Origin of the sequence: Streptomyces sp. GbtcB7 (assembly GCF_019091445.1) — a bacterium.
In the GTDB taxonomy this organism is placed as follows: Bacteria; Actinomycetota; Actinomycetes; order Streptomycetales; family Streptomycetaceae; genus Streptomyces; species Streptomyces mirabilis.
The window spans coordinates 1-57671 of record NZ_JAGXJM010000014.1 but is presented as its reverse complement, the minus strand read 5'-3'; the positions used below and the strand labels follow the sequence as shown (position 1 = coordinate 57671).

The following is a 57671-nucleotide window of genomic DNA, read 5'->3' as shown; positions in this document are numbered from 1 at the left end:
GGCGCGTACTTCAAGGACGGTCCGGGCGGCACCATCACCGCCTCCGTCACCAGGGCGTCCACCATCACGTACAGCCTCTCCGCCTCCCTGGAGGTGAGCGCGAGCTACCTCTTCGCCTCGGCCAAGGCGTCGGTGAGCGGCAGCATCACCAAGTCCGTGGCGATCACGACCGGCCACACGTACTCGCACAACATTCGCTCCAACAAGTACGGGAACCTGCAGTACGGCTCCAACGGCTTCAAGGTCGGATGGGAGTCGAACCGCACGAACCCGAACTGTTCGGTGACGACGCTCGCGAGGGGCACGGCCAAGCTTCCGGCGACCTCGGTCGGCTGGCACTACTGGGAAACCAGTTCCTGATAATTCTTCAAAACAAATGCCCCGGTAACCATTTCTCTGGTTACCGGGGCATTTGTTTCGGTGAATTCACACCGCCCTGTTCACTTCTGGCTGTCGGTTCCCGACTCCTCCGACGAGTTCGACTCGTCGACGGCGACCGATTCGGAAGCCTCTTCGGCAGCGGCCTCCTCGGGGGCAGCCTCCTCAGCGGCAGCCTCCTCAGCGGCGGCCTCCTCAGCGGGCTCGGTGGTCGTCTCCGCGGCGGGCTCCGGAGTCTCCTCCGTGGTTGCCAGTTCCGCGGCCACGGCCGCCGACGTCTCCGCCGACTCCGCCAGCACCTCGTCGGCCACGAGCGCCGCGGCCTCCTTCGCCGCGGACAGCAGCACCGTGTCCTGCGGCGCCTGGTCCTCGAAGTTCTCCGGGTGGTGGCAGGCGACCTGCTGGCCGGGCTTCAGCTCCAGGAGCGGCGGCTCGGCCGTCTTGCAGATCTCCGTGGCCTTCCAGCACCGCGTGTGGAAGCGGCAGCCGCTCGGCGGCGCGATCGGCGAGGGCACGTCGCCCTTGAGCAGGATGCGCTCGCTCTTCACGTTCCGGCGCTTGGGGTCCGGGATCGGCACCGCGGACATCAGCGCCTTGGTGTACGGGTGCATCGGCGCCTTGTAGAGCGAGTCGCGGTCGGCGAGCTCCACGATCTTGCCGAGGTACATCACCGCGATCCGGTCCGAGACGTGCCGGACCACCGACAGGTCGTGCGCGATGATCACGTACGTCAGGCCGAGCTCCTGCTGAAGGTCGTCGAGAAGGTTGACGACCTGCGCCTGGATCGACACGTCGAGCGCCGAGACCGGCTCGTCCGCCACGACCAGCTTCGGGTTGAGCGCGAGCGCGCGGGCGATGCCGATGCGCTGGCGCTGACCGCCGGAGAACTCGTGCGGATAGCGGTTGTAGTGCTCGGGGTTGAGGCCGACGACCGACAGCAGCCGCTGGACCTCCTTCTTGACACCGCCCTCAGGGGTCACGCCCTGCAGCTTGAACGGGGCACTGATGATCGTGCCGACCGTGTGGCGGGGGTTGAGTGACGAGTACGGGTCCTGGAAGATCATCTGGACGTCACGGCGCATCGGACGCATACCGCTCACACCGAGGTGCGTGATGTCCTTGCCCTGGAACTCGACCTTGCCCGCGGTCGGTTCGAGCAGCCGCGTGATGAGCCGGCCCATCGTGGACTTGCCGCAGCCGGACTCGCCCACGACGCCCAGGGTCTCCCCGGAGCGCACCTCGAAGTCGAGGCCGTCGACGGCGCGCACGGCACCGACCTGACGCTGCAGCAGGCCCTTCCGGATGGGGAAGTGCTTCTGCAGCCCGGTCACCTTCAGCAGGACGTCACCCGGGGCGGCGTCCTTGGTGAGGGTGGCGCCGCCTTCGTCCTGGGCCTGTGCGGGAATGGTCACTTCCGCGTCCTTGGCTTTCTCGCTCACAGCTTCGGCGCAATCTCTTCGGTCCAGATGCGTTCCCGCTGCTCCTGGGTCATGTGGCAGGCGGCCCAGTGCCGTCCGCCGACCTCGGTCAGCTCGGGGCGGACCGTGCGGGTCACGTTGTCCTTGGGAACGTCCGCGTACGGGCAGCGCGGGTTGAAGGCGCAGCCGGACGGGAGGTTGATCAGCGAGGGCGGGGAGCCCTTGACGGGGATGAGGCGCTCGGTCTGCTCACGGTCCAGGCGTGGCATCGAGCCGAGCAGCCCCCAGGTGTAGGGGTGCCGGGGCTCGTAGAACACCTTCTCGGCCGGACCGCGCTCGATGCAACGGCCGCCGTACATCACCAGGATGTCGTCGGAGAGTTCCGCGACGACGCCCAGGTCGTGGGTGATGATGATGACCGCGGAGCCGAACTCCTTCTGCAGGTCCCGCATCAGGTCGAGGATCTGCGCCTGGACGGTCACGTCCAGGGCGGTCGTCGGCTCGTCCGCGATGAGCAGCTCGGGGTTGTTGACCAGCGACATCGCGATCATCGCGCGCTGGCGCATACCGCCGGAGAACTCGTGCGGGTAGCTGTCGACGCGCTTGTCCGGCTGCGGGATGCCCACCCGGTCGAGCATCTCGACCGCGCGGCGCTTCGCCGTCTTCTTGTCCACGTTGTTGTGGATGCGGTACGCCTCCACGATCTGCTGACCGATCGTGTAGTACGGGTGCAGCGCGGACAGCGGATCCTGGAAGATCATCGCCATCTCGCGGCCGCGCAGCTTGCGTACGTAGTCCGGGTCGGCGGACAGCAGTTCGGTGCCGTTCAGCCAGATCTCGCCGGAGATCTGCGCCTTGCGCTTGCCGTACTGGCCGGCCGTGTGCAGGCCCATGATGCCGAGCGAGGTCACCGACTTGCCGGAGCCGGACTCGCCCACGATCCCGAGGGTCTTGCCCTTCTCCAGCTGGAAGCTGAGCCCGTCGACGGACTTGACCAGCCCGTCGTCGGTCGGGAAGTGCACCTTCAGGTCGCGTACTTCGAGGAAGGCGGAGGGTGCGGGCGAGTCCTTGACGGGCTCGGCCACCGCTCCGCTCTTGCTGAGTTCGGTCATGAGAGCCTCACTCGGGGGTCGATCACGGCGTACAGGACGTCCACCACGAGGTTGGCGATCAGCACCGCGAGAGAAGTGATCAGGGTGACGCCCAGGATGATGGGCAGGTCCTGGTTCCGGATGGCGTCGAGCACCGCGCGGCCGAGGCCGGGCAGGTTGAACGTCGACTCCGTCAGGATGGCGCCGCCGATGAGGGCGCCGAGGTCCATGCCCAGCATGGTGAGGATGGGGGTCATCGTGGAGCGCATGGCGTGCTTGCCGATGACGACCTGCTCCTTGAGGCCCTTGGCACGTGCAGTGCGGATGTAGTCCTCGCCGAGGATCTCCAGCATGGTGGCGCGGGTGATCCGGGCGTACATCGCCGCGTAGAGGAACGCGAGGGTGATCCAGGGCAGGATCATGCCGCCGAACCAGCCGCTGATGCTCTGGTCGAAAGGCACGTACTGCGCGTTGATCCATTTCAGGCCGAAGGCGAAGATCGCCAGGCTGAGCAGGCCGGTGAAGTAGATGGGGAGGGAGACACCCGCCAGGGCGACGACCATCGCACCGCGGTCCCAGATGGTGCCCCGCTTGAGGGCGGAGAGCACACCGGCCGCGACACCGAAGACCAGCCACAGCACGGCGGCACCGAGCGCGAGTCCCAGGGTCACCGGGAAGCGGTCGGTGAGCACCGGCCAGACGGCCTGCTCGCTGCGGAAGGAATAACCGAAGCAGGGCGCGGCACAGTGCGTGACGTCGCCACCGCCCGAGTAGGTGCGTCCGGCGAAGATGCCCTTGAAGAACTCCCAGACCTGGGAGTAGATCGGGTCGCTCAGGCCCAGCTTCTGCCGTACGGCCTCGACAGCGGCCGGGTCGGCCTGCTTGCCCACGAAGCTCGAGGCGATGTCCACGCCCGCCCACTTGGGGACGAGGAAGAAGATGCCGAAGACCACCATGACGATGACCACGAGCATCACTGCGGCGGCGAACAGCCGCCTGATGAGGTAAGCGAGCACAGCTTACGGCCCGCCGCGGGGCCGCGGGCCACCGGAGGTCATCCGATGGCCCGCGACCACGCCGCGCCGGCCTTCACCTGCCTTTCGTGCCTGTACGGCGGGTGTGCCGGTTTACTTCTTCGGGTTCTTCAGGCCGAGGTTGACGAAGTCGTACGTACCGCTGTAGTTGTCCGTCGTGTAGACGTTCGCGAGGTTGTCGCCGCGCCAGTTGATGAACTTCTCGAAGGTGAAGGGCAGGTAGTACGCGCCCTCCATGACCTTGTGGTTGATCTCGGTCGAGAGCTTGGTCTTGCCCGCTTCGTCCAGCGTGGTGACGTACTGGTCGAACAGACCATCGATGGTCTTGTCGTTGATCAGGGCGAAGTTGTTGTTACCGCTCGGTGCGATGTACTTGCTGTCCCACAGCGGCAGACCGAAGCCCTGGACGGTCGGGAAGTCCGGACCCCAGCCCATGATGATGATGCCGTAGCCCTTCTTCTTCACGTTCGAGGGGCTGCCGATGATGCCGGTGGTCTGCGAACCGTCGAACTGGTCGATCTGCGCGTTGATGCCGATCTTCTTCAGCGACGCCTGCAGCGACTGGGCCGTGGCGACCTCGACCGGCTTGTTGTTGCGCACCGCGATGGTGGTGGAGAAGCCGTTCGGCTTGCCGCACGCCTTCAGCGCCGCCTTGGCCTTCTCGACATTGCCGTTCTTGTCGGCGCCGGAGATGGCGTACGGGTCGTACTTCTGGCCCTCGGAGCCCGGGACGGACGGCGGGAGCATGTTGGTGCCGATGTCACCACCGGCGACCGGGCCACCGCGGGCGGTCTGCAGCGAGACGTGGTCCGCACCGAGGATGACGGCCTTGCGGCACTCGACGTTGTCGAACGGCTTCACGCTCTGCGGGAATGCCGCGTACCGGATGTAACCCGAGATCGGGTTGTCCAGGTTGGCCTTGTGCTCCTTCAGGGCGGTGGTGCGGCCCTGCGGGGACATGCCGGTCTGGTTGATGTCCAGGTCCAGGTCACCGTTGAGCAGGCGCTGGTCCAGCTGGTTGGCGTCCGAGTAGAACTGGACGGTGATCTTGTCCGGGTACGCCTTGCGGATCGGGTCCGAGGACTGCGTCCAGTTCGTGTTGCGCACCAGCGTCAGGCTCTTGCCCGGGCTGTACGACTCGAACTTGTACGGGCCGGAGGAGAACGGCTTCAGGCCGTACTTGGACTTGGTGTCCATGTCCTGGCGGACCGGGGAGGCCGAGACCAGACCCAGCACCTCCTGGAAGTCCGAGTTGGCCTTGGGGAGGTGGAAGACGATCGTCTTGTCGTCCGGCGTGGTGATGGCCTTCAGGCCCAGCTTGTCCTTGGACGTGTCCTTGTAGGGACCCTTGTACTCGCCCTTGGGGTCGAGGAAGTCCTTGAGGTACGTCGGACCGCCGGACAGCACGTCCTGCGCCCACACGCGCTCGATGCCGTACTTCACGTCCTTGGACGTGATCGCCTTGCCGTCCTCCCACGTGACGCCGTCACGCAGGGTGTACGTGTAGGTCTTGCCGTCGTCGGTGACCTTGGCGAGACCGGTGGCGAGGTCCGGGGTCAGCTCGGCGCCGGCCTTGCCCGGCTCCGTCTTGCCCGTGACCAGCTGGCGGCTGTAGTAGCGCGCGAAGTCCCACATGAAGCCGTAGTAGCCACGCGTGGTGTCCCACGAGTCCGCGTCCTGGGCACCGCCGAACCGCAGCGTGCCGCCCTTCTTGACCAGGGAGGCCTGGGCGACCTTGTTGTTGGCGGCGTCGAAGCCGGCGGCGCCGGTCTTCGAACCGTTGTTGTCGTCGCTGCCTCCACCGCCGCACGCCGCCGTGGTCAGCAGTGCGGCGACCGCAGCAGCGGCGGCAAACGCCTGCTTACGCCGCCCTGAGGTGCGTTGGGTAGTCACGATCTCGGATCCTCCGGATTTGATGAGAGACCCCGTGTCGATGCCACGGGACGCTTGGGGTGTGGCAGTTCAGCGGGAGGCCTTCGGGTCCAGCGCGTCCCGCACGCCGTCGCCGAAAAGGTTGAAGGCAAGGACGGTGATGAAGATCGCCACACCAGGGACCACCATGTACATGGGGTCGGACTCGTAGTAGTCGATCGCGCTCGACAGCATCTGTCCCCAGGACGAGGTGGGCGGCTTGACGCCCACACCCAGGAAGCTGAGCGCCGCCTCGGTGAGGATGTTCGTGGGGATCATCATCGTCGTGTAGACGATGATCGGCGCGACCAGGTTGGGCAGCAGTTCCTTGAACAGGATGTAGAACCGCCCGGCGCCCAGCGATCGCGCGGCCTCGACGTACTCGCGCTCACGCATCGAGAGCGTCTGGCCGCGCACCACGCGTCCGATGTAGGGCCAGCCGAAGAAGCCGATGACCAGGATCATCACGAACACGCGCACGTTGGAGCCGGACAGGCCCAGCATGTCGTTCGGCATCACCGAGACCAGGGCGATCGTGAACAGGAGTTGCGGGAAGGCCAGCAGGCCGTCCATCACGCGGCTGATGAGCGAGTCCACCCAGCCTCCGAAGAAGCCCGCCAGGATGCCGAGCACGGTGCCGAGGACGACCGCGACGACGGCGGAGAGGAAGCCCACCAGGAGCGAGACGCGGGCACCGTAGAGGATGCGGGCGAGGATGTCGCGGCCGTTGACGGGCTCGACGCCCAGCAGGTGGTCACCGCTGATGCCGCCCAACGACCCCGTGGGGGTGCCGAACAGAGGGTCGATCAGCTTCTCGTTGAAGGTGTCCGGGTCCTGACCGAGCAGGTGGGTGATCACTGGCGCCAGCAGGGCGACCACGATGAGGACGAGCACGACGATGCCGCCGGTCAGGGCGAGCTTGTCCCTCTTCAGGCGCTCCCAGGCGATCCGGCCCAGGGAACGTCCCTGCACGACCTTCTCGCCGGCGGCGGCAGCCGCCGCTTCTTCGGCCGCACTCGGGGCCGCTTCCGCGGTCGGCTCGTGCAATGGTGCCGTCATCTGGCAGGGACCCCTCTCAACCGGCGGTAGCCGGCCCACACGTGCCGCTTGTAGCGGCGTGATCAGTCCGTCGTACACAGGGGCTAAACCCCCTGGAGCGGGAGTCTTCAACGCCTCGGCGATCTGTAGCCAGACTTGACGGTGAATGGATGCGTAAACGTGATGCTGTCAGGGGGGTTCCGTTATCCGGACGGCGGGTAACGGGGGTCGGACGCGGGGCATTTGGGACACCGGAGGTTAATACGGGCATTAACCGGACGATCCCTTGCCATCTACGCGCGAAGAAATGCAGAGCCGCGGTGAAGGACCCGTGCCGATCCTTCACGGTTCGGCGGACGGCGGATCAGTATCCGCCGGGTGCCGGTGGATAGCCGTACCCACCCGCCATCGGAGCCTGGGCGGGGCCCGCGGGGGCCGCGTGGGCCTCGCGGTCGTAGAACGGCCGCGCGTTGGCGCGCAGCCACAGCGCCACCGGGTCGTACTCGTCCGACATCGCGACGGTCGACACGGGCAGCCCGTCCGGAACCGCGCCGATGGACTGCTGCATCATCGCCCGCACCGAGTCGACGGCGGGCGGCGAAGTGTCGTAGACGTCCAGTCCGATGGCCAGATACGGCGCCCCGAGCGCCGGCTGCACCCAGGCACGGCGCAGCGAGCGCACGGCGGTGGTGCGATGGGCGTTCTGCGTGAGCAGGGCGTAGAACTGCGGGATCTCGATGCCGGGTTCGGACAGTCGCAGCGGACCGGCGGGCTGGCGCTCCAGACCCGCCGCGATTCTGCGCAGATCGAGCCAGGGAATGCCGACCCCGCCGCCGGGGGCGTGCGGATTGAGCCAGAGCCCGAAGTGGTCGGGGTAGAGGGTGCGGGCCACGTCGAGACCGTCGACGACCTCGTACGACCGGTTCCAGCCGCTGGCCGAGAGCTCCTGGGCGGAGGTGACGCACGGCGCGTATCCGAAGCCCTCCACCTCCATGTTCCCGTACTGGGCGTCCGGGGAGCCCGCCTGGCCGTGCCAGAGCAGCATCCACACCTGGCCGGACGACGGGGTCGCGAGCGCGCGAAGGAGCGCCTCGTAGGCGTCGTAACGCCCGGGCGTCACCTGGCGCAGCATGTGCTCGACCTGACCGGCCGCGGCCGTGCCCGACGCGCTCACCTTCAACCGCCCCTTCGCGAAGAAATCATGACGTCGACCAACACCTCGGCCGAACCCCGGCCGAGCCATGAAACCAGCTTAAGCGGCGAATGCGCTCCGCTGGGGGAGCGGTTGAGAGCTCGGGGCCCCTTGTGGTCTGGAGGCTGCCGGTTGATCGTGGCTGGGCGCGCCCCCGCGGCGGAGCCGCACAATGGTCACAGCCTCGCGCCCCTTTCGGCGCGCTTCTACTGGGTCTGCTGATAGAAGGGCCGTACTTGGGCTCGCATCCAGTCGGCCACCGGGTCCTGGGCGACGTCGAGGAGGACGAGGTTCACCGGCCACTTGACCGCGACGCGGGAGAGGGCCCGGGAGAGGGCGTCCATGGGGAGGGCGCGGAGGTCTCCCTCCCACACGGAGAGTTCGACCCCGACGAACATGACCGGGTCGTCGCCCTCGATGCTGGCCAGACAGCGGCGGGCGGTCAGGACGACTCCCGTCGCCGCGAACTCGGCCGAGGCGGCGGCGAAGAAGTCCACCGGGTCGTCCTGCCAGTCGGGCTCGTAGAGTTTCACCCGGCCACCGCTCGTGGGCCCGTCCAGTGGGGTGCGCCCGGTCCGGCACAGCTCGGCGACCGCGAGGGGCGGCAGCGGCACTCCGACCGTCCCGTCCGGGTTGATCGCGATACCGACCTGCGGAGGCAGCCCGCGGGCGAACTCGACCGCGGGCGCGATCGTGTACGACAGATGGCTGCCGGCGACCTGGCGGAACTGCTCCTCGGAGCTGAAGACCGGCACGTACGCCTGGCCCTCGATCTCCAGGATGGGCAGGTCGAGGGATCCCGCGTGCGGTCCGCCGCCGTTGGGCAGCGGCACCCAGACGAAGCTGCGGCCGAGGACCTCGACGATGCGGCCGCCGGCCGAGGGCACTCCGAGGGACGCGGAGAGCACCTCCTCCAGTTCGTTGCCCGGCCAGCCGCCGTGCGAGTGGGGGTGGGGGCCGGGTTGCGGGTACGCCGGGACCGAGAAGTCCGGGAAGTCGGGGATGTCCATCTGTCTACCTGTCTACCGCCTGCGGTGAACCACTGTTCTGGTGTTCTGGCTGGAAAGGTTAGTGGGCCTGTATGACTTCACGACCGCTCTCGGCCACTCGCGGCCGTTTCTCAGCCACCGAAGCCGATCCGCCGCAGTACGTCCGCCGCGTCCCGGTCGAGGAGCACCGCCGAGCCGCAGCCCTCCGGCAGGTCGCCCCGCTCGACGGAGCGCAGCAGCCGGGCAACCGCGCCCCGGTGACGGGCGAACGCGTACCGCGAGACGCCCCGGCCGCGCTCGCGCTGGCCCTCCAGCGCCGTGCCGGGCGTGACGTCGAGCAGCAGCAGGTGGAGGGTGCCGCCGCGGCGCTGGGCCTCGCGGGCGAGCCAGCGGCGCACCCAGGCCTGCGTACCGCAGTCGTGCACGACGAGCCCGGCGCCGGAGCGCAGGGCGCGACGCAGGCCCGCGTAGTGCGCGAGGCGGACGAGGGGCCGGTAGAGGGCGTACGGCAGCCGGCCGCCGATCCGCTCGTCCCAGCGGTCCCGGGTGTCCTGGGAGTCGATGCGCGGGCCCTCGACGGCGCGGCGCATCAGGGTCGACTTGCCGCTGCCCGGCAACCCGGTGACCACGACGACGTCGGCCGCCGCGAAGTGCAGACCGTGCGGAGAGTGTCCCGCGCGCTCTCTGAGGTCGCGGACGACGGCCGTCGGCAGCGCTCCGCACGTCTCCCGGGTCCTGGCCGGGGCACCGGGCTGCTCGGGCAGCGCGAGGCCCGAGGTCGTGGCGTACGCCGTGGTCCTGTTCACCGTGATCGTCCTCCCCTTGGGTGTGGAGTCCCATCCCCGTCGAGTGTAAAGAGAAGGTAATGCGCGGTGTCTCTCGTTTCCGTACGCGGACTGCCACAGGCCGGTTACAGATGCGGACTGCCGTGATCGGACGGCGCGTGCGATGATGTGCCCGCCAACTGCATACCGGCCGCTTGAATCCGCGCGGGAGAGTTCCGGGAACCTTCGGGTACCCGGGCGCCGAAGGAGCAAGTCCCTCCCTTGAATCTCTCAGGCCCCGTTACCGCGCGGGCGAGGCACATCTGAAAAGCGGGCCGCTGTCCAGTGGCTCCACCCAAGGTGCAAGTCAGGACCTCCGTTCGCGGGGTCGTGATGAACCTCTCAGGTTCCGATGACAGATGGGGAGGAACGACCTCGCCGTCATGCCTTGGGAGCCCCACCGATGAGCAGTAACGCACCCCGTCTCACCGCGCTCGATGCCCTGCATCGCGCGCTCGGCGCGACGATGACCGACTTCGCGGGCTGGGACATGCCCCTGCGCTACGGCTCCGAGCGCGACGAGCATCTCGCCGTGCGCACCCGGGCCGGTCTCTTCGACCTGTCGCACATGGGCGAGATCACGGTCACCGGGCCGCAGGCCGCCACCCTGCTCAACCACGCGCTGGTCGGCAACATCGCCTCCGTCGGCGTCGGCCGCGCCCGCTACACGATGATCTGCCGGGAGGACGGCGGCATCCTGGACGACCTGATCGTCTACCGGCTGGCCGAGAACGAGTACATGGTCGTCGCGAACGCCTCCAACGCCCAGGTGGTGCTGGACGCGCTGAGCGAGCGTGCCGCCGGCTTCGACGCCCTCGTGCGCGACGACCGGGACGCGTACGCGCTGATCGCCGTGCAGGGCCCCGAGTCCCCCGGCATCCTCAAGTCGCTGACCGACGCCGACCTGGACGGGCTGAAGTACTACGCCGGTCTGCCGGGCACCGTCGCGGGCGTCCCGGCGCTGATCGCCCGCACGGGCTACACGGGCGAGGACGGCTTCGAGCTGTTCGTGGCCCCGTCCGACGCCGAGAAGCTGTGGCAGGCGCTGACGGACGCGGGCGCGCCCGTCGGGCTCGTCCCCTGCGGCCTCTCCTGCCGCGACACGCTGCGCCTGGAGGCGGGCATGCCGCTGTACGGGCACGAGCTGACCACCTCGCTCACCCCCTTCGACGCGGGGCTCGGGCGGGTCGTGAAGTTCGAGAAGGAGGGGGACTTCGTGGGACGTGCCGCGCTCCAGGAGGCCGCCTCCCGCGCCGAGGAGAACCCCCCGCGGGTACTCGTCGGTCTTGTCGCCGAGGGCCGTCGCGTGCCGCGCGCCGGGTACCCGGTCGTCGCCGACGGCAAGGTGATCGGCGAGGTCACCTCCGGCGCGCCCTCCCCGACGCTGGGCAAGCCGATCGCGATGGCGTACGTCGACGCCGCCCACGCCGCGCCCGGCACGGCCGGGGTCGGCGTGGACATCCGGGGCAGCCATGAGCCGTACGAGGTCGTGGCGCTGCCGTTCTACAAGCGCCAGAAGTAGCTTCGGGGCCGAAAGGGCCCCGTCCAGCGCGCCCACGTGACGCACGCCGCTGTGTCACGTCTCGTATCCCAAGACCACTCGGTCATCCCGTTCATCCGCACTCCCCCGCGTACAGGAGAATTCAGGCCATGAGCAACCCCCAGCAGCTGCGCTACAGCAAGGAGCACGAGTGGCTGTCGGTCGCCGAGGACGGCGTCTCGACGGTCGGCATCACCGAGTTCGCGGCCAACGCGCTCGGCGATGTCGTCTACGCCCAGCTTCCGGAGGTCGGTGACACGGTGACCGCGGGCGAGACCTGCGGCGAGCTGGAGTCGACCAAGTCGGTCAGCGACCTGTACGCGCCGGTCACCGGCGAGGTCGTGGAGGCCAACCAGGACGTGGTCGACGACCCGTCGCTGGTGAACTCCGCCCCCTTCGAGGGCGGCTGGCTGTTCAAGGTACGCGTCACGGACGAGCCGGCCGACCTGCTCTCCGCCGACGAGTACACCGAGTTCTCCGGCTCTTAAGGACTTCTGACTGATGTCGCTTCTGAACACGCCCCTGCACGAGCTGGACCCGGACGTCGCCGCCGCCGTCGACGCCGAGCTGCACCGCCAGCAGTCCACCCTGGAGATGATCGCCTCGGAGAACTTCGCTCCGGTCGCGGTCATGGAGGCCCAGGGCTCGGTCCTGACCAACAAGTACGCCGAGGGCTACCCGGGCCGCCGCTACTACGGCGGCTGTGAGCACGTCGACGTGGTCGAGCAGATCGCCATCGACCGCGTCAAGGCGCTCTTCGGCGCCGAGCACGCGAACGTGCAGCCCCACTCGGGCGCCCAGGCCAACGCGGCGGCGATGTTCGCGCTGCTGAAGCCGGGCGACACGATCATGGGTCTGAACCTCGCGCACGGCGGGCACCTCACCCACGGCATGAAGATCAACTTCTCCGGCAAGCTGTACAACGTGGTCGCGTACCACGTGAACGACGAGACCGGTCAGGTCGACATGGACGAGGTCGAGCGCCTCGCCAAGGAGTCCAGGCCGCAGCTGATCGTGGCGGGCTGGTCGGCGTACCCGCGTCAGCTGGACTTCGCCGCGTTCCGTCGGATCGCGGACGAGGTCGGCGCGTACCTGATGGTCGACATGGCGCACTTCGCGGGTCTCGTGGCCGCGGGCCTGCACCCGAACCCGGTGCCGCACGCCCACGTGGTCACGACCACGACCCACAAGACGCTGGGCGGCCCGCGCGGTGGCGTGATCCTGTCCACCGCCGAGCTGGCGAAGAAGATCAACTCCGCGGTCTTCCCCGGCCAGCAGGGCGGTCCGCTGGAGCACGTGATCGCCGCGAAGGCCGTCTCCTTCAAGGTCGCCGCCTCCGACGACTTCAAGGAGCGCCAGCAGCGCACGCTGGACGGCGCGCGCATCCTGGCCGAGCGCCTGGTCCAGGACGACGTCAAGGCCGTGGGCGTGGACGTGCTGTCCGGCGGCACGGACGTGCACCTGGTCCTGGTCGACCTGCGCAACTCCGAGCTGGACGGTCAGCAGGCCGAGGACCGTCTCCACGAGGTCGGCATCACGGTCAACCGCAACGCCATCCCGAACGACCCGCGCCCCCCGATGATCACGTCCGGCCTGCGCATCGGCACGCCCGCGCTCGCCACCCGCGGCTTCCAGGCCGAGGACTTCACCGAGGTCGCGGACATCATCGCCGAGGCACTGAAGGCACCCTCTCCCTTCGGGGCGGCCGACGCGGAGTCCCTCAAGTCCCGGGTCTCCGCCCTGGCCGACAAGCACCCGCTGTACCCCGGCCTGAAGTAGTACCGCCTGAAGTAGTACAGAACCAGTTCCTGCGAAAGTTCACTTTCGTACAGAAATTCGCACGGAACGTACGATTCACCGGGACGCCGCGCACACTGGAACTGGAGCTGTGCGCGGCGCCCGCCCCCATGCACCACCCCTGTTGTGAGGAGTCCCCGTGGCCATCTCGGTCTTCGACCTGTTCTCGATCGGCATAGGCCCGTCGAGCTCCCACACGGTGGGCCCGATGCGTGCGGCGCGCATGTTCGCCCGCCGGCTGCGCAACGAGGAGCTGCTGGACTCGGTGGTCTCCGTCCGGGCCGAGCTGTACGGCTCCCTGGGCGCGACCGGTCATGGCCACGGCACCCCGAAGGCGGTGCTGCTGGGCCTGGAGGGCGCGTCGCCGCGAACCGTGGACGTGGAGGGCGCCGACGACCGCGTGGAGCAGATCAAGTCCTCGGGCCGCCTCTCGCTCCTCGGCACGCACGAGATCTCCTTCTCCTTCGCCGACGACCTGGTCCTGCACCGCCGCAAGGCCCTGCCGTACCACGCGAACGGCATGACGGTCTTCGCGTACGACGCCTCCGGCGCACTCGTCCTGGAGAAGACGTACTACTCGGTCGGCGGCGGCTTCGTGGTCGACGAGGACGCGGTGGGCGAGGACCGCATCAAGCTCGACGACACGGTGCTCAAGTACCCGTTCCGCACGGGCGACGAGCTGCTGCGGCTGACGAAGGAGACCGGCCTGTCGATCTCCGCCCTGATGCTGGAGAACGAGCGGGCCTGGCGCACCGAGGAGGAGATCCGCGAGGGCCTGCTCGCCATCTGGCGTGTGATGCAGGCGTGCGTCTCCCGGGGCATGGCCCGCGAGGGCATCCTGCCGGGCGGGCTCAAGGTCCGCCGCCGCGCCGCCGTCTCGGCCCGCCAGCTGCGGGCGGAGGGCGACCCGTTGGCCCACGCGATGGAGTGGATCACGCTCTACGCCATGGCGGTGAACGAGGAGAACGCGGCGGGCGGCCGGGTGGTCACGGCCCCCACGAACGGCGCCGCGGGCATCATCCCGGCGGTCCTCCACTACTACATCAACTTCATCCCGGGCGCGGACGAGGACGGCGTCGTGCGCTTCCTGCTGGCCGCCGGCGCCATCGGGATGCTCTTCAAGGAGAACGCCTCCATCTCCGGCGCCGAGGTCGGCTGCCAGGGCGAGGTCGGCTCGGCCTGCTCGATGGCCGCGGGCGCCCTCGCCGAGGTCCTCGGCGGCAGCCCCGAACAGGTCGAGAACGCCGCCGAGATCGGCATGGAACACAACCTCGGCCTCACCTGCGACCCCGTCGGCGGCCTCGTCCAGATCCCCTGCATCGAACGCAACGGCATGGCAGCGGTCAAGGCGGTCACCGCCGCCCGCATGGCCATGCGCGGCGACGGCTCCCACAAGGTCTCCCTCGACAAGGTCATCAAGACCATGAAGGAGACGGGCGCGGACATGAGCGTCAAGTACAAGGAGACGGCGCGGGGCGGGCTGGCGGTGAACATCATCGAGTGCTAGGGAAATAGGCCCTGACCAGCGCGTTCGTTTCTTTCGGCGCTGTCGGGGCCTTCCCTGCTCACACGGCGGCAAGAGTTCGTAGCACGTACGCAACGTCGAATGCCCCTCGGGCGCAGCCGCCCGGCGGCTCGTCACAGCAAACCCCTCGGCAGAGCGTTAGCCCAGCAGTCCGGCTGAGGGACAACGGGCGGTTCGCGGCCGTCTGGGCGTATCGGTGTACGTGGTGACCGTCGACGCTCTCTGATCCGGCACGGCATCAACCACCGGTGCCCGAATGGCGGCGGAGGACAGAATCACCCCAGCTCACCAACAAGACGGCAACGCCTCTGGACACCGGGGCGGGCCACGGGTGCGGCCCGCGAACCGGCCCGGCACGGTTGAACTGCTCGACCTCGACGGCCATCTCGACCTGGTGGGCGACCCGTTCTCCGGTGCCGTGATCGACCGGGGCAGGATCGTGCTGCCGGGAGACCCCGGACTGGGCGCGTGCTCGCGCCCCGACAGCGAGAACACCTGGGAGAAATGACGTGCAATTCCGCTGCGCCGTACTCGACGACTTCCAGAACGTGGCGAGCACATGTGCCGACTGGTCGACGCTGAGCGATCGGGTCGAGGTCGTCTCCTTCACCGAGCACTTCGCCACCGAGGACGAACTCGCCTCCGCCCTCGCCGACTTCGACTTCGTGGTCACCCTGCGCGAGCGGGTGCCTTTCCCGGACTCACTGCTGAACCGGCTGCCCCGCCTGAAGCTGCTGATCGCCTCCGGCATGCGTAACTCGGTGATCGACTACGCGGCCGCGAAGGCGGGCGGCGTCACCGTGTGCGGCACCCAGAGCTCCTCGACGCCGCCGGTCGAACTCACCTGGGCCCTGCTGCTCGGACTCGCCCGCGGCATCGTCCAGGAGAACAACGCCCTGCGCGGCGGCGGCCCGTGGCAGTCCACCGTCGGCGCCGACCTGCACGGCCGCACGCTCGGCCTGCTCGGACTCGGCAAGATCGGCAGCCGGGTGGCCCAGATCGGACTCGCCTTCGGCATGGAGGTCACCGCCTGGAGCCAGCACCTCACCAAGGAACGCGCGGACGAGGTCGGCGTCGAACTCGCCTCCTCCAAGGAGGAGTTGCTCGCAAGCAGCGACTTCATCTCCCTCCACCTCGCGCTGAGCGACCGCACCCGGGGCCTGCTCGGCGCCGCCGAACTCGCCCTGCTCAAGCCCACCGCCTACCTGATCAACACCTCGCGGGCCGCGATCGTCGACCAGGACGCCCTGCTCGCGGCGTTGCACGAGGGCCGTATCGCCGGCGCCGGCGCCGACGTCTTCGACGTCGAACCGCTGCCGGGCAACCACCCGATGCGCACCGCGCCACGGCTACTCGCCACCCCGCATCTCGGCTATGTCTCCCGCGCCAACTACGCGCGCTACTACGGCCAGGCCCTGGAGGACATCCAGGCCTACCTCGACGGCGACCCGGTCCGGGTCCTCGGCTGACGTGCCGTCGTGAGCCCCGGCGGCCGTGCGGCCGCCGGGGCCTCTCGTCCCTCTCCGCGGTCGCCGTCCCACCGTTCCCCGCACGACCGCAGACCACCACCGTGAGCGTGTCCCGCCACATGACGAAACTCGGCGCCTTCCTGCCCGCGCCGGGCCACCACGTCGCCGCCTGACGGCATCCCCACGCACGCCCCGACGGTGGCCCGGACTTCGACCACCGTCGGCACCGTGCCCGGTGCAGGTCCCCCGGGACCGGCTGGGCACCTTCAGCCCCCGGTTGCTGCCCAAGTACGCCCGCCGGACCGGGGCGTCGGAAGGCCGGCTCGTCATCACCCCGTCGCGATGGAGCTGCCGCATGTCCGGGTGAGGCCGCGCCTGCCGAACGGCCTACCTGAGTGGCCTTCAGCAGGCGCGGGCCCCTCTTGCTGCATACCGTCACCAGAGGAACAGCTCCCGGTCTTGATCGTCATGGGTCGGAGGGGTGAACCGAACACGACGTTCGAGGACGAGCGGCACCGCCGTCGGAGAAGGGCTCCGGGTGCCAAGGAGGTCGGCAATGGTGACGCGAGAGCCGCGGGTCCGCCGGACACGGAGAAGGACCCGTCGCACCGTCGGAGCCTGCGTGCTCGCTGCGGGGTGTGTCTTCGCGAACTCCGTGCCGTCGGCCACGGCGAGCCCCCAAGGGGGCGCGTCCCGCCGGTGCGCGACGAAACCCTTCCCTCCATCGGAAAGTACTCCACCCCCGATCCTGTCGGGCAGCGATGTGTGGAGTTTCGTCTCCGAACCGGGCCTTCACCCCATGCGGGTGACCGTGACCGCAAACAAACCGGGAACGGCTCACGGAGACATCTTTGTCGCCCCGTTCAGCGCGGACCAAATGGTCGGCCAGACGGGGGCACTGGTCAACGACGACTCGGGTGATCCGGTCTGGTTCCGCCCACTGCCTTCCACGAACCTCCAGAACGCCGACTTCAAGGTCCAGACCTATTACGACGGCCGCGGGGGCCGGGGACAACCGGTGCTGACCTGGTGGCAGGGGACTCTCGCCCTTCCCCCGGCGTATACGAACCTGCCGGCCGGTGCGCCGGAACCGGGCGGGTGCTACTACATCTACGACACCCACTACCGCCTGCTCAAAACGGTCTTCGCGCATCACGGCTATTACCCGGACGAGCACGAGTTCACCCTGACCCGCAGGGGCACCGCCCTGTTCATCGCCTCCAAACCGGTGCCCATGGATCTCACACCCTATGGGGGTCCGAAGAACGGAGCCATCGAGAACAGCGAGATCCAGGAGGTCGACCTCGCCACGGGGAGACTCCTCTACTCATGGAACGCGCTGGACCATATCGACCCCGCCGATTCCGAGGAGGCAGCCTCCAGCGCGTCGTCGTCCGGCGGAGTGTGGGATGCCTTTCACATCAACTCCGTCGACGAGGGCCCTGACGGCCGGCTGTTGATCTCGGCCCGGAACATGTGGGCGATCTACGACGTCACCAAGAAATCCGGGAAGGTCCGCTATCAGATCGGGGGAAAGAAAAGCGACTTCACCTTCGGTCCGAACGCGGGCTTCTACTGGCAGCACGATGCCCGATTCCGGCCAGGAAACCGGATCAGCATGTTCGACGACGGCTGCTGCGACCTGCCCGACGGCACCCCCGAACAGCGTTCGCACGGCCTGATCCTCAGCCTTGATTTCCGCAACCACAAGGCGACGGTGGACAAGACCTACTACCACCAGCCGCCGTTGGAGTCACCGACCCAGGGAAACACCCAGGCCCTCTCCAACGGCAACGAATTCATCGGGTGGGGTCAGAGCCCGTACTACTCGGAGTACGCGGGTGCAGGGAACACCGAGGGCAACGCCTCGCGGAACCTGCTCTACGACGCGAAACTACCGGGCTCCGACATCTCTTACCGAGCCTTCCGGAACAAATGGATCGGCACGCCTTACTACCCACCGAGTGCGGCGGCACGGTCCGACGGCGGGCACAGCGCCGTCTACGCCTCCTGGAACGGCTCGACGCAGACCGAAGCATGGCAGGTACTCGCCGGATCCGACCCCAATTCCCTGTCGGTCGTCGTCAGACACGCCCCTCGGTCCGGATTCGAGACCGCCGTCACCACGCCCAAACCAGGACCGTACTTCAAGGTCAGGGCGCTGGATGCGAAGGGCAGGGTCATCGGGGACTCCCGCGTGGTGAAACTCTCCGGCTGACCGTTGGCGGGGGCACCATGAGGGAGTCACAGCATGACCGAAGTGAGAGAACCGCGCCCGGACCCCGCCCGCCGGCCCCACCTGGGAATGCACCCCGGCGAACTCGACGGCAAATGGTACGCCAAGTACTGGAACCCGGTGATGGCACCAATGCCGGAGCACATCAAGGAGGCGATCGGTCTTGGCCCGCAGCCGCCCCCTTTGCGCCTGAGCCCGGACAACGCAGCAACGCTGAGCGACGCCGGAGTGTCTCCGGCCATGGTGGACTGGTGGTTCTGGTGGCAGGCCACGGAGACCCAACGGTACAAGCTGTGGTATCCGCGTGCCCACCTGTACGCGGAATGGTCTGGAGACACGGTGGACCAGAGTGCTCCCTACCGCGACAGGTATATCGGGGGTACATCGTTCGTCGACGAGTACGTCGGCAGCTCGCTCGGCGAGCTCGCTATCCAGTTTGTCCATCCCGACAAGCTTTTGGATGGGCGGGAAATACGTCGCCCCCCGCGCAGGAGCCTCCCTGACCGACGAACTCGAAGCAGTCGCAGAAGGTCTGCGGCGTCTCGGAGACGGGCACGCCCGCGCCGTGGTCGTGCATTGCTCGCAGGAGCCCGGATGGGATCCCGACGGGCTGTTCGTGTCCTGGCTGGGTCGGCCTGAACTGCATACCGATGCCGCGGATACCAAGGAAAGCCCGGTAGCCGGCCCGAGCGAATGATCGGAGCGGAGGCCGACGGTCTCGGGGCGGGCGAGTTTGAGGAGCCGCTCGGCGAGCACCCGCGGCACCTCCCGCCGGCCAACGCGAGGTGCCGCCCCGGGCAGGGTCCGGACTTCTCGGCCCGGCGGATGACCGCGTAAGGGCAGCCGAAGACGGCCACGGTCGCCCGGGTCAGGTCGGCCGGCGGCCGACTGGTGCAGGTCGCCGGCAGCAGCGACCCCGGGTCGATCGGCCCCACCCACTTCGCATCGTGCCGCGTGACAGGAAGTCAAACCACGACCTACGCATGACGAGTACGCCGGTTCGTCGGCTCGGGCGCATGCTCGACCGGACGGGCCGGTGTTCGAGGGTGTGGTGGGGAAAGCAGGGGCATGTGACAAGTAGTCGGTCTCCGCACGTATCAGGCAGGACGGTACGTGTACATCCCCCCACGCACGGAGGAGTCGCCCATGCTGCGCGGCATCGACGTAAGCGCCTACCAGTCGTCCGCTTTCTCCACCGACGGTCTCTCGTTCGTCTTCGTCAAGGCGACGGAGGGCCATACGTACGTCAATCCGAAACTCACGGCACAGGTGAAGACGGCCCGGGACGCCGGGTGCGTGGTCGGGTTCTACCACTTCCTGTGGCCCGGCAACATCACCGCCCAGGCGGAGTACTTCGTCGGCAAGGCCCCCGAGAAGGCCGGGGACCTGCTCGCCGTCGACTGGGAGGCCACCGGTGACGGTACGCACGCGAGCAACGCCGAGAAGGACCGTTTCATCCGGATGGTGAAGCAGCTTCGGCCGAACCACCGGGTCCTCCTCTACACCAACCGCGACTACTGGCTCACCGTCGACACCACCTCGTACGCCGGGGACGGGTTGTGGATCGCCGACTACGTGACCGCGGGCAAGCCCCGTATCGAGGCCTCGTGGCGATTCCACCAGTACACCGACGAGCCCCTGGACAGGGACGTCGCGAACTTCGGCAGCAAGGCCGCGCTGGAGGAGTGGGCGACCGGGGGCTGACGGGCCGGCCGCCCCCTTGCGGAACGGACGGAAACCTCGTGGCCGCCGGGCTCATGACGTCGGTATCGTCCGGGCTCCCCCGTACCTCCCCCTTCGAAAGCGGTGCGCATGTCCAGCCAGCCGGCGACTACGACCCTGTGGCGCCCCACCGGTCCCGAGGAGCTGGACCTGGTCCGGCAGTCGGCGTGGCGCGCCTGGCCGCCCCGACTGCCCGAGCAGCCGATCTTCTATCCGGTGCTCAACGAGGACTACGCGATCAGGATCGCGCGGGACTGGAACGTGAAGCACGACGGTGCCGGCTACGTCACGCGCTTCGAGGTCGAGTCGGAGTTCCTGAGCCGGTACCCCGTCCAGCAGGTCGGCGGGCGGACCATCCTCGAATTGTGGGTGCCGGCCGAGCAACTCGACGAGTTCAACGCCCACATCGTCGGAGAGATCCGGCTGACCCATGAGTTCTCCTGACGCATACGCTTTGACGCGTACGCTCTGACCTGCGGCTCGGTGGGAGCTGTCGAAGAGAGGGGAGCTCTCGCGGATGGGCGGGGCGGTCACGGCGGTCAGCAGTAACGGGACGTATTCCTTCACCAAGCCGAACCGGGAGAGCATCACGCTGCTCGCCGGGCTCGGGGTGGAGGGTGATGTGCACGCGGGAACCACCGTGAAGCACCGGTTCCGGATGGCGAAGGACCCGTCGCAGGTGAACCTGCGGCAGGTGCACCTCATGCACGAGGAGCTGTTCGACGAGCTGCGCGAGAGCGGCTTCACCGTCGCTCCCGGGGAACTCGGGGAGAACGTCACCACCCGGGGTGTCGATCTGCTGGGGCTGCCGGTGGGCACGCTGCTGCGTCTCGGGGACGAGGCCGTCGTGGAGATCACCGGGCTGCGCAATCCCTGCGCGCAGATCGAGGACTTCCAGAAGGGGCTGCTCAAGCAGGTCGTCGGGAGGGACGAGGACGGCGGCGGCGTCGTCTACAAGTCCGGGGTCATGAGCGTCGTACGGGAAGGCGGTGTGGTGCGGCCCGGGGACCCCGTCGAGGTCGAGTTGCCGGTCGGGCCGCACCTTCCGCTGCGGATTGTCTGACGTTACGCGCGGAAGTCCGCGGAGCGCTCCCGGGGCGCCTCCGCCAGCGCCTTGGTCACCTCGTCGACGCCCTTCTGGAGGCCGTAGACCGGGGTGCCGGGCTGCTGGCGCCAGGAGTCGTCGAGGCCGCCCGTGTCGACCGTGTCGAAGCCGAGTTCGTCGATGAGCTCACGTACGACCCGCTTGGCGGCCTCGTCGTCACCGGCCACCGGCAACGCCAGTCGGTCGGGGGCGCCGGCCGGGCGGTGCCGGTCCAGGATGTCCTGGGCGTACGTGCCGTTGAACGCCTTGACGACGGTGTGGCCGATCTGTCGGGCCGTCCAGCCGCTCTCGGTCAGGCCCTCGTCCTCGATCGCGGCGATCCTGCCGTCGCGGTGTTTGGGGTAGTAGTTGCCGGTGTCGATGACGGCGACGCCCTCGGCGGCCTGGTCCAGAAGCCCGTGCGGCAGGTTCGGGACCGCCTTCAGGGGAACCGTGACGACGACGACCTCGGCGTCGCGCGCCGCGTCCTCGACCTTGACGGGGGTCGCTCCGGTCTCCGCGGCGAGCGCGGTGAGGGTCTCCGGACCGCGGGAGTTCGCGACCGAGACGTCGTGTCCGAGGGCGGTGAGCCGTCGGGTGAGGTTGCCGCCGATGTTGCCCGCTCCGATGATGCCGATCTTCATTATGAACAGGCCCTTCCGGGGTTGACGCCACTGGACTGACGGTGATCATCAACCGTGGTACAGGCGCACCTATTCCGGGACGTACGGCGTTCGGGTGACGGGCCGCCGCAACAGGGCGAGCGTCTCCTCCAGCTCCTCTCGGAGCACCGTCCCCGCCGTGTCCGCGTCCCCGTCCGCGACGGCCCGTACCAGCGCCGCGTGGGCGTCGTCGCCCGTGTTGGGGTCGTGCTCCCGCATCCCCACCAGGGCCGGCATCTCGATCAGGCCCTCCCGCAGGGCGGGCACGAACTCCCTGAAGAGGTCGGTGAGTACGGGGTTGTGGGCGGCGGCGACCACGGTCGCGTGCAGCGCGATGTCGGCGTCGACGAAGGCCGCGTCGTCCCCGGCGGGCGCGGCGCGGCGGCCGGCCGGCGCGGCGTCCAGGGCGGTGACGTCCGCCGGTGTGCGGCGGGCGGCGGCGAGGCGGGCCGTCTGCACCTCCACCTGGATCCCACGCCGAGCTCGGCGGCGAGCGTGGTCTCGCCCGGCAGCCTCGTGTGACGGCGTCCCGATCCTCCGGGAGGTGTCGCTGAGCGTCCGCGCCGGATAGCACTGGGCGCTGCTCGGCGCCGACGGGGCCGGCAAGACGACACTGCTCGGCCTGCTCGGCGCGCTCACCCACCCCACCCACGGCACCGTGGAGGTGCTCGGCAGCCGTGGGCACCGTCGACCTGCGGGAGCTGCGCTCGTACGTCGGCCACGTCAACCCCCGCCATCCGCTGCGCTCCCCGCCGCGCGTGCACGATGTGGTGCTGACCGGCCTCACGAACTCGGTCGAGCGTCCGCCCCGCCGACAGCCGACGCCGGAACAGCAACGCCGTGCCGACCGGCTCATCCGGACCCTGGGGCTCGCGGGCCGCCGCGAGGCCCGCCGGCCGACGCTCTCCCAGGGGGAACGCGGTCGCACCCTGATCGCCCGGGCCCTGATGCCCGACCCCCGGCACCACGCACGCGCTTTTCCTGCGGGAGGGCCGCGAACTCGCCCGGGGACCGGTCGAGGCCGTCCTGACCGGCGATCAGGTCGGCAAGTGCTTCGACCTGCCGCTGACCCCGGAGCGGCGGGACGGACGCTGGAGCGTACGCGTCCGAAGGCCGGCATGACGAAGGGGCGCCCGCCGGATGGTCGGCGGGCGCCCCTGTGTCCGGGTCACCTGGTCAGGGCCCGGGTCACTTGTTCAGGTGGGCCCAGAACTCGTCGAACGAGAGGACCTTGTCCCCGTTGAGGTCGCGGGTGGCGATGATGGCCTCCGCCACCGAGTCGGTGACGTTCCAGTCGCCGCCCTGGGCGAGGGCGCTCTTGAACTCGGCCGCGGTGATGAAACCGTCACCGTCCGTATCGATCCGCTCGAACTGCTTGCGTGCTTCCTCGATGTCCGCCACCGATCCGCCCCTTCGTAGTGCATGACAGCTGTGTTGACGGAGGTCAGATTAACGGTCCGCGCCGGCCCTCAGTGCGGCGACCACCCAGCCGAACTCCGCACGGTGCGCGGACGGGGTCCCCGCGCCCTTCACCGTGGACAGCAACTCCCGGTACCGGGCGAGCCGGTCGTTGGACGCCGACTCCATGCGTTCGAGTACGGCGGCCGGGTCGCCGTCCCCCAGCACCTCCCGCAGGAGCGCCGCCGCCTCCGGCGACTCGGGGGCGATTCCCCGGGCGCGGGCCTCGGTCCCCAACTGGAGCAGGCGCATGGGGAACCACACGGATCGCCCGGCGGCCGCGGCGTGGTCCTGGTCGGCCGCGTTGAACTCGACCACCTCGCGCATCTGCGCCCGGAACTCCGGATCCTGGACCATCTCCGCCAGCTCCACCCAGGCGTCCACCTGCTCGGGAGTCGGCTCCTGAGGCAGGTCCACCGCGGTGGAGCGCATCCGCTCCTGGATGGCCGGATCCACGGAGTCGAGCCCGTGGAACAGCTCCTCCACGAACTCCTCCATGATCCGTTTCCGTTCGGCGGCCGACAGCCGCGCCAGTTTGTTCATGAGCGTCATCTCCTCCGCGGTCGAACCGCGTCGCGCCACGGACGACAGCACCGCCCTCGTCACCTTCAGCGAGCTGATCTGCGCGTCCAGCGCCGTCACATGGGCGGCGGCCACCTCCGCGACCGTCGTCTCGCCGGCCAGCACCTTGCGTACGGCGTCCAGACCGAGGCCCAGTTCGCGCAGGGTGCGGATCAGTTCGAGGCGGGCCACGGACGCGGCGTCGTACAGCCGGTAGCCGCCCGAGGAGCGGGCCACCGGGGGCAGGGCGCCCTCGTCCGACCAGTAGCGGATGGTGCGCACGGTCAGTCCGGTGGCCCGGGCCAGCTCGCCGATGGTGAGAAGTCCGGTGCCGTCGTCGATCATGTCTGCGAGTCTGGGCCTTCCAGTGGGTGGAGACTCAAGGAGCGCGGTGGTGGAGACTCTTCGGGACATTCTCGACGCGGCCGCACAGGGCGTCTTCCCACCGCCGGACGGTCGTACGACCGTCGTGGCGCAGGCGTCCCACCGGGACGCGGGTGTGCTCGCCTTCACCGCGCACGCGGTGGTCTTCACGGACGAGGATCCGCGGTGGGTGTACGACACGCTGGCCGCCGTGCCGTGCGACGCCCTCGCCGCGCCGATGAACGCGCGGTTCCTGGCGGCCTTCCTCGAGCGGACGGGGCGTTCGTCCGAGACGATCGACGCGATGCTCGTGGGCTCTCCCCTGCCGGGCGAGCCGGCGCTCGCGCTGCAGGAGATCACGGACGGCGAGCATCCGCGGATCGTGTACGCCCGTAGGCGCCGTGCCGACGTGCGCGCGTGGACGACGGAGGGCGGTGTGCTGGTGCTGGGGCGAGGGATCGCGGGGCGGCTCGAGGTCTCCGTCGAGGTGGACGACGGAGTACGGCACCGAGGGCTGGGCCGGGCCCTGGTGACGGCGGCCCGGCAGCTCGCCCCGGAGCCGCTGTGGGCCCAGGTCGCGCCGGGGAACGCCCGCAGCATGCGGGCGTTCCAGGCAGCCGGTTACCGTCCCGTGGGCTCGGAGGCGCTGCTCATCGCCGGATAGGCGTCAGTGCCAGGGCTCGTAGTACGGGTTGCTCTCGCAGTCGCTCATGATCTCGGTCTTGGTCTTCTTGTCGACCGGGCAGACGCCGATGATGTACTGGCGCGCGATACCGCCGGGGAAGGCGACCTCGACCTGGTCGGCCCACTTGTGGGTGTCACCGATGGTCTTGTTGACGTCGACGCCGCCGGGCGCGTCGATGTAGTAGTTGAAGCCCGACTTGTACCAGGTCTTGTACAGGTCGTGGTCGTACGTCGTCGACACGTACGGCGAGGGCTGGTTGACCAGGACGTACTGCTCGATGTCGTACTGCCCGTCGATGACGTCCTTGGGGTAGAAGCCCTGCTCGAAGACGGTGGCGGGGCCCCGGCTGTCGCTGCGGTACAGCGTGCCGCAGGTCTTGCGCCAGACCGGCTCGGGGGTGATGCGGTCGACCTGCACGCGGTGGTCGGCGGCGGCCTTGACCGGGTCGCCGAACTGGGGACAGGCGGGCGCGACGGCCTTGGCGAGCGGGGCGGCGGGGGTCGCGGGGAGCGTCGCGGCGGAGGTCGCGAAGACGGCCGAGAGGGAGACGACGACGGCGGCGGCCCGCCGCCGCAGGCGAGTTGTGATCATGGGGAGCACGATCTCGGTTCTGCGGCGGCGGGCCGGGGATCTTCACCCGTACGGCGGCGTGTCACCGCCTTCGGGTCGACCGGGCGTGGATCAGCGGAAGATGCCGGTGTGGCCGAGCGAGTAGCGGCCCGGCTGCGGGTAGACGGCCAGGCCGTGCGGGCCGCTGCCGACCGGGATGCGGGCCAGCTGGACGCCGGTGCGGGTGTCGATGGCGTACACCTCGGAGTTGTAGCGACCCGACAGCCACAGGACCTTGCCGTCGGCAGAGACGCCGCCCATGTCGGGGCTGCCGCCGTGCGGCAGGCGCCACTTCTTGGTCAGCGTGTTCTGGGTGAAGTCGAAGACGGAGATGGTGCCCTCGCCCCGGTTGGAGATGTACATCTCGCGCGAGTCACGGCTGACGTACAGCCCGTGGCAGCCCTTGCCGGTCGGGAGGAAGGACGGCTTCGTGAACTTGTCCCCGTCGAGGATCCACACGCCGTTGGCCACCATGTCGGCGATGTAGTACCGCTTGCCGTCGGGGGAGATCTTGACGTCCTGCGGCATGGCGCCGCGGAAGGGCAGCTTCTCCTGGGCGACCACCTTCATCCGCGCGGTGTCGACCTTCAGCAGCTCGCCGCTGAACTCGCAGGAGACGATGAAGTAGCGGCCGTCGAGGGAGAAGTCGGCGTGGTTGACGCCGTAACAGCTGACCGGCTCGGTCTTCACGCGCTGCATGGTGTGCGCGTCGCGGAAGACCAGCTCGCGGTCGAGGGAGGCCATGACGATCGCGTACTTGCCATCGGGCGTGAAGTACAGGTTGTACGGGTCGTGCACGTCGACGGTCTTGCCCGCCTTGCCGGTCCTCGGGTCGATGGGGGTGAGGGTGTTGCCCCGGTCGTTGTTGACCCAGAGCGTCTTCATGTCCCAGGAGGGGACGACGTGCTGGGGCTGCGCGCCGACCCGGATCGTCTCGATGACCTCGTACGTCTTCGGGTCGATCACGGAGACCGTGTTGGAGTTGGTGTTGGGGACGTACACGCGGGACGGGAAGTCCTTGACGACCGGCGAGAGCTTGTTCGGCCGGTCGGCGGCGTAGACGTCCTTCGGGTCGAGCACGGGCGGCATGCCGGGCAGGCCGTCGGGCTGATTCGGCTGGGCCGGTTTGACGGCGGCCTGGGTGCCGACGGCCTCGTGCGCGGTGTTCTTGGACTCGCCGTCGCAGCCCGGAAGTACGGCGAGTGCGGCGAGTACCGCGCCCGCGAGCAGGGCGCGCTTCGTGAGGTTCCGGTTGCGGTGCATCAGCTCAGCAGCTCCGTGGTGGTGACCGCGCGCAGACCGCGGCGGCCGAGTTCTTCCAGGACGGCGGGGAGCGCGGCGACCGTGTCCGCGTACCCGAAGTGCAGGCTCACCACGGATCCGTCGCGGACCCCGCCGATGACCTGGCGGGTGACGGCGGGGGCGCCCGGCGAGGTGTAGTCGAGCGAGTCGACGTCGTAGGAGAGGACGTGCGGGTAGCCCACGCGGCGGGCCACACCCGCCACGAGGGCGGAGGCGGTCGGGGTGCGGGAGGGCCTGAACCAGGTGCCGATGGACCCGGTCAGCCGCCGCAGCCGGTCCGCGCAGCCCCGGATCTCGGCCTCCGCGTCCGCCTCGGACATCGCGTTGATGGCGAGGTGGCGCAGGGTGTGGTTGCCGAGGTCGTGGCCGCCGTCGAGGATGCGGCGGGCGATGTCGGGGTGCTCCTCGAGCCAACTGCCTACCGCGAGCACGGTGACCCGGGCGCCGGCCTTCTCCGCTTCGCCGAGCACTGCCTTGGCGACGGCCGGGTCCCCCTGGCCGTGGAAGGTGAGGGCGACCCGGGGACGGTCGCGGGGGCCGTGGGTGATCTCGGCGGGCTGCTGCGGGAAGCGGCGGGGCGCGGGCGCGGCGGCGGGCTTGGCGGAGGGGTTCGCGGACGGGTTCGCGGAGGGAGAGACGGCCGTGCGGGACACGGCGACCGGGTGGGCGACGACGCCGGTCGTGGAACACCCCGCGGCGAGTGTCCCGGCGGCGAGCGCGACACCCGAGCGCAGCGCCGCGCGCCGATCCGGAACCGTACGGGGATCCGGCGCCGCACGCGCGACGTTTCCGTCGGGGCTGCCGTCGGAGCTTCCGTCGAGGGACGGCTGAGGGGGACGAGCGGGCGTGATCACCCGCACCATTTAAGGGTGTAATGGTAAGAAAACGTGCGATTGGTCCGATTGATGAGGGTGCGGGTCGCGGTGCGGACCCTGGGGACGAGCGGTCAGCGGTCGGCGACGCGCATCTCGAACCAGGTGGTCTTGCCGCGGGGCAGGAGGTCGACTCCCCAGCGGTCGGAGAGCTTGTCGACGAGAAAGAGACCGCGGCCGCTCAGGTCCATCTCCTGGACCGGCATCAGACAGGGAAGACCGCGGGAGGGGTCACGGACCTCGACGCGGATCCAGCCACGGCGGCGCCGCATCCGAAGTCCGAAGACGCGGGCACCCGTATGCCGTACGGCATTGCCGACGAGTTCGGACACCAGTAACACGGCGTCCTCGGTCATCTTCGGGGAGAGCCCCCAGTGCCGCAGGACGATGACCTGGGTGAGCCGCCGCGCGGTGGCGGCGGACTCGGGACGGGACGGCAGCGGGACCTCGCCCTCCGTCGGATTGCCGAACAACTCGAGCGCCTTGAGCGCCCGCTCGTCCTCGACCGCAGGCGACCAGCGCGCCGCGGTCGCACTCCCGTGCCGCCGCGGCTGTTCGATACCCTCCAGCCCCGCCATGCCCCCCATCATGGCCGCCCAGAGCCCGCTTCGGGGCCGTTCCGGAGGAATACGCCCCCCGGAACCGCCCATTCCGCAACATCCTATCGGCATATGCCCCCGGCAGTTCGGGGCTCGTCAGGGCCTATCTGACCTGCCGGAATGCCCCAGTTGACGGCAATCGCCAGTCGCCCCCGACAAGGCAGACTTAAGGTTCCCTTAAGGCTGGCATAAACAAGCCCTTCGGGGGACACCGGATAAGACGTCGCGTCAACTGCAAGGCGATCAGAGGAACTTCGCCTTCCCCGGCCCCTCCTCCACGAAGCTGCGCATGCCGCGCTCACGGTCCTCGGTCGCGAACAGCCCCGCGAACCAGTTCCGTTCAATCGCGAGCCCCGTCTCGAGGTCGGTCTCCAGACCCGCGTCGACGGACTCCTTGGCGGCGCGCAGCGCGAGCGCGGGACCCTGCGCCAGCTTCGCGGCCCACGCGTGCGCCTGGGCGTACACCTCGTCGGCCGGGACGACCCGGTCCACAAGACCGAGCGACAGCGCCTCGTCGGCCTTCACCATCCGCCCCGTGAAGATGAGGTCCTTCGCCTTGGAGGGGCCGATCAGGCGGGACAGGCGCTGGGTGCCGCCGGCGCCGGGGATCAGGCCCAGCAGGATCTCCGGCTGGCCGAGCTTGGCGTTGTCCGCGGCGATACGGAAGTCCGCGCAGAGCGCCAACTCGCAGCCACCGCCCAGCGCGTACCCGGTGACGGCGGCGACGACCGGCTTGGGGATACGGGCCACGGCGCTGAAGGAGTCCTGCAGGCCACGGGACCGCACGACCATCGCCGCGTGGTCCATGGCCTGCATCTCCTTGATGTCCGCGCCCGCCGCGAACACCTTCTCGCCGCCGTAGATGACCACGGCGCGCACGTCCTCGCGGCGTGTGGCCTCCTCGGCGAGTTCCTTGAGCCGGTCCTGTGTGGCGACGTCCAGCGCGTTCATGGGCGGGCGGTCCAGGCGGAGGGTGCCGACGCCTTCGGCCACTTCGAGATGCACAGTCATGAGGGCAGGTTAACGGGGACTAACGACAACGGGCCCGGTGTACTCGGTCACAGAGGTGACCTGGCACAGCGGGCCCGTCGAGGCGAAACGGTCAGGCGGTCCAGGCCGACCAGGACATGTTCCAGCCGTTGAGGCCGTTGTCCGGGGCGACCGTCTTGTCGTGGGAGTTCTTCACGATCACCACGTCACCGGTGATGGAGTGGTCGAAGAACCAGGCGGCGGGCGCACTGCGGTCGCCGCCGCCGCGCACGTCACGCAGGCCCACGCAGCCGTGGCTGGCGTTGTAGTTGCCGAAGGCGTCGCCGCCCCAGTAGTTGCCGTGGATGAAGGTGCCGGAGTCGGTCAGGCGCTGGGCGTCGGGCACGTCCTTGATGTCGTACTCGCCGCCGTAGCCGACCGTCTCACCGTTCATACGGGTCACCCGGAGCTGCTCGCTGATGACCATCTGGCCGTTCCAGGTGTCGTAGCCCGGCTTGCCCGTGGTGATCGGGATGGTCTTGATGACCTTGCCGTCGCGCTTGACGACCATCTTGTGGGTCTTGGCGTCGACCGTGGAGACCTGACTGCGGCCGATCGTGAAGGACACGGTCTTGGCCTGCTTGCCGTAGACCCCGGGCCGGCCCTCGACGCCGTCGAGGTTGAGGGTGACGCTGACCTTCGTGCCGGCCTTCCAGTACTGCTCGGGGCGGAAGTCGAGGCGGTCGTTGCCGAACCAGTGGCCCTGGACGTCGACGGCCGGCTCGGTCTTGATCTTGATGGCCTTCTCGACGGCGTCCGGGTGCGTGATGCCCCGGGTGAAGCGGACCGAGAAGGGCATGCCGACGCCGACCTTGGAACCGTCCTCGGGCGTGAACATACCGACGAAGGTGTTCTTCGGGGTCAGCGTGGTGAAGGCGGACTCCTCGGCGGCCTCACGGCCGTCGGCGTCCTTGGCCACCGCGTGGACCTTGTACTTGGTGGCGGAGGCGAGGTGGGTCGAGGGCGTCCAGGTGGCACCCCCGCCGGTTATCGCGCCGTCGACCGCGTTGCCCTTGCCGTCCTTGACCGTGACCTCGGTCAGCTTGCCCTTGGCCGCGGTGACCTTGAGGGCCCCGCTGGTGGCCACGCCGTTCGTGCCGTCCTTCGGGGCGATGGTCACCACGGCCTGCGAGACCTTGGTGTCGGCCTCGGTGGAGCTGCCCGTGCTCTTCCCCTTGCCGTTCCCGGACCCGGAGTCCGAGTCCCCTCCCCCGCCGCACGCGGTCACGGCGAGCAGCAGCACGCCCAGCAGCAGCGCCAGGATCCCCTTGCTCCCCCGTGCCCGCGTTCCAACCGACGCCCCCGATATCGGTCGCCCGTTCAAGTCTGTTCTCCCCTCGCACGGCCTGATCAGGCCCGCACCCCAGCGCGTCGCCGCGCGTATCGCGCTAATTAATCACACGGCTCTGAGAGATGGCTCCCCGGGATTGTCACCGTTCAGTCCCAAGTTCGGCCGTGTGGGGGCGCGCTGGAGTCCCCTGCCCTACGACACGTGCGTACCCCTTTGACCGGGCTGCTTCGCCGGGCTACTTCACCGCGCTGCCCGCCTTCCACTCCTTCCAGTCCATGTTCCAGCCTCCGAGGCCGTTGTCGGGAGCGACTTCCCTGTCGTCGCTGTTGACGACCTCGATGACGTCACCGATGAGACTGCGGTCGAAGAACCAGCCCGCGGGGGAGTCGGAGCTGCCGCCCTTCACGTCCTGGAGACCGACGCAGCCGTGGCTGACGTTGCTGTTGCCGAAGACGCCCGGGGCCCAGTAGTTGCCGTGCACGAAGGTCCCGGAGTCGGTGAGGCGCATCGCGTGCGGGACGTCCGGGATGTCGTACTCGCCGCCGAAGCCGACCGTGCGGCTGTTCATCCGGGTCACGTCCAGCATCTCCATGACGACCATCTTCCCGTTGTACGTCGTCCTCTTGGGGGCGCCCGCCGTGATCGGCACCGTGGCGAGGAGGTCGCCGTCGCGGCGTACCTCCATGGTGTGCGCGGCGGCGTCGACCAGCGAGACCTGGCTGCGTCCGATGGTGAACGAGAAGGTCCTGTACTGGAGTCCGTAGACACCCTTCGCCCCCTCGACGTCGCGCAGCCGCAGTCCGACGGTGACCTTCGTGCCCGGCTTCCAGTACTTCTCGGGCCGGAAGTCCAGGCGGCTCTTGCCGAACCAGTGCGGGCGGACCTCCACCGCGGGGCTGGCCTCGATGTGGATCGCGCGCTCGACGGCGGACCGGTTCTCGATCTCCCGGTTGAACGCGAGGGAGACGATCATGCCGGTGCCGACGGTGGAGCGGTTCTCCGGCGTCACGTATCCGATGAACCGCTCGTCGGGGACGTACGTCGTGAACGTCGTGTGCCGCGCCGAGCGCCGCCCGTGCCCGTCGAGGGCCACCACGTCCACGGTGTACTTGGCGGCGAGCGCGAGCCGCGGGTCGTCGGGAGCCCAGGTCAGGCCGTCGGCGGAGATGTGCCCGGGCACCGCGGACTCCTGGGCGTCCTGGTCCTTGACGACCTGCACGGACTCCAGACGCCCGTCGGGCACCCGCACCCGCAGCGCCTGTCGCGGGCGTACGCCCTTGCTGTTGTCGTCGGGAGAGATCCGGATGACGTCCTCGGCGGCGGGGGGTTTGCCGAGCACCTCCTCCATCCCGTGCGAGGTGCAGCCGGCGGCTCCGGCGAGCAGGCCGGCCCAGGTCAGTACGGCGGCCAGTGCGGCCCCTGCGTGCCGCGCGCGTGTCTGTTCGTGCTTCACAGCGGGCCCAACGAGTGTGCACCTCTGGGGAAACGTGAGTGCGAGCCAAGCGCTGGGCAGAACAGTGGGGAGGACGACGCGAAGGGGAGCCGCGGCCGGGACGCCGCACGCTCCTCTTTCGGCCGTCCACCGAGCCGCAGGAGGCTGAACGGTGTCGAGCGCAGCCGAGCAGGAGGCAGTGCCGGAGGGGCGGGCCACGGGCGAGAAGCTGCCCGCGCAGTCGTCTCCCGTACTGAACGGCGCCCAGCGGGCGCCGTCGCCCGCCGTGTCCGTGTGGCCGGGCGCCCCGACCCCGCTCGGGGCGCGCTTCCGCGTCGGCCCCGACGGCGCGGCGGGCACCAACTTCGCCCTGTGGGCGGGCGGGGCGGAGGCCGTCGACCTCTGTCTCTTCGACGAGCGGGACGGCGAGGTCCACGAGACGCGCGTGCCGCTCACCGAGCTGACCCACGAGATCTGGCACGGCTTCGTCCCCGGCGTGCTGCCCGGCCGCCGCTACGGCTACCGCGTGCACGGCCGCTGGGACCCGTGGACCGGCGCCCGCTGGAACCCGGCGAAGCTGCTCCTCGACCCGTACGCCCGTGCGGTGGACGGCGACTTCAGTCTGCCGCCCGAGGTGTACGGGCATGTCCGGGACTGGCCCCAGCAGCAGGTCGCGGACACCGTGCGCGACGACCGGGACTCGGCGCCGTACGTCCCCAAGGGCGTCGTCGTCCACGATGACGACGACTGGTCGGACGACCACCGCCCGAAGACCCCGTGGGCGGACTCGGTGATCTACGAGCTGCACGTCCGCGGCTTCACGCGGCTGCACCCCGGGATCCCGGAGGAACTGCGCGGGACCTACGCCGGGCTCGCCCACCCGGCGGCGATCGAGCACCTGGTCGGGCTGGGCGTCACGGCCGTGGAACTCCTGCCCGTCCATCAGTTCGCCCACGAGGACCACCTCCTGCGGCGCGGAATGAAGAACTACTGGGGCTACAACTCGATCGGCTACTTCGCCCCGCACGCGGGTTACGCGTCCTCCGGGACGACGGGACAGCAGGTCGGCGAGTTCAAGCGGATGGTGCGGGCGCTGCACGCGGCCGGTATCGAGGTGATCCTCGACGTGGTCTACAACCACACGGCGGAGGCCGGCGAGTTGGGCCCGATGCTGTCCCTTCGCGGCATAGACAACCGGGGCTATTACCGGCTCCAGTCGGACGCCCGCCGGTACGCCGACTACACGGGCTGCGGCAACACGCTGCACGTGGTGCAGCCGCACGTCCTGCGCCTGATCACGGACTCGCTGCGGTACTGGGTGACGGAGATGGGGGTGGACGGCTTCCGCTTCGACCTGGCGGCGGCGCTGGCCCGCTCGATGCACGACGTCGACATGCTCTCCCCCTTCCTCGCGGTCATCGCCCAGGACCCGGTCCTGCGTCGGGTGAAGCTGATCGCCGAACCGTGGGACGTCGGTTCCGGCGGCTACCAGGTGGGCGCCTTCCCACCGCTGTGGACGGAGTGGAACGACCGCTATCGCAACGCGGTCCGGGACTTCTGGCGGGGCGCGCTGCCGGACGTACGGGACCTGGGGTACCGCCTCTCCGGGTCGAGCGACCTGTACGCGTGGGGCGGGCGGCGCCCCTATGCCTCGGTGAACTTCGTGACCGCCCACGACGGCTTCACGCTGCGCGACCTCGTCTCCTACGAGCGCAAGCACAACGAGGCCAACGGGGAGGGGAACCGGGACGGCACGGACGACAACCGGGCCTGGAACTGCGGGGCGGAGGGGGAGACGGACGAGGAGCGGGTACGGGGGTTGCGGCGGCGCCAGTTGCGGAACCTGCTGACGACGTTGTTGCTGTCCACCGGGGTGCCGATGCTCGTCGCGGGGGACGAGTTCGGGCGCACCCAGCGCGGCAACAACAACGCGTACTGCCAGGACAACGAGATCAGCTGGGTCGACTGGAGCCTGCTGGAGGAACCGGGCTGGCAGGCCCTGTTCGACCTCACCTCCCGTCTGATCTCCCTCCGGCACCGGCACCCCGTGCTGCGGCGCCGCGCGTTCTTCTCCGGCCGGGCCCATTCCGTGGACGGGTTGCGAGACCTGGCGTGGTTCACTCCGCGCGGGGCGGAGATGACGGAACGGGACTGGTACGCGCCGGCCGCGACGCTGGGGATGTACCTCTCCGGCCGGGACATCCCCGGACGCGATGCCCGCGGAGCGCCCGTCGTGGACGACAGCTTCCTCGCGGTGCTGCACGCCGGGGACCGTCCGGTGAGCTTCGTCCTGCCGGGGCCTCCGTGGGCCTCGCGCTACGAACTCGTGGTCGACACCTCGACGGAGGATCAGGCGCGGGCGCCGGGCGTGATCCACCGCGCGGGCGGCACGGTCACCGTGCCGGCGCGGGCGGTGCTGTTGCTACGGGTGGTGGGCTGAGGCTTTCAGGGGCGCGGGGCTGTGACATGTGCGGCTCCGCCGCGGGCGCTAGCCCAGGATGCCTCGGTCGTATGCGACCGCCACCGCCGCCGCGCGGTCGTTGACGCCCAGCTTGGCGTACAGGTGGGTGAGGTGGGTCTTGACCGTGGCCTCGCTGATGAACAGGACGCGGGCGATCTCACGGTTCGAGGTGCCCTTGGCCACCAGGGCCAGGACCTCGCGCTCGCGGGCCGAGAGGGAGTCCTGGGTCGAGGCGGGCGCGCGGACCGCCGAGACCAGGCGGGAGGCGACCGCCGGGGAGAGCACCGTACGACCCTGCGCCGCCGCGCGGACGGCGGTGAACAGCTCCTCCCGCGGGGCGTCCTTCAGGAGATAGCCCGTCGCGCCCGCCTCGATCGCGGGGAGGGTGTCGGAGTCGGTGTCGTACGTGGTGAGGACGAGCACCTTGGCGCGGGCGCCGCGGCGGGTGAGTTCCGCGATGGCCTCGACGCCGTTGCCGCCGGGCATCCGGAGGTCCATCAGGACGACGTCCGGGTCGAGGGAGGCGGTGAGGGCGACGGCCTCGACGCCGTTCGCTGCCTCGCCGAGGACCGTGAATCCCGGCGCGGACTCGAACATGCCGCGCAGACCGTCCCGTACGACGGGATGGTCGTCGACGACGAGGAGGGTGATCGCGGCGTCATCGGCCGGGGCGAACGAGTCATCGGTCATGGCGGACCAACGGTACGCGCGCCGAGACCGCCGTACCGTGGCCGGGTTCGGACTCCAGGGTGAGGGAGCCCGCGACGCGTTCGGCGCGGGCCCGCATGCCGTCCAGGCCGAAGCCGCCGTTGCCGGTGCGTGCGGGGACGGCGGCGGGGTCGAAGCCGCGGCCGTCGTCGCGTACGTCCAGGGTCACCTCGTCGCCCATGAAGGAGAGGGTGACGCCGAGCCGGGCCGCGCGCGCGTGCCGGGACGCGTTGGACAGGGCCTCCTGGGCGATACGCAGCAACGTCGCCGAGATCTCCTCGTGGAGGTGTTCCGCCGTGCCGGTGAGGGTGAAGTCCGCGCGGACGCCGGTACGTCGGGCCCAGTCCGCGACCGTCTTCTTCAGCGCCTCGGGAAGGCCGTCGTGTTCCAGGGCGACCGGAGCGAGGTTGTGCACCGAACGGCGCGCCTCACCCAGGCTCTGGCGGGCCAGCTCCGACGCGCGGCCCAGATGTACGCGGGCGGCTCCCGGATCGGGGGTGTTCGCGACGACCTGGAGCTGCGCGATGATGCCGGTCAGGCCCTGGGCGATGGTGTCGTGGATCTCGGCCGCCAGACGGCGGCGTTCGTCGGCGACGCCGGCTTCCCTCGCCTGGACGAGGAGTTGGGCGTGCAGGGCGGCGTTCTCGTCGAGGGCCTGTCGCAGGGCGGCGTTGGCGCGTTCGAGTTCGGTGATGGTCTCGGTGCGCTCGCGGGAGCGCTGGGCCTCCTGCTGGGTGAGATGGGCGACCACCATCTGCAGACCGGAGTTGGCGACCAGGAGCGCGGCGAAGAGGATCCACTGGACGCCGCTCCCGAACGGCAGCCCGCCGGCCTGCGCACCGGCCACGGTGACCGCGCTCGCGAACAGTCCGAGCCGCTGCCACCTGCCCGGGATCAGCTCGTCGGCGTCCATGTAGCCGGCGGCGGCGTAGAACGCGAAGAACGGGTCGATCCAGGTGAGGGCGAAGCCGATGGCCCAGCGGACGACGTAGTACGCCGTCCCCGCCCGGGACGGGATCCGGCCACGGCCGGCCCGGCGGGCGCGGGTGCCGTGCCACCACAGCTGGAGGGCGACCGCGGCGCCGATCAGGGCCCAGGCGGCGTACCACTCGGCGGAACGCCCGAACAGGCGGCCGACAGAGGCGAACGCGAGGACGACACTGATGCCGAGCAGCCCGTACGGCCCCCAGGTGTGCAGCTGCTCCCAACGCCGCTCGATCTGCCGGTCCTTGGTGGTCATCTCCCCAGTCTGCACAGTCCTCCGCCTACTCCCAGCGGAACCAGCGCGAGGCACCGGCCGTCAGCAGCACGGTCCAGGCCACCAGCACGCCCAGGTGCGCCCAGCCCGGCCAGTCGCCCGCCGCCGCCCGGTTCAGGGCCTGCGCGGCGGCGCCGAACGGGGTGTAGCCGATGACTCGGGCGAGTCCGTCCGGCATGGCCTGCACCGGCAGCCACACGCCCGCGCAGAACATCATCGGGAAGAACACCGCCGACCCGATCGCGCCCGCGATCTTCGTCGTCCGGGACAGCGCGGAGATCACCGCGCCGAGCGCGAGCGCGGCCAGGGTCGCGAGGAGCAGGGCGAGGAGATAGCCGTACGGCTGCTCGGGCAGTCGTACGTCGAAGGCGAGTCGGCCCACCGCGAGCGCGCACAGGGCCGAGACGAGCGCCGCCGCGCCGTAGACCAGCATCTGCGCGGACAGCAGGGCGGACGGGCGTACCGGAGTGGTGGACATGCGGCGCAGGATGCCGCGCTCGCGGTAGCCGGTGATGTTCTGCGGCATCGACTGCAGCGCGCCGACGATCATGCCGAGGAGCACGGCGACCGGGACGTACACGTCGACCGTGCGCAGGCCGCCCAGGTCGGCGTGGTGTTGGCGGAAGGACGGGATGGAACCCAGGATCACCAGCAGCAGGGTGGGGAACGCCAGGATCCAGAAGAGGGCGCCCGGTTCGCGACGGAAGAGACGCAGCTCGGTGCGCAGGACCGCGGTGTTCATGGGGTGACCTCCGTCAGGTCCAGGAACGCGTCGTCCAACGTGGCGTCGGAGACACGGAGTTGGTGGGCGGTGATGTGGCCCCGGGCGAGCAGGGTGATGACCGCGTTGACGGTCTCGTCGGTGCCGGACAGCGTGATCCGGCCGTCCTTGTGCTCGACCGACGCGAGCGCGGGCAGCGCGTTCAGGTCACCCTCGTCCAGCGGCGCGGACGGCGTGAAGCTGATGACGGTGGAGCCCGCCGAGCGCCGGATCAGCCCTGACGGGGTGTCCAGGGCGGCCACCCGGCCCTTGTCGATCACGGCGATCCGGTCGCACAGGCGCTGCGCCTCCTCCATGAAGTGCGTGACGAGCAGGACGGTGACCCCGCTCGCCCGGACGTCCTCGATGAGCTGCCAGGTGTCGCGGCGGGCGCGCGGGTCGAGTCCGGTGGTCAGTTCGTCGAGGACGACGACCCGGGGGTTGCCGATGAGCGCGAGCGCGATGAACAGACGCTGTTTCTGGCCGCCGGAGAGCTTCGCGAAGCGGGTGGTGAGCTTGGCGGTCAGGCCGAGGCGTTCGGCGAGGGGCCGCCAGTCGGCGGGGTGCGGATAGAAGGCCGCGTACAGCTCCAGGGCTTCGCGGACGGTGAGCTTGGCCTGGAGCTCGCTCTCCTGGAGCTGGGCGCCGAGGACGCGGGCGACCTGTTCGTGGTCGGCGACGGGGTCGAGACCGGTGACCCGGACGCGGCCCGCGTCGGGGATCCGCAGGCCCTCGACGCACTCGACGGTGGTGGTCTTGCCGGCGCCGTTCGGGCCGAGGATCCCGAAGATCTCGCCCTCCTCGACGGCGAAGGAGACACCCTCGACGACGGGCCGGCCGCCGTAGGACTTGCGCAGTCCGGTGACTTCGATGACTGACATGTCCCGAGGATCCCGGCGGGACGGGAGCGGGCACATCGTCCATCGCGCTCGAAGCGGCATCAGCCGATCGGTTGATGCGGCGATACGACCGAGCCCCAGGCCCGGGGCACCGGTCCCGGATCCGTGGAACGATTCAGGTCGGGCCAAAACTCGGTGGGCTCTGTCAGTGCCGAACCGTAGGCTCGCTCCTGATGTCCACTCCAGATGCGGTGACCCCGGGCCGAGCCGACCATTCGACCGTACGCAGCCTGCTGCGCCTGTGGCCGTACGTGCGGCCGGTGCGCACGCGGCTGTTCAGTGCCGCCTTCGTCGCGGTCCTCGCCTCCTGTACGGGGCTGGTGTTCCCGCTCGTCCTGAAGTGGATGGTGGACGGTCCGGTGGCCGAGCACGACGCGGCGGGCATCTGGCTCGGCGCGCTGTATCTGCTGCTGCTCGGGATCGCGGAGGCGGTGCTGTTCGGGCTGCGGCGGTGGCTGGTGGCGCGGCCCCTGTCGGGGGTCGAGGCCGACATGCGGGCGGATCTGTACCGGCATCTGCAACGGCTCCCGGTCGCCTTCCACGACCGCTGGGCCTCCGGTCAGCTGCTGTCCCGGGGCACCACGGACCTGATGCTGGTGCGCCAGTTCCTCGCCTTCCCACTGACGTTCCTGCTGGTCAACTCGGTGACGATCCTCGTCGGCGTCATGATCATGCTGGCCCAGGAGTGGACCCTCGGCCTGGTGCTGCTCGCTCCCGCGGTGCCTCTGATGGTGGTCTGCTGGCTCTTCGAGCGGCACTACTCGCTGGTGGCGCGGCGGGCCCAGGACCAGGTGGGCGATCTGACGACGGTCGTCGAGGAGAGCGTGCTCGGCATCCGCATCATCAAGGGCTTCGGGCGCCACCGCAGCCAGGCCCTCGCCTTCCGGGAGCTGTCCCGCACCCTGCGCGGCACGGAGCTGGCCAAGGCCCGCCTCCTCGCCGCCATCCTGACGGTCATCGTCACCCTTCCCGAACTCGCCATCGGCGCCGCCCTCGTACTCGGCACGGTCCAGGTCGCCGACGACCGACTGTCCGCCGGCACGCTGGTGGCGTTCCTGTCCACGGCGCTCGCGCTGCGCTGGCCCGTCGAGTCCATCGGCTTCCTCCTCGCGATGAGCCAGGAGGCGGCGACGGCGACGGAGCGGTACTTCGAGGTGATGGACGAGCAGCCGGAGTCCACCGGGACGTCCGCGACCGCCGACCGTACGTCCGCGACCTCCGACGGTACGTCCGCGGTCGCCGCCGGGAAGCGCGAGGGCGGACTCCGCTTCCACGGCGTCCGGTTCCGCTATCCCGACGCCCCGGCGGACGCGCCCCCCGTCCTCGACCGCATCGATCTGCACATCCGTCCGGGTGAGTCGATGGCCCTGGTCGGCGCGACCGGCACCGGGAAGACCACCCTCACCGCCCTCGTCCCACGGCTGCACGAGGTGACGGCCGGGCGGATCACGCTGGACGGCGAGGACATCACGGCGATGCCCCGCGAGGAGCTTCGCGCGCGCGTGGCCGTGGCCTTCGAGGAGCCCACCCTCTTCTCCGCGAGCGTCGGGGAGAACGTACTCATGGGCGCCCCGGACACCGCGGGCGAAGCGGACCTGGACCGTGCCCTCGCCGTCGCCCAGGCCGACTTCGCGCACGCGCTCCCGCAGGGCACGCGGACCCAGGTCGGCGAGCAGGGCCTGAGCCTGTCCGGCGGCCAGCGCCAGCGCCTCGCCCTCGCGCGGGCCGTCGTCGGCCGCCCCGGCTTCCTCGTCCTCGACGACCCCCTGTCGGCACTGGACGTCCACACGGAGGCCGCGGTCGAGGCCGCGCTGCGCCGCGTACTGGCGGAGACGACCGCGCTGATCGTGGCGCACCGCCCGTCCACGGTCCTGCTCGCCGACCGCGTGGCCCTGCTCTCCGGCGGCCGTATCACCGCGGTCGGCACCCACCACGAACTGCTGCGCAGCAACGCCGAGTACGCCCATCTGATGTCAGGTGACGAGGAGGCCGACCGATGACGGCGCCCACGACGACCGCGCCGAACAAGGAGCCGGACCGGGAGCCGGACAGGGAAACGGGCAGGGAAACGGGCACGGAACCCGACGGCGGGGTGCCCGGCAAGGACCGTACGGACGCGCGGGAGTCCCACCAGGACCCCTTCGACCGCGACGCCCTGCCCACTCCCCCGGGCGCCACCGCCGCGCTCCTGCGTTCCCTCCTCGCCCCGCTCAAGGCCCGCGTGGTGGTGACGATGGTGCTGCTCCTGCTCCAGCAGGCCGCGATCCAGGCGGGCCCGCTGATCGTCGCGTACGCCATCGACCGTGCCGTACCGGCCTTCCGCGCGCACGACCACGGCCCGCTGATCGCGGTGGGCGTCGGCTATCTGCTGTGCGCGCTGGCCGCCGGCGGCCTCCAGTACGCCTTCACCCAGGCGTCCGCCCGCGTCAACCAGGATGTGCTGCTCGACCTGCGCGGCCGGATCTTCCGCCACGCGCAGGCGCTCAGCATCGACTTCCACGAGCGCTACACCTCGGGCCGGCTGATCTCCCGCTCCACGACGGACGTCGAGTCGCTGCGCGAACTGCTCAGCGAGGGCCTGCAGGAGCTCATCACGGTCATCCTGTCCTTCGTCTACATCTCGGCGATGCTCCTCTGGCTGGACCTGGGCCTGGGCGCGGTGGCGGTGGCGTCCTTCGTGCCGCTCTACCTCCTCGTACGGCAGTACCGGCGCCGCGCCGGCCGTATCTACCGCCTCCGCTCGACCGCGATCGCCGCCGTCATCGTGAAGTTCGCGGAGACGATGAACGGGATCCGGCCGGTGCGCGCGTTCCGCCGCGAGGACGCCAACGACGCCGAGTTCCGGGTGCTCAACAAGCGCCACGAGCGCACCAACGGCGACGCCCTGCTGGAGATGGCCCGCTATGTCGTCGGCTCCCGACTGGTCGCCAACACGGCGGTCGCGGGGATCGTGCTGTGGGGCGCGTACCGGGTGGCCGGGGGTTCGCTGGCGCTGGGCGTGCTGGCCGCCTCGGTGCTGTATCTGCGCCGCCTGTACGACCCGATCGACCGGCTGGGCATGTTCCTCAACGCCTACCAGTCCGCGGCGGCCTCGCTGGAGAAGATCGCGGGCCTGCTGGCCCAGACGCCGTCCGTGCCCGAGCCGGCCGAACCGAGGCGGCTGCCCGCGCTCGCCTCCGCGCAGCCGGGCCGCGAGGTCGTCTTCGAGGACGTCCGCTTCGCCTACCGCACCGGCGGCGAGGTGCTGCCCACCTTCTCGCTCACGCTCCCCGCGGGGCAGACGGTGGCCGTGGTCGGCTCGACGGGCGCGGGCAAGTCGACGCTCGCCAAGCTGCTGGCCCGCTTCTACGACCCGACGGACGGCCGGGTCCTGCTCGACGGCGTCGACCTGCGCGAGCTGTCCGTGCCCGAACTGCGGCGCGGGGTGGTGATGGTGACCCAGGAGGCCTTCCTGTTCTCCGGCACGGTCGCCGAGAACATCGCCATCGGCCGCTCCGACGCGAGCCGCGAGGAGATCGAGCGGGCCGCCAAGGCGATCGGCGCCCACGACTTCATCAGCGCGCTGCCCGAGGGCTACGACACGGACGTACGCAAACGGGGCGGCCGTATCTCCGCCGGGCAGCGCCAACTCGTCGCCTTCGCACGCGCGTTGCTCGCCGACCCGGCCGTCCTCATCCTCGACGAGGCGACCAGCTCCCTCGACATCCCAGGGGAACGGGCGGTGCAGCGCGCCATGTCGACGGTCCTGCGCGGCCGGACGGCGGTGGTCATCGCCCACCGCCTGTCCACGGTGGAGATCGCCGACCGGGTGCTGGTGATGGAGCACGGGCGGGTGGTCGAGGACGGCAGCCCGGCCGAGCTCGTCGCGTCCACCGGCAGATTCGCGGACCTGCACCAGGCGTGGCGCGACAGCCTCGTATAGCGGACGGCGAGCGACTCGTACGGCGGACGGCGAGTGAAAGGCATGAGGGCTGGATGATCGACGCCTACGAAGACCCGGGGACGCCCGACTGTCGGGGCGGGTGGCGGTATCTGTGGTGGCTGGTCACCCGGCAGTCGGGGCGCAGCGCGGCCGGCGCGCTGCTCGCCACGGTGTGGATGACGCTCCTGGCGCTGCCGCCGTATCTACTCTCCCGCGCGATCGACGACGGCCTGGAGCCGGGCGACCAGGGCGCGCTGTTCGGCTGGACGGCCGCCGTGCTGGGCATCGGGGTGTTCAACGCCTGGCTGGGCATCCTGCGGCACCGCACCATGACCAGGGTCCGGATGGACGCCAACTTCCGTACGGTCAAGGTCGTGGTGAGGCAGTCGGCGCGGCTGGGTGCCGCGCTGGGCCGCCAGGTCGGCGCCGGGGAGGTCGTCACGATCGGCGTCGGTGACGTCCAGACGATCAGCCAGTCGCTGACCGTCGTCGGTCCCGGCATCGCCGCGATCGTCACCTACGGCGTGGTGGCCGCGTTGCTGATGTCGGTCTCGCTCCAGCTGTCGGTGGTGATCCTCCTCGGGGTGCCGCTGATCGCCGGGCTCGTCGGCCCGCTGATGGGTCGGCTGCAGGGTGCGGAGACCGAGTACCGCGAGCGGCAGGGCGTGCTGACCGCGCGGATCGGCGACCTCGCGGGTGGCCTGCGCGTCCTCAACGGCCTGGGTGGCAAGGGGCTGTTCGCGGACACCTTCCGCCGCGACTCGCAGCAGCTGCGGGCGCAGGGGTACCGGGTGGGGGCGTCGACCAGCTGGATCCAGGCGCTGGGCACGGGACTGCCGACCCTCTTCCTCTCCGTCGTGACCTGGCTCGCGGCCCGGCTGGCCGCCCAGGGGGAGATCACCATCGGCCAGTTGGTGTCCGTGTACGGCTATGTCGCGGTCCTCGTGATGCCGGTGTACTTCTTCATCCAGAGCGGCTACCAGCTGAGCCGGGCCGTCGTCGCCGCCCGGCGTGTCGTACGGTTCCTGTCCCTGGAGCCCGTCGCCGACCACCCCGACGCCCGGGACGCGCCCGCCTCCCCGGCGGTGCTGCACGATCCGGACTCCGGGGTACGGGTGCTGCCGGGGCGGCTCACCGCGCTGGTCGGAGCAGTTCCCGTGGAGTCCGAGGCCGTCGTCGACCGCCTCGGCCGGTACGCGGAGTCGGCGGTCACGTGGGGTGGCGTACGGCTCGACGAGATCGCCCTGGCGCAGGTGCGCGAGCGGATCCTGGTCGCGGACAACGAGGCCGACCTGTTCGCGGGCACCCTGCGCGAGCTGGTCTCCGGCCGCCGGGAGCACGACGAGGAGGCGATCGCCCGGGCGGTGCGCGCGGCGGCGGCGGACGACATCGTGCTCGGTCTCCCCGACGGTCTCGACTCGGACGTCGCCGCCCAGGGCCGCAGCCTCTCCGGCGGCCAGCGACAGCGCGTACGCCTGGTACGGGCGCTGCTCGCCGACCCCGAGGTACTGCTCGCCGTCGAACCCACCTCGGCGCTCGACGCGCACACCGAGGCGGCCGTGGCGGCCCGGCTGCGGGTCGCCCGCTCGGGCCGTACGACCGTCGTCACCAGCACCTCGCCGCTGATGCTCGACCAGGTGGACACCGTGCACTTCCTGGTCGACGGCAAGGTAGCGGCGAGCGGCAGCCATCACGAACTCCTCGACGGGGAGCCGGCATACCGGGCACTGGTGGCCCGCGACACGGAAGAGGTCCTGCGATGAGCGCGCATCTGCCGGTCGCCGAACCCGCCGAGGTGCGCCGGGCGGCACTGCGGCTGATCCGGGCGGACGGGCGGTCCTTCGCCGCCGTGCTCGGCCTCAACTCGCTGGCCGCCGTGGCCGGTCTGGTCGGGCCCTGGCTGCTCGGGCGGATCATCGACGACGTACGGGCCGGGGGCGGTGTGGACGTCGTGGACCGGCTGGCGTCGGTCATCCTGGTGTGCTCGCTGGCGCAGCTGCTGCTGGCGCGGTGGGCCCGGTACGTGGGGCACCGTTTCGGGGAGCGGACGCTGGCCCGGGTGCGGGAGCAGTTCGTGGAGCGGGCGCTGAGTCTGCCCGCCTCGGTCGTGGAGCGGGCCGGCACCGGCGACCTGACCGCGCGCGGCACCGCCGATGTCACCGTGGTGGGCAACACCCTGCGCGACGCCGGGCCCGAACTGCTCATCTCGTGCGCCCAGGCGTTGTTCATCCTCGGCGCGGTCTTCGTCATCGCCCCGCTGCTCGGCGCCTGCGGGGTGCTCGGGCTCGTCGGCATCTGGTTCGCCCTGCGCTGGTACCTGCGCCGTGCGCGCACCGCGTATCTCGCCGAGGGCACCGCCACCTCGGACGTCGCCGAGATCCTCGCGGCCACCGCGTCCGGTGCCCGTACGGTGGAGGCCTTCGGGCTGCAGCGCGGCCGGATCGCCGCGAGCCGTCGGACGCTGGAGACGTCCCGCGTCAGGCGGATGCGGACCCTGTTCCTGCGCAGCGTGTTCTTCCCGGCCGTGGAGGTGTCGTACGTCGTTCCCGTGGTCGCCGTCCTGCTGGTGGGCGGTGCCCTGCACGCGAGGGGGGCGATGAGCCTGGGTGCGGTGGTCGCCGCGACCCTGTATCTGCGCCAGCTCGCCGAGCCTCTCGACCAGATCCTGATGCAGGTCGAGCAGCTCCAGAGCAGCGGCGCCTCGTTCGCCCGCGTCGAGGGGCTGGCCCGCGCGCCACGGGCCGTACCGTCGGGCTCGCCCACCCCGGTCGACGACCGGATCGACGTGACGGATGTCCGCTACTCCTACGACCGCGGGGGCGAGGTGCTGCGCGGAGTCGACCTGACCGTGCGGCCCGGGGAGCGGCTGGCCGTCGTCGGGCCCTCCGGCGCCGGGAAGACCACTCTGAGCCGACTGCTCGCGGGCATCGACGCGCCGCGGTCCGGGTCGGTGACGGTGGGGGGTGTACCGATCGCCGACCTCGATCCCGAGCAGCTGCGCCGCCAGGTCGTCCTCGTCACCCAGGAGCACCACGTGTTCCTGGGCACCGTTCGCGACAACCTGCTGATCGCCGAACCCGCCGCCGATGACGCGGCGTTGTGGGCGGCGCTGGCCGCCGTCGGTGCCGACGGCTGGGTCCGGGAGCTGCCGGACGGCCTGGACACCGAGCTCGGCACCGGCGGCCGCCGGACGGACGGGTCGCGGGCCCAGCAGCTCGCCCTGGCCCGGGTGGTGCTGGCCGACCCGCACACCCTCATCCTCGACGAGGCGACCGCCCTGCTCGATCCGACGACCGCGCGCCACACCGAGCGTGCGCTCGCCGCCGTACTGGAGGGGCGCACCGTGATCGCCATCGCGCACCGGCTGCACACCGCGCACGACGCGGACCGGGTCGCCGTGATGGAGGACGGACTGCTCACCGAACTCGGCACGCATGACGAGCTGGCGGCGGCCGAGGGGGCGTACGCGGCACTTTGGCGGACGTGGCACGGGGACTAGGGCGGGGGCGAGCAGGGGCCTGAGCCGGGGGCAGGGCGGAGCCTGAGCGGGGGCCAGGGCGGAGCCTGAGCGGGGGCCAGGGCGGAGCCTGAGCGGGGGCCAGGGCGGAGCCTGAGCGGGGGTCAGGGCCGGGCGCGTCGGGGCTCGTCCGGCCGCTCTGGGCGCGGTGCGGCAGGGCGGTCGCACGTCGCCCCGTCACGGACCGGACGCACTCCGGCGAACAGTCCGCATGCCGAACATGAACACCCGGACAACGGACGAATTCCGGCCAAGTTCCTGACGCGGTCCTGACAGAAAGCGAAATCTCCTGCCACTCTTCCCACGGCAACTTCACAGCAACCTCACAGCACCGTCGCCGTGTCGTGGCCGTGGATCCCCAGGCAACTGGTTCCGCGTTCCACCCTGTTCTGCCCTGTTCTGCCCTGTTCTGCCCGGACGGGTACCCACCCCGACCGGATCCCCACTGGCCGCGCGAGCCGTGGCCACGCAGAAGGAGTCAGTGTGTTGAGCAGCAGTTCCTCCCACAGACGCACCTCCCACACCACCCAGCGCCGTGTCGCGGCCGTCGCCCTCGTCGGCGTCTCCGCCCTGCTGGCCGCGGCCGTCCAGTCTGGCGCCGCGAGCGCGACCCCCCAGAAATCCTCCCTCGGCAAGATCAACCGTGGCTCTCTCGCCGTCCAGCTCACGCCTTCGCAGCGCGCGGAGCTGATACGCGACGCGGACGCCGCCAAGGCGGCCACCGCCAAGGACCTGGGTCTCGGGGCCAAGGAGAAGCTCGTCGCCCGCGACGTCATCAAGGACGCGGACGGCACGGTCCACACCCGCTACGAACGCACGTACGCGGGACTCCCGGTCCTCGGCGGCGACCTCGTGGTCGACACCACCAAGGCAGGGAAGACCGAGCGGGTCATCAAGGCGACGCGGGCCACCCTCAAGGTCGCCTCGCTCACGCCCGCCATCGCCGCCTCGAAGGCGGAGAAGCAGGCCCTCTCCGTCGCCAAGGCCGACGGTTCGAAGAAGACCGACGCCGACCGGGCGCCCCGGAAAGTGATCTGGGCGGCGAACGGCACACCGACCCTCGCGTACGAGACGGTCGTCGGCGGCTTCCAGGACGACGGCACCCCGAACCAGCTGCACGTCATCACCGACGCGGCCACCGGCAAGAAGCTCTACGAGTACCAGGGCATCGAGACCGGTATCGGCAACACCCAGTACAGCGGCCAGGTGACGCTGACGACCACGCAGTCGGGCTCCAACTACACGCTCACCGACGGCGCGCGCGGCGGCCACAAGACGTACAACCTCAACCGCGGCACGTCCGGCACCGGCACCCTGTTCTCGCAGACCAGCGACACCTGGGGCAACGGCACCACGTCGAACGCCGCGACCGCGGGCGCCGACGCGCACTACGGCGCCGCCGAGACCTGGGACTTCTACAAGACCACCTTCGGCCGCAGCGGCATCAAGAACAACGGCGTGGGTGCGTACTCCCGGGTCCACTACGGCAACGCGTACATCAACGCGTTCTGGGACGACAGCTGCTTCTGCATGACGTACGGCGACGGGGCCGGCAACGCGGACCCGCTGACCGCGCTGGACGTGGCCGGGCACGAGATGAGCCACGGCGTCACCTCCAACACCGCGGGTCTCAACTACTCGGGCGAGTCCGGCGGTCTGAACGAGGCGACCTCGGACATCTTCGGCACCGGCGTCGAGTTCTACGCCAACAACGCCTCCGACCCCGGTGACTACCTCATCGGCGAGAAGATCGACATCAACGGCGACGGCACCCCGCTGCGCTACATGGACAAGCCCAGCAAGGACGGCGGCTCGGCGGACAACTGGTCCTCCAGCGTGGGCGGTCTCGACGTCCACTACTCGTCCGGTGTCGCCAACCACTTCTTCTACCTGCTGAGCGAGGGCAGCGGCGCCAAGGTCATCAACGGCGTCAGCTACAACTCGCCGACCGCCGACGGCCTTCCGGTCACCGGCATCGGCCGGGACAAGGCCCTGCAGATCTGGTACCGGGCGCTCACCACCAAGTTCACCTCGACCACCAACTACGCGGCGGCCCGCACCGGCACGCTCGCGGCGACGGGCGAGCTGTACGGCACGACGAGCGCCGAGTACACGGCGGTGCAGAACGCCTGGGCGGCCGTGAAGGTCGGCTCGCGTCCCGGCGGTGGCGGCGGCACCGGTACGTCGTTCGAGAACACCGGCGACGTATCGATTCCGGACAACGGGCCGGCCGTGACGTCGTCGATCGCGGTCACCGGCCGTACCGGCAACGCCCCGTCGAACCTTCTGGTCGACGTGGACATCGTGCACACCTGGCGCGGCGACCTGGTCGTGGATCTGCTGGCCCCGGACGGCACGGTGTACCCCCTGAAGGCCTTCAGCTCCTCCGACTCGGCGGACAACGTCCAGGAGACCTACACGGTCAACGCGTCCTCCGAAGTAGCCAATGGCACTTGGAAGTTGAGGGTCCAGGACAAGGCCGCGCAGGACACCGGCTACATCAACAGCTGGAAGCTGACGTTCCCGTAGACCGCACCTGAACACACGGCATCGAGAGGGCGCCGCCCCGGGGTTCGACCCCCGGGGCGGCGCCCTCTTTGCCGCGCCATGACCCTGCTTTTATTGACGCTTGACCAAGATCGAGATCCGCACAACGAACAGTGATCTTCATCCAACGGACGCTTTTCGGCCAAGATTTCATCGCCCTCCTGACATGTACGCGTCCTGGATGTCACTCTTCCACCGCACGGCTCACCCGCACCGCAACTTCACACCTTCCGTACGGCCACCCCACGCCGTCCGGTCGCCCCCACAAGAGGAGATTGCGTGACCCCCCTCTACGCGCGTCACAAGCGCACCACTCTGGCCATCGCCACTGCTGTCGCTGCCGGAGCCCTGCTCACCACCGGTCTGACCACCGGTGCCTCCGCCCAGACCGAGTCGGCCGCCGCCAAGGCGAAGCTCCCCGGCGCCACGGTCCAGCTCTCCGCCGCCACGCGCACGAGCCTGATCCAGCAGGCCGACGCGGCCGCGCCCGAGACCGCCCAGCAGATAGGCCTCGGCGCCAAGGAGAAGCTCGTCGTCCGAGACGTCCTCAAGGACGCGGACGGCACCGTGCACACCCGCTACGAGCGCACGTACAACGGCCTTCCGGTCCTCGGCGGCGACCTGGTCGTCCACGAGTCCAAGGCCGGCAAGACCGAGGGCGTCACCAAGGCCGTGAAGACGGCCATCAAGGTCGCCTCGCTGAAGCCGCAGGTCACCACCGCGAAGGCCGAGAAGCAGGCCCTCACCGCCGCGAAGGCCGCCGGCTCGGAGAAGACCACGGCCGACCGCGCCCCCCGCAAGGTGATCTGGGCCGCCACCGGCAAGCCCACCCTCGCCTACGAGACGGTCATCGGCGGTCTCCAAGACGACGGCACCCCGAACGAGCTGCACGTCATCACCGACGCGGCCACCGGCAAGAAGCTCTACGAGTACCAGGGCATCGAGACCGGCACCGGCAAGACCCTCTACTCGGGCACGGTCAGCCTCAACACCACCCTGTCGGGCTCGACGTACCAGCTGACCGACGGCACCCGCGGCGGCCACAAGACGTACAACAAGTCGCACACCACCTCCTCCTCCGCGGGCACCCTGTTCACCGACGCGGACGACACCTGGGGCACCGGCGCGGCCTCCAGCTCCACCACCGACCAGACCGCGGCCGCCGACGCCGCGTACGGCGCGCAGGAGACGTGGGACTTCTACAAGAACACCTTCGGCCGCAGCGGCATCAAGAACAACGGGGTCGGCGCGTACTCCCGCGTCCACTACGGCAACGCGTACGTCAACGCGTTCTGGGACGACAGCTGCTTCTGCATGACGTACGGCGACGGCTCCGGGAACACCCACCCGCTGACCTCGCTGGACGTGGCCGGCCACGAGATGAGCCACGGCGTCACCGCCAACACGGCCGGTCTCAACTACTCCGGCGAGTCCGGCGGTCTGAACGAGGCGACCTCCGACATCTTCGGCACCGGCGTCGAGTTCTACGCGGGGAACTCCTCCGACGTGGGTGACTACCTCATCGGCGAGAAGATCAACATCAACGGCGACGGCACCCCGCTGCGCTACATGGACAAGCCCAGCAAGGACGGCAGCTCCGCCGACTACTGGTCCTCCAGCGTCGGCAACCTGGACGTGCACTACTCGTCCGGTGTCGCCAACCACTTCTTCTACCTGCTGAGTGAGGGCAGCGGCGCCAAGACCATCAACGGCGTCAGCTACAACTCGCCCACGTACAACGGCACGGCCGTCACCGGCATCGGCCGGGACAAGGCCCTGCAGATCTGGTACAAGGCGCTGACGACGTACTTCACGTCGACGACGAACTACAAGGCGGCCCGCACGGGGACGCTCTCCGCGGCGTCCGCCCTGTACGGCTCGACCAGCGCCGAGTACAAGGCGGTGGCCGCGGCCTGGACCGCGGTCAACGTGAGCTAGTGCCCACGGGGTCCTCGAGACTCCCTTAGGCACCTTGGGCGGTACCCGGAGAGAAGGCACCTCCGGGTACCGCCCTACGCTGTCCCCCATGGTCTCCCCGGACAACCCCTTCACATACGAGGACGTGGGCGCGACGCGCGACGGCCGCTGCCCGCCGGGGTTCCACCCCCTGCACCTGCGCACCCGCGTCGGCGAGGGCGAGGCCGTCTTCCGCGCCGCCTCCGAAGCGGTGATGACCTGGGAGATGCACCGCGCGATGGGCGTGGGCATCACCGCCACCGCCGACAAGGCGGCCCCCGGAGTCGACGTCACCGTCGGGCTCGGCCCCCTCAAGGCCCCCTGCCGTGTGGTCTGGACGGTCGAGGAGTACCGCCGGGCCGGCTGGGCCTACGGCACCCTGCCCGGCCACCCCGAGCACGGCGAGGAGGCCTTCGTGGTCGACCGCACGGGCGACGGCACGGTCTGGCTGACCGTGACCGCCTTCAGCCGTGCGGCCAAGTGGTACACCCGCGCGGGCGGACCGGCGACCCGGGGGCTCCAGCACGCCTACGCACGGCGCTGCGGGACGGTACTGCGCCGGCTGTGCGCGGGGTTCGAACCGTAGGCCCGCTGTCCGCCTCCCGCTTTCGGCCCGCTCAGCGCATCAGGACCCCGGCCTCCTCCCCCACCTCCTCCGAAGGCATCGTCACCAGGCCCAGCTCGGCGCCGGACGCGAGCAGTCGGTGCGTGGGGAGAATACGGACGGTGTAGCCGAACGGGCCGGTGCGGTCGAGGGAGAGCGGACCCTCGTACACCCAGCGCCCTTCCAGGTCCGGACCGCCCACCGGTTTCAGCGGGACACAGCTCGCGTCCGCGATGCGGTCCTGCGAGTCGACGCGGCCCGAGACCGCCTGGACCTCGACGTCGTCCGGGGCGAGGTCGGCCAGCGCCACCCGCACGCGCAGGGAGAGGGTGGTGCCCAGTTCGGCGGTCGTGGTGGCGGCGGAGGCCTCCAGATGGTCCACCGTGACCCGGGGCCAGGCCGCCCGGACGCGGGACTTCCAGGCGGCGAGTTCGCGGGCCGCCTCCGGGACCAGGGCGCGGTGGGCGCGAGCCGCGGGGGCGTACAGGCGCTCCACGTACTCGCGCACCATCCGGCCCGCCAGGACCTTCGGGCCGAGATGGGTCAGCGTCTGGCGGACCATCTCGATCCACCGGTCGGGCAGACCGTGCTGACCCCGCTCGTAGAAGCGGGGCGCCACGCGCTGTTCCAGCAGCTCGTAGAGGGCCGTTGCCTCCAGGTCGTCACGGCGGTCGTCGTCCGTCGCCGTGCCGTCCGCCGTCGGGATCGCCCAGCCGAAGTCCGGCTGGAACCACTCGTCCCACCAGCCGTCCAGGACGGAGAGGTTCAGACAGCCGTTGAGTGCCGCCTTCATCCCTGACGTGCCGCAGGCCTCCAGCGGGCGGAGCGGGTTGTTCAGCCAGATGTCGCAGCCCGGGTACAGCTTCTGCGCCATCGCCATCCCGTAGTCCGGGAGGAAGACGATCCGGTGGCGTACGCGCGGGTCGTCCGCGAACCGGACCAGTTCCTGCACGAGACGCTTGCCGCCGTCGTCGGCGGGGTGCGCCTTGCCCGCGACCACGATCTGGATCGGGCGTTCGGCGTGCAGGAGGAGGTCCATCAGGCGGTCGCGGTCGCGCAGCATCAGGGTCAGGCGTTTGTAGGAAGGGACGCGGCGGGCGAAGCCGATCGTGAGGACGTCCGGGTCCAGCACCCCGTCGATCCAGCCGAGTTCGGCCGTTCCGGCGCCGCGCTGGCGCCAGGAGGCGTGCAGGCGTTCCCGTACCTCGAGGACCAGTTGCTCGCGCAGCACCCGGCGCAGGTCCCAGATCTCCTGGTCGGCGATGTCCGCCACCGCGTCCCAGCGGTCCGAACCGCCGACCGTCATCGCGTCCTCGGTGCGCTGGGCGCCGATCTGGCGGGCGCCGAGACGGAAGACCTCCGGTGCCACCCAGGTCGGTGCGTGCACGCCGTTGGTGACCGAGGTGATCGGGACCTCGTCCGGGTCGAAACCCGGCCACAGCCCGGAGAACATCTCGCGGCTGACGTGACCGTGGAGCAGCGACACCCCGTTGGCCCGCTGGCCGAGCCTGAGCCCCATCACGGCCATGTTGAAGAGGTTCGGCTCACCGCCCGGATAGGTCTCCATGCCGAGGCCGAGGATGCGCTCGACGTCGATACGGGGGAGTTCGGCGTCCGGGCCGAAGTGGTGGGCGACCAGTTCGCGGTCGAAGCGGTCGATGCCGGCGGGGACGGGGGTGTGGGTGGTGAAGACGGTACCGGCGCGGACGGATTCGAGAGCGGCCTCGAAGTCCAGGCCGCCGTTGCCGCCGTCCCCGTCGTGCCCGTCCTGCGCGTCCTGCCCGTCGGCGAGTTCGGCGATGCGTTCCAGGCCGAGGAAGCCCGCGTGGCCCTCGTTGGTGTGGAACACCTCGGGCTGGGCGTGGCCGGTCAGCCGGCAGTACGTCCGTACGGCGCGTACCCCGCCGATGCCGAGCAGCATCTCCTGCAGCAGCCGGTGCTCGCTGCCGCCGCCGTACAGCCGGTCGGTCACCCCGCGTTCGCCGAGGTCGTTCTCCTCGACGTCGGAGTCGAGCATGAGGAGGGGGACGCGACCGACCTGGGCCAGCCAGATGCGGGCGCGCAGGGCGCGGGCGCCGGGGAGGGCGAGGGTGACCTGGGCCGGGGTGCCGTCGGATTCGCGCAGGGGTACGAGAGGGAGTTCGTTGGGGTCGAGGACGGGATAGTGCTCCTGCTGCCAGCCGTCTCGGGAGAGGGACTGCCGGAAGTAGCCGTGCCGGTAGAGGAGTCCTACGCCGATGAGGGGTACGCCGAGGTCGCTGGCGGCCTTGAGGTGGTCGCCGGCGAGGATGCCGAGGCCGCCGGAGTACTGGGGCAGGGCCGCGGTGATGCCGAACTCGGGTGAGAAGTAGGCGATGGCGGCGGGGAGGTCGGGAATCTGGGTCTGGGTCTGGTACCAGCGTTCGCCGGTCACGTAGTCGCGCAGGTCGTCGGCGACGGCGGCGAGGCGGCGCAGGAAGCGGCGGTCCTCGGCGAGTTCCGCGAGGCGGTGGGGAGGGACGCTGCCGAGCAGGCGTACGGGGTCGCCGTCGGAGGCGGTCCAGCGTTCGGGGTCGACGGACTGGAAGAGGTCGCGGGTCTCGGCGTGCCAGGACCAGCGCAGGTTGCGGGCGAGGTCGCTGAGCGGGTGAAGGGCGTCGGGCAGTACGGGGCGAACGGTGAATCTGCGGATTGCCTTCACGAGTTCCACCTTCACAAAAGACGTATGCGGCGGGATGTACGTCACCGACGACGGTAGCGGCGAGGGTGTTTCCACAACACGGCGCATCGATGAACTCCGGCGTCGCGGGTGGGTCGGGGGCGTGGGGGTGTGTCGAGCCCGTCGCCGCCGGATCAGACGTGGGCCGGGCAAGCGAGCCGCTGCTCGATCCGAACGTAAGCGACGGGCTTGCGACACACCCCCACGCCCCCTTCCGCAGTCCGCCGACCGCGGGTGAGTGGACGTCGACGTCAGGGAGTGGTGATCCAAGCGGGAACGCGGGGCGCAGCCCCCGCCTCAGGGGCGCGGGGAACTGCGCGACCAGCCCCCACCGGCCGCCAGCCGAACGAATCACCCGAGCGGGGGATCGGGGCGCAGCCCCGGCCTAGGGGGCGCGGGGAACTGCGCGAACGGCCCCCACCGGCCCGCAGCCGACGGACTCGGCCGAGGGCGTCAACAAGAGGAACCGTCGACCGGGAATCGACGCGACCATTCCGCCCCACCCCCGGTGGGTATGGCCGATTCCGCCCGCATGGGCGGCCTTGTGGTGCTTCACACCACACGAGAGGCTGCCAAGTGGCGTACGCGCGACCCCGGTCGCACACCGGTCGGTCCCGGTCGGCGTACGCCGACTTGAGGAGGGGAACTCACGTCATGGCACAGACGAGACAGCGGCGTCTGCGCTGGGCAGGATGCCTCACCGCGGTCACGACGGCCGCGGTGCTTTCGGCCATCACCCTGCCCGCGCACGCCGCCCCGGAGGGCCGGATACTCGGCGCCGGCGAACCCGGTTCCGTCAGAGGTAGTTACATCGTGACGCTCAAGGGGGGTACGAGGGCTCCGTCATCGGTGGGTAAGGGCATCGCCGAGAAGTACGGAGCGCGAATCAGCCACACGTACGGCACGGCGCTCAACGGGTACGCGGTTCAGGTGAGCGAGAAGCAGGCGCGGCGGCTCGCGGCGGACTCCCGTGTGGCCTCCGTCGTCCAGGACACCCGGGTGACACTCGACCACTTCGAGAAGAACCCGCCGTCCTGGGGGCTGGACCGGATCGACCAGCCCGCTCTGCCGCTCGACAAGGGCTACACGTGGCCGGCGTCGGCGGGCGCGGGCGTGACGGCGTACGTCATCGACACGGGGATCCGGATCACGCACAAGGACTTCGGGGGGCGGGCCGGTTACGGCTGGGACTTCGTGGACAACGACAAGGCGGCGGGGGACGGGAACGGGCACGGGACGCATGTCGCCGGGACCATCGCGGGGACGACCTACGGTGTGGCGAAGAAGGCCAAGGTCGTGTCCGTGCGGGTGCTCGACAACGCCGGATCCGGCACCACCGCGCAGGTCATCGCCGGTATCGACTGGGTGACCCGGCACGCGCACAAGCCCGCGGTCGCCAATCTGAGCCTGGGCGGCCACGCGAACGCCCAGCTGGACGCCGCCGTACGCAACTCCATCGCCTCCGGAGTGACGTACTCGGTCGCGGCGGGCAACGACGGGCTGGCCGCCGGGCTGTACTCCCCCGCCCGGGTCAAGGAGGCGCTGACGGTCGGGGCGAGCGACAGGGCCGACGCCCGGGCGAGCTTCTCCAACTTCGGGGCGGCGCTCGACCTGTTCGCGCCCGGCGTGGCGATCACGTCGGCGTCGTACGCGAGCGACACCGGGAAGGCGACCTTCTCCGGTACGTCGATGGCGAGCCCGCATGTCGCGGGCGCGGCGGCGCTCTATCTCGCCGGCCACCCGAAGGCGACGCCGGCCCAAGTGGGCAAAGAGTTGGTCGGGCGGGCGGTGTACGGGAAGGTCGGCGGTGCGGGGCTCGGTTCGCCGAACAGGCTTCTGCAAGTCGGCCGTTCCTAGGGAACCGCCGCCGCAGGCACCGGCCTCGCCCGTCGGACGAGGCCGGTCTTGTGTGTAGACATACGCGTAAGTAGTTAGCAACCTGCCGGATTGCTCACCCGAATAGGGTGGGAAGGCTCCCCCGGTACGCCCCGCAGGCCCCACCTCCCCACACCGTCATCCGCCCACCCACGTTGACGCGGACAGGAGCGGTCATGCCCGCCACGCACCACACGTCGCCACCCCCGACGACCACCTCCGACACACCCCCCATACGCAAGGTCGACGCCGTCCCCCGCGCCCCGGAGCAACCCTCCGAACAGGCCGCCGAAGGCGGCGAGAGCGTCGGACGCATTCCCGTCGTCGACGTTCGGCCCCTCGTCCTGCAAGGCCGTCGCCCCGCCAAGGCGGTCGTCGGCGAGGTCTTCGACGTCACGGCCACCGTCTTCCGCGAAGGTCACGACGCCGTCGCCGCGAACGTCGTCCTGCGCGATCCGGAGGGCCGCACCGGCCCCTGGACCCCGATGCGCGAACTCGCCCCCGGCACCGACCGCTGGGGCGCCACCGTCTCCGCCGGGACGACCGGCCACTGGACGTACACCGTGGAGGCCTGGAGCGATCCGGTCTCCACCTGGCGCCATCACGCGGGGATCAAGATCCCGGCGGGCATCGACACGGAACTGGTCCTGGAGGAGGGCGCCCGGCTGTACGAGCGCGCTGCCGCCGGAGTACCGAAGAGCAAGGGCAGAAGGGATGTCGTCCTCGCCGCGGCGGACGCGCTGCGGGACACCGGCCGTTCCTCGGCGGCCCGGCTCGCCGCCGCCCGCACCCCTGAAGTGGACAGGGTCCTCACTCGTCATCCGCTGCGTGAACTGGTCAGCAGTTCGGAGCCGTTGCCTCTGCTGGTGGAGCGCGAGCGGGCGCTGTACGGCTCCTGGTACGAGTTCTTTCCGCGTTCGGAGAGCGGGCATCTCGATCCGCCGGTGCACGGCACCTTCCGCAGCGCCGCCGAGCGGCTGCCCGCCATCGCGCGGATGGGTTTCGATGTCGTGTATCTGCCGCCGATCCATCCCATCGGGACCACTTATCGCAAGGGGCCCAACAACACTCTTTCTGCGGGGGCGTACGACGTCGGTGTGCCGTGGGCGATCGGCTCCCCGGAGGGCGGGCACGACGCCGTTCATCCGGACCTCGGCACGATCGACGACTTCGACGCCTTCGTGAGGCGGGCGGAGCGGGAGGGGCTGGAGGTCGCGCTCGACTTCGCGCTCCAGTGCTCGCCGGATCATCCGTGGGTGCAGAAGCATCCCGAGTGGTTCCACCACCGGGCCGACGGATCGATCGCGTACGCGGAGAATCCGCCGAAGAAGTACCAGGACATCTATCCGATCGCCTTCGACCAGGACATGCCGGGGCTGGTCCGGGAGACACTGCGGGTGCTGCGGTACTGGATGAGCCACGGTGTGCGGATCTTCCGCGTCGACAACCCGCACACCAAGCCGGTCGTCTTCTGGGAGCGGGTCATCGCGGACATCAACCGCACCGATCCGGACGTGATCTTCCTGGCCGAGGCGTTCACCCGGCCCGCGATGATGCGCACGCTGGGGGCGGTCGGCTTCCAGCAGTCGTACACCTATTTCACCTGGCGCAACACGAAGCAGGAGCTCACCGACTACCTCAGTGAGCTGTCGGGGGAGGCGGCCGCCTACATGCGGCCCAATTTCTTCGTGAACACCCCGGACATCCTGCACGAGTTCCTTCAGCACGGCGGGCGGCCGGCCTTCGAACTGCGTGCGGTGCTCGCCGCGACGCTGTCTCCGACCTGGGGCGTCTACAGCGGATTCGAGCTCTGTGAGAACACCCCCCTGCGTGCGGGCGGCGAAGAGTACCTGAACTCCGAGAAGTACCAACTGCGTCCGCGGGATTGGGAGTCGGCGGAGCGGGAGGGTCGTAGCATCGCGCCATTGCTGAGGGCGCTCAACGCCATCCGCCGGCGCAGTCCGGCACTGCGCCAGTTGCGCGGCCTCCACTTCCACCACACGGACAAGGACGCGGTGATCGCCTACTCGAAGTCGGTCACGGACGGGAGCGGATCGAACACGGTTGTGGTGGTGGTCAACCTCGACCCCCACCACACCCAGGAGGCGACGGTCTCGTTGGACATGCCGCAACTCGGCCTGGACTGGCACGAGTCCGTGCCGGTGCGCGACGAGCTCACCGGCGAGACCTACAACTGGGGCAGGGCCAACTATGTGCGTCTTGAGCCAGGGCATAGTCCCGCGCACATCCTCACCGTCCTGCGACCGTCCTCACCGCAGATCGGAGGGTCACCCACCACATGATCGTCAACGAGCCCGTCCCGGACACTTTCGAGGACACCCCGGCCAGGGACCG

Annotated in this window: 46 protein-coding genes, 2 pseudogenes and 1 riboswitch (1 of these 49 running past the window's edge); of the genes and pseudogenes, 24 read left to right on the top strand and 24 right to left on the bottom strand. The window is 70.1% G+C overall.

Annotated elements, in window-relative coordinates:
• A protein-coding gene (locus KVT44_RS23295; protein ID WP_217568371.1) for a hypothetical protein crosses the window boundary here: on the top strand, nucleotides 1-360 show its 3' portion. 162 nt of this gene lie to the left of the window's left edge; the window shows 360 of its 522 coding nt (coding positions 163-522); the start codon falls outside the window, past its left edge; its stop codon occupies nucleotides 358-360.
• An 80-nt stretch (nucleotides 361-440) separates the two neighbouring features.
• On the opposite strand, the gene KVT44_RS23290 is transcribed toward KVT44_RS23295, so the two are convergent.
• From KVT44_RS23290 to KVT44_RS23255, 8 genes are all read right to left on the bottom strand, one after another.
• Nucleotides 441-1790 (bottom strand): ABC transporter ATP-binding protein, encoded by a 1350-nt coding sequence (locus KVT44_RS23290; protein ID WP_217568370.1) that lies wholly within the window; start codon nucleotides 1788-1790, stop codon nucleotides 441-443.
• 23 nt (nucleotides 1791-1813) lie between these two features.
• Nucleotides 1814-2908: an ABC transporter ATP-binding protein gene (locus tag KVT44_RS23285; protein ID WP_099920546.1), complete on the bottom strand. Its 1095-nt coding sequence runs from the start codon at nucleotides 2906-2908 to the stop codon at nucleotides 1814-1816.
• On the bottom strand, nucleotides 2905-3903 hold the full coding sequence (locus tag KVT44_RS23280) for an ABC transporter permease (RefSeq protein ID WP_060896606.1): 999 nt from the start codon (nucleotides 3901-3903) through the stop codon (nucleotides 2905-2907). Before KVT44_RS23280 ends, KVT44_RS23285 begins: the two co-directional genes overlap by 4 nt.
• Nucleotides 3904-4014: 111 nt before the next feature.
• Entirely contained in the window at nucleotides 4015-5814 is a 1800-nt protein-coding gene (locus KVT44_RS23275) for an ABC transporter substrate-binding protein (RefSeq protein ID WP_217568369.1), read from the bottom strand.
• 69 nt (nucleotides 5815-5883) lie between these two features.
• Nucleotides 5884-6891, bottom strand: coding sequence for an ABC transporter permease (locus KVT44_RS23270; RefSeq protein WP_217568368.1), 1008 nt, complete (start codon nucleotides 6889-6891; stop codon nucleotides 5884-5886).
• A gap of 343 nt (nucleotides 6892-7234) precedes the next feature.
• Entirely contained in the window at nucleotides 7235-8044 is an 810-nt protein-coding gene (locus tag KVT44_RS23265) for an enhanced serine sensitivity protein SseB C-terminal domain-containing protein (protein ID WP_099925377.1), read from the bottom strand.
• Between the two features lie 224 nt (nucleotides 8045-8268).
• Nucleotides 8269-9072, bottom strand: coding sequence for an enhanced serine sensitivity protein SseB (locus KVT44_RS23260; protein WP_217568367.1), 804 nt, complete (start codon nucleotides 9070-9072; stop codon nucleotides 8269-8271).
• Nucleotides 9073-9182: 110 nt separating this feature from the next.
• Nucleotides 9183-9863, bottom strand: coding sequence for an AAA family ATPase (locus tag KVT44_RS23255; RefSeq protein ID WP_217568468.1), 681 nt, complete (start codon nucleotides 9861-9863; stop codon nucleotides 9183-9185).
• 168 nt (nucleotides 9864-10031) lie between these two features.
• A riboswitch (glycine riboswitch) is annotated at nucleotides 10032-10132 on the top strand.
• Nucleotides 10133-10278: 146 nt separating this feature from the next.
• Here KVT44_RS23255 and gcvT point away from each other — a divergent pair.
• The 11 genes from gcvT (at nucleotide 10279) to KVT44_RS23200 (ending at nucleotide 21227) form a co-directional block, all read left to right on the top strand.
• The gene (gene gcvT, locus KVT44_RS23250; protein ID WP_217568366.1) at nucleotides 10279-11397 is read left to right on the top strand and encodes a glycine cleavage system aminomethyltransferase GcvT; all 1119 of its coding nucleotides are present in this window, start codon (nucleotides 10279-10281) and stop codon (nucleotides 11395-11397) included.
• A 128-nt stretch (nucleotides 11398-11525) separates the two neighbouring features.
• The gene (gene gcvH, locus KVT44_RS23245; RefSeq protein ID WP_054234610.1) at nucleotides 11526-11903 is read left to right on the top strand and encodes a glycine cleavage system protein GcvH; all 378 of its coding nucleotides are present in this window, start codon (nucleotides 11526-11528) and stop codon (nucleotides 11901-11903) included.
• A 13-nt stretch (nucleotides 11904-11916) separates the two neighbouring features.
• Entirely contained in the window at nucleotides 11917-13194 is a 1278-nt protein-coding gene (gene glyA, locus KVT44_RS23240) for a serine hydroxymethyltransferase (protein ID WP_099920550.1), read from the top strand.
• Nucleotides 13195-13351: 157 nt separating this feature from the next.
• Nucleotides 13352-14719, top strand: coding sequence for an L-serine ammonia-lyase (locus tag KVT44_RS23235; protein ID WP_217568365.1), 1368 nt, complete (start codon nucleotides 13352-13354; stop codon nucleotides 14717-14719).
• 349 nt (nucleotides 14720-15068) lie between these two features.
• A complete protein-coding gene (locus KVT44_RS23230; RefSeq protein WP_217568364.1) occupies nucleotides 15069-15245 on the top strand; it encodes a hypothetical protein in 177 nt (58 codons plus the stop codon).
• 1 nt (nucleotide 15246) lies between these two features.
• On the top strand, nucleotides 15247-16206 hold the full coding sequence (locus KVT44_RS23225; RefSeq protein ID WP_217568363.1) for a D-2-hydroxyacid dehydrogenase family protein: 960 nt from the start codon (nucleotides 15247-15249) through the stop codon (nucleotides 16204-16206).
• An 877-nt stretch (nucleotides 16207-17083) separates the two neighbouring features.
• Entirely contained in the window at nucleotides 17084-18424 is a 1341-nt protein-coding gene (locus tag KVT44_RS23220) for an arylsulfotransferase family protein (protein ID WP_254649760.1), read from the top strand.
• Between the two features lie 33 nt (nucleotides 18425-18457).
• A complete protein-coding gene (locus KVT44_RS61075) occupies nucleotides 18458-19081 on the top strand; it encodes a hypothetical protein (protein WP_217568361.1) in 624 nt (207 codons plus the stop codon).
• 507 nt (nucleotides 19082-19588) lie between these two features.
• Nucleotides 19589-20146, top strand: a complete 558-nt coding sequence (locus KVT44_RS23210; RefSeq protein WP_099920574.1) for a glycoside hydrolase family 25 protein — start codon at nucleotides 19589-19591, stop codon at nucleotides 20144-20146.
• Between the two features lie 108 nt (nucleotides 20147-20254).
• Nucleotides 20255-20608, top strand: a complete 354-nt coding sequence (locus KVT44_RS23205) for a hypothetical protein (protein WP_217568360.1) — start codon at nucleotides 20255-20257, stop codon at nucleotides 20606-20608.
• Between the two features lie 73 nt (nucleotides 20609-20681).
• Nucleotides 20682-21227, top strand: a complete 546-nt coding sequence (locus tag KVT44_RS23200; protein ID WP_217568359.1) for an MOSC domain-containing protein — start codon at nucleotides 20682-20684, stop codon at nucleotides 21225-21227.
• A gap of 2 nt (nucleotides 21228-21229) precedes the next feature.
• On the opposite strand, the gene KVT44_RS23195 is transcribed toward KVT44_RS23200, so the two are convergent.
• Together KVT44_RS23195 and KVT44_RS23190 are read right to left on the bottom strand one after the other, a co-directional pair.
• Nucleotides 21230-21895, bottom strand: coding sequence for an NADPH-dependent F420 reductase (locus KVT44_RS23195; RefSeq protein ID WP_368857591.1), 666 nt, complete (start codon nucleotides 21893-21895; stop codon nucleotides 21230-21232).
• Between the two features lie 66 nt (nucleotides 21896-21961).
• A pseudogene (locus KVT44_RS23190) lies at nucleotides 21962-22381 on the bottom strand (FadR/GntR family transcriptional regulator); the annotation flags it as partial.
• Between the two features lie 61 nt (nucleotides 22382-22442).
• Here KVT44_RS23190 and KVT44_RS58195 point away from each other — a divergent pair.
• Nucleotides 22443-23032, top strand: a pseudogene (locus KVT44_RS58195) (ATP-binding cassette domain-containing protein).
• A 66-nt stretch (nucleotides 23033-23098) separates the two neighbouring features.
• Here the strand turns inward: KVT44_RS58195 and KVT44_RS23185 are convergent.
• Both KVT44_RS23185 and KVT44_RS23180 read right to left on the bottom strand, forming a co-directional pair.
• A complete protein-coding gene (locus tag KVT44_RS23185) occupies nucleotides 23099-23311 on the bottom strand; it encodes an EF-hand domain-containing protein (protein ID WP_099920578.1) in 213 nt (70 codons plus the stop codon).
• A 48-nt stretch (nucleotides 23312-23359) separates the two neighbouring features.
• A complete protein-coding gene (locus KVT44_RS23180; RefSeq protein ID WP_217568357.1) occupies nucleotides 23360-24274 on the bottom strand; it encodes a MerR family transcriptional regulator in 915 nt (304 codons plus the stop codon).
• Nucleotides 24275-24323: 49 nt separating this feature from the next.
• Here KVT44_RS23180 and KVT44_RS23175 point away from each other — a divergent pair, with 49 nt between their 5' ends.
• Nucleotides 24324-24956 (top strand): GNAT family N-acetyltransferase, encoded by a 633-nt coding sequence (locus KVT44_RS23175; RefSeq protein WP_217568356.1) that lies wholly within the window; start codon nucleotides 24324-24326, stop codon nucleotides 24954-24956.
• A 3-nt stretch (nucleotides 24957-24959) separates the two neighbouring features.
• Here KVT44_RS23175 and KVT44_RS23170 read toward each other — a convergent pair whose 3' ends face one another.
• The 7 genes from KVT44_RS23170 to KVT44_RS23140 form a co-directional block, all read right to left on the bottom strand.
• Complete coding sequence (locus tag KVT44_RS23170) at nucleotides 24960-25568, bottom strand: ADP-ribosyltransferase (protein ID WP_217568355.1); 609 nt, start codon at nucleotides 25566-25568, stop codon at nucleotides 24960-24962.
• Nucleotides 25569-25658: 90 nt separating this feature from the next.
• Nucleotides 25659-26849 (bottom strand): YncE family protein, encoded by a 1191-nt coding sequence (locus KVT44_RS23165; RefSeq protein ID WP_099920582.1) that lies wholly within the window; start codon nucleotides 26847-26849, stop codon nucleotides 25659-25661.
• A complete protein-coding gene (locus tag KVT44_RS23160) occupies nucleotides 26849-27751 on the bottom strand; it encodes a polysaccharide deacetylase family protein (RefSeq protein WP_217568354.1) in 903 nt (300 codons plus the stop codon). Before KVT44_RS23160 ends, KVT44_RS23165 begins: the two co-directional genes overlap by 1 nt.
• A gap of 83 nt (nucleotides 27752-27834) precedes the next feature.
• Nucleotides 27835-28338, bottom strand: a complete 504-nt coding sequence (locus KVT44_RS23155; protein ID WP_054234655.1) for an ATP-binding protein — start codon at nucleotides 28336-28338, stop codon at nucleotides 27835-27837.
• A gap of 264 nt (nucleotides 28339-28602) precedes the next feature.
• Nucleotides 28603-29370 carry an enoyl-CoA hydratase/isomerase family protein gene (locus KVT44_RS23150; protein WP_075032976.1) on the bottom strand — a complete coding sequence of 256 codons (768 nt, stop codon included), beginning with the start codon at nucleotides 29368-29370 and terminating at the stop codon, nucleotides 28603-28605.
• Nucleotides 29371-29461: 91 nt separating this feature from the next.
• Nucleotides 29462-30712 carry an Ig-like domain-containing protein gene (locus tag KVT44_RS23145; protein WP_099920584.1) on the bottom strand — a complete coding sequence of 417 codons (1251 nt, stop codon included), beginning with the start codon at nucleotides 30710-30712 and terminating at the stop codon, nucleotides 29462-29464.
• 202 nt (nucleotides 30713-30914) lie between these two features.
• Nucleotides 30915-32132 (bottom strand): Ig-like domain-containing protein, encoded by a 1218-nt coding sequence (locus KVT44_RS23140; RefSeq protein WP_190173217.1) that lies wholly within the window; start codon nucleotides 32130-32132, stop codon nucleotides 30915-30917.
• Between the two features lie 151 nt (nucleotides 32133-32283).
• Between KVT44_RS23140 and glgX the strand changes: the two genes are divergently transcribed.
• Entirely contained in the window at nucleotides 32284-34551 is a 2268-nt protein-coding gene (gene glgX, locus KVT44_RS23135; RefSeq protein ID WP_217568353.1) for a glycogen debranching protein GlgX, read from the top strand.
• Nucleotides 34552-34599: 48 nt separating this feature from the next.
• On the opposite strand, the gene KVT44_RS23130 is transcribed toward glgX, so the two are convergent.
• From KVT44_RS23130 to KVT44_RS23115, 4 genes are read right to left on the bottom strand one after another with little or no spacing between them, the layout of a single operon-like run.
• Nucleotides 34600-35262, bottom strand: a complete 663-nt coding sequence (locus KVT44_RS23130; RefSeq protein ID WP_217568352.1) for a response regulator transcription factor — start codon at nucleotides 35260-35262, stop codon at nucleotides 34600-34602.
• Nucleotides 35252-36520 (bottom strand): sensor histidine kinase, encoded by a 1269-nt coding sequence (locus KVT44_RS23125; RefSeq protein WP_217568351.1) that lies wholly within the window; start codon nucleotides 36518-36520, stop codon nucleotides 35252-35254. Before KVT44_RS23125 ends, KVT44_RS23130 begins: the two co-directional genes overlap by 11 nt.
• A 25-nt stretch (nucleotides 36521-36545) precedes the next feature.
• Entirely contained in the window at nucleotides 36546-37280 is a 735-nt protein-coding gene (locus KVT44_RS23120) for an ABC transporter permease (protein ID WP_217568350.1), read from the bottom strand.
• Nucleotides 37277-38179: an ABC transporter ATP-binding protein gene (locus tag KVT44_RS23115; protein WP_217568349.1), complete on the bottom strand. Its 903-nt coding sequence runs from the start codon at nucleotides 38177-38179 to the stop codon at nucleotides 37277-37279. The genes KVT44_RS23120 and KVT44_RS23115 overlap by 4 nt, the downstream gene beginning before the upstream one ends.
• Nucleotides 38180-38370: 191 nt before the next feature.
• On the opposite strand from KVT44_RS23115, the gene KVT44_RS23110 reads away from it, so the two are divergent.
• The 7 genes from KVT44_RS23110 to KVT44_RS23080 all read left to right on the top strand — a co-directional run bounded on the left by KVT44_RS23110 (nucleotide 38371) and on the right by KVT44_RS23080 (nucleotide 50725).
• A complete protein-coding gene (locus KVT44_RS23110) occupies nucleotides 38371-40197 on the top strand; it encodes an ABC transporter ATP-binding protein (RefSeq protein WP_217568348.1) in 1827 nt (608 codons plus the stop codon).
• Nucleotides 40194-42119 (top strand): ABC transporter ATP-binding protein, encoded by a 1926-nt coding sequence (locus KVT44_RS23105; protein WP_217568347.1) that lies wholly within the window; start codon nucleotides 40194-40196, stop codon nucleotides 42117-42119. The genes KVT44_RS23110 and KVT44_RS23105 overlap by 4 nt, the downstream gene beginning before the upstream one ends.
• A 53-nt stretch (nucleotides 42120-42172) precedes the next feature.
• Nucleotides 42173-43882 carry an ABC transporter ATP-binding protein gene (locus KVT44_RS23100; RefSeq protein WP_217568346.1) on the top strand — a complete coding sequence of 570 codons (1710 nt, stop codon included), beginning with the start codon at nucleotides 42173-42175 and terminating at the stop codon, nucleotides 43880-43882.
• Nucleotides 43879-45618, top strand: coding sequence for an ABC transporter ATP-binding protein (locus KVT44_RS23095; RefSeq protein WP_217568345.1), 1740 nt, complete (start codon nucleotides 43879-43881; stop codon nucleotides 45616-45618). Before KVT44_RS23100 ends, KVT44_RS23095 begins: the two co-directional genes overlap by 4 nt.
• A 504-nt stretch (nucleotides 45619-46122) precedes the next feature.
• A complete protein-coding gene (locus KVT44_RS23090; protein ID WP_217568344.1) occupies nucleotides 46123-48165 on the top strand; it encodes a M4 family metallopeptidase in 2043 nt (680 codons plus the stop codon).
• A gap of 297 nt (nucleotides 48166-48462) precedes the next feature.
• Complete coding sequence (locus tag KVT44_RS23085; protein ID WP_217568343.1) at nucleotides 48463-50121, top strand: M4 family metallopeptidase; 1659 nt, start codon at nucleotides 48463-48465, stop codon at nucleotides 50119-50121.
• 88 nt (nucleotides 50122-50209) lie between these two features.
• Entirely contained in the window at nucleotides 50210-50725 is a 516-nt protein-coding gene (locus KVT44_RS23080) for a DUF1990 family protein (RefSeq protein ID WP_099920597.1), read from the top strand.
• Nucleotides 50726-50756: 31 nt separating this feature from the next.
• Here KVT44_RS23080 and glgP read toward each other — a convergent pair whose 3' ends face one another.
• On the bottom strand, nucleotides 50757-53423 hold the full coding sequence (gene glgP, locus KVT44_RS23075; RefSeq protein WP_099925381.1) for an alpha-glucan family phosphorylase: 2667 nt from the start codon (nucleotides 53421-53423) through the stop codon (nucleotides 50757-50759).
• Nucleotides 53424-54095: 672 nt separating this feature from the next.
• On the opposite strand from glgP, the gene KVT44_RS23070 reads away from it, so the two are divergent.
• Together KVT44_RS23070 and KVT44_RS23065 are read left to right on the top strand one after the other, a co-directional pair.
• The gene (locus KVT44_RS23070; RefSeq protein WP_217568342.1) at nucleotides 54096-55298 is read left to right on the top strand and encodes a S8 family peptidase; all 1203 of its coding nucleotides are present in this window, start codon (nucleotides 54096-54098) and stop codon (nucleotides 55296-55298) included.
• Nucleotides 55299-55492: 194 nt separating this feature from the next.
• Nucleotides 55493-57619, top strand: a complete 2127-nt coding sequence (locus KVT44_RS23065; RefSeq protein ID WP_217568341.1) for an alpha-1,4-glucan--maltose-1-phosphate maltosyltransferase — start codon at nucleotides 55493-55495, stop codon at nucleotides 57617-57619.
• Nucleotides 57620-57671: the final 52 nt, after the last annotated feature.

Coding starts and splice junctions, on each gene's coding strand:
- KVT44_RS23285 (WP_099920546.1), bottom strand. CDS start 2,908: ATGACCGAACTCAGCAAGAGCGGAGCGGTGGCCGAGCCCGTCAAGGAC.
- KVT44_RS23270 (WP_217568368.1), bottom strand. CDS start 6,891: ATGACGGCACCATTGCACGAGCCGACCGCGGAAGCGGCCCCGAGTGCG.
- KVT44_RS23260 (WP_217568367.1), bottom strand. CDS start 9,072: ATGGACATCCCCGACTTCCCGGACTTCTCGGTCCCGGCGTACCCGCAA.
- gcvT (WP_217568366.1), top strand. CDS start 10,279: ATGAGCAGTAACGCACCCCGTCTCACCGCGCTCGATGCCCTGCATCGC.
- gcvH (WP_054234610.1), top strand. CDS start 11,526: ATGAGCAACCCCCAGCAGCTGCGCTACAGCAAGGAGCACGAGTGGCTG.
- glyA (WP_099920550.1), top strand. CDS start 11,917: ATGTCGCTTCTGAACACGCCCCTGCACGAGCTGGACCCGGACGTCGCC.
- KVT44_RS23220 (WP_254649760.1), top strand. CDS start 17,084: ATGGTCGGCCAGACGGGGGCACTGGTCAACGACGACTCGGGTGATCCG.
- KVT44_RS61075 (WP_217568361.1), top strand. CDS start 18,458: ATGACCGAAGTGAGAGAACCGCGCCCGGACCCCGCCCGCCGGCCCCAC.
- KVT44_RS23210 (WP_099920574.1), top strand. CDS start 19,589: ATGCTGCGCGGCATCGACGTAAGCGCCTACCAGTCGTCCGCTTTCTCC.
- KVT44_RS23205 (WP_217568360.1), top strand. CDS start 20,255: ATGTCCAGCCAGCCGGCGACTACGACCCTGTGGCGCCCCACCGGTCCC.
- KVT44_RS23200 (WP_217568359.1), top strand. CDS start 20,682: ATGGGCGGGGCGGTCACGGCGGTCAGCAGTAACGGGACGTATTCCTTC.
- KVT44_RS23180 (WP_217568357.1), bottom strand. CDS start 24,274: ATGATCGACGACGGCACCGGACTTCTCACCATCGGCGAGCTGGCCCGG.
- KVT44_RS23170 (WP_217568355.1), bottom strand. CDS start 25,568: ATGATCACAACTCGCCTGCGGCGGCGGGCCGCCGCCGTCGTCGTCTCC.
- KVT44_RS23165 (WP_099920582.1), bottom strand. CDS start 26,849: ATGCACCGCAACCGGAACCTCACGAAGCGCGCCCTGCTCGCGGGCGCG.
- KVT44_RS23160 (WP_217568354.1), bottom strand. CDS start 27,751: ATGGTGCGGGTGATCACGCCCGCTCGTCCCCCTCAGCCGTCCCTCGAC.
- KVT44_RS23155 (WP_054234655.1), bottom strand. CDS start 28,338: ATGGCGGGGCTGGAGGGTATCGAACAGCCGCGGCGGCACGGGAGTGCG.
- KVT44_RS23150 (WP_075032976.1), bottom strand. CDS start 29,370: ATGACTGTGCATCTCGAAGTGGCCGAAGGCGTCGGCACCCTCCGCCTG.
- KVT44_RS23130 (WP_217568352.1), bottom strand. CDS start 35,262: ATGACCGATGACTCGTTCGCCCCGGCCGATGACGCCGCGATCACCCTC.
- KVT44_RS23125 (WP_217568351.1), bottom strand. CDS start 36,520: ATGACCACCAAGGACCGGCAGATCGAGCGGCGTTGGGAGCAGCTGCAC.
- KVT44_RS23120 (WP_217568350.1), bottom strand. CDS start 37,280: ATGAACACCGCGGTCCTGCGCACCGAGCTGCGTCTCTTCCGTCGCGAA.
- KVT44_RS23115 (WP_217568349.1), bottom strand. CDS start 38,179: ATGTCAGTCATCGAAGTCACCGGACTGCGCAAGTCCTACGGCGGCCGG.
- KVT44_RS23110 (WP_217568348.1), top strand. CDS start 38,371: ATGTCCACTCCAGATGCGGTGACCCCGGGCCGAGCCGACCATTCGACC.
- KVT44_RS23105 (WP_217568347.1), top strand. CDS start 40,194: ATGACGGCGCCCACGACGACCGCGCCGAACAAGGAGCCGGACCGGGAG.
- KVT44_RS23100 (WP_217568346.1), top strand. CDS start 42,173: ATGATCGACGCCTACGAAGACCCGGGGACGCCCGACTGTCGGGGCGGG.
- KVT44_RS23095 (WP_217568345.1), top strand. CDS start 43,879: ATGAGCGCGCATCTGCCGGTCGCCGAACCCGCCGAGGTGCGCCGGGCG.
- KVT44_RS23080 (WP_099920597.1), top strand. CDS start 50,210: ATGGTCTCCCCGGACAACCCCTTCACATACGAGGACGTGGGCGCGACG.
- KVT44_RS23070 (WP_217568342.1), top strand. CDS start 54,096: ATGGCACAGACGAGACAGCGGCGTCTGCGCTGGGCAGGATGCCTCACC.
- KVT44_RS23065 (WP_217568341.1), top strand. CDS start 55,493: ATGCCCGCCACGCACCACACGTCGCCACCCCCGACGACCACCTCCGAC.